This is a genomic window from Opitutia bacterium (assembly GCA_016217545.1).
GTDB lineage: Bacteria > Verrucomicrobiota > Verrucomicrobiia > Opitutales > Opitutaceae > Didemnitutus.
In genome coordinates, this window is record JACRHT010000016.1 from 806,082 (window position 1) to 861,539 (window position 55,458).

The following is a 55,458-nucleotide window of genomic DNA, read 5'->3' on the forward strand; positions in this document are numbered from 1 at the left end:
GAGAGTGAAGCGCACGCGCTCCTGTCCTCGATTGAAAAGCTCGATCCAACGCGAGGACGGGCCAAACGGGCTGAGCGCCGGAAGTTTCGCCACCGCCGGCACCGGATAGTCGCCCGGCCGGGCGGCCGGGTCGCCCTCGACCGCCAGAGCCAGTTCACCTTTCACCGGCACCTGAACTTCCGCGACTGCGGGCATGACATTGCGAATCGGCTGCTGCCAAGACGTGTAGCCCAAATGCGTCTGATCCATCAGGTGGCGCCATTTGCCGGCGAGCATCGCGTCCCAGCGCGCGGTGAGCGCGGCGTCGGCGGCGAAGAGTTCGCGCGCACGTTCGGCCCACGCATTGGCCGATGCGCGGCCCTGCGCAGCGTAGAGGCGATTCCGCGCGGCGGCGACGTGCAGCTCGTTGACAATCCGGCAGGCCTCGATCGGGTGCGCCACGAGTTGGAAAAACGCCGGGCGCGCGGCCTCGGGCAGCTTCCCTTCCAGCTTCTTTGCTCGCGCCTCGAGTTCCTGCCAGTCCGCGAGCACGCGCTCCGCTTCGCGGTAGTTGACGACGCTGAACGTCTCCGGCCCGAGCAACTCGGGCTTCCGGCGGCTGTTGAACTTCGTGTAGCCGTTGATCAGCGCGGCCACCTCGCCGGCGTGCGCCTCGCCGAACTGCCGCGCGGCCCACGCGCGCGAGTAGCTTTCAATTTGCTCGTAACCGATTGCGTCCGGCCGCCACGCGTAGGTGAGGAAGAACTCGATGGGGAACTCCATCGGCTTCAAATCGCCGACGTTCACGATCCAGATGCGATCGGCGCCGTAGCCGTGCGCGAGGTGCAGCTGCTCCCAGATTTTCGTCAGCGGCACGGTGTTCAGCCACTTGTAGTTTCGCGGACCGCCGACGTAGTCGAAGTGGTAATAAACACCGGCGCCGCCGGACCGCTTGCGCTCGTCGGGCGTCGGGAGACGACGGAGGTTGCCCCAGTTGTCGTCGCACCAGAGCAGCGTGACGTCGTCGGGCACGCGCATGCCGTGCTCGTAGTAGGCCTGCACTTCCTTGTAGAGCGCCCAGAGCTGCGGCACCTGTTCGGGCGCGCGGCCGATCTCGCGGCGCAGAATCTCGCGCTGGTCGGCGACGATCTGCTCCAGCAACGCCACGTTCGTCTCCTCCGACATCGCCTCGTCGCCGTCGCCGCGCATGCCGATCGTCACGAGACTCTCGAACGCCCGATTGCGGCGAATGCCGTCGGCCCAGAAATTCCGCAACCCCTCGCCATTCTTGGCGTAGTCCCACGGACCGCTGCCGTGGCGCTTCCATTCCTGCTGTGCGCGAAGCATCGGCTCGTGGTGCGACGTGCCCATGACGACGCCGTATTCGTCGGCGAGGCGCGGGTTCTCGGGATCGTCCTCGTTGAAGGCGTTGTTCCACATCGCGGGCCAGAGGTAGTTGCCGCGCAGGCGCAGGATCAGCTCGAAGACGTGTCCGTAAAACTCGCGGTTCAGTCCGCCGAACTTCTCCTTCGCCCACCCGGTGAGCGCGGGCGCTTCGTCGTTCAGGAAGATGCCGCGGTATTTCACCGTCGGACCGGGCTCCACGTGGCGGCCCGGCGCGACCGACAGCGCCGCGCGGCGCGCCACCGGCACATCCGCCCACCAATACCACGGCGACACGCCGATGCGCGCGGAGAGTTCGTAGACGCCGTAAATCGTGCCGCGCTTGTCGCTGCCGGCGATGACGAGCGCACGGGCGACGCCGGGCAGAGGTTTCTCCACGACCTCGACCTGAAACGCCTCCCAGCGGTCGCGGATGCCACTCACGTCGAGCTGGCCGCGCGCCACCAAGCCGTCGATCAAAGCGCTCTTGCCCACGGTGCCGATCAACACGACGTCGTTGCCAGCGGGCGCGCGGTCCGAAAGCACCGGCGCGCGACCGGTGACGCGTTCGAGGTCCGCGCGCAAATCGCCCGCCGCGCGCCGGACGCCCGGCCAGTCGTCGGCCGAAACAAAAAGCGGCGCGACCCAGCCCTCGCGTGCCAAAGCGAAGTGATCGGCGACGGGTTGGGCGTCGACCTCTGCGGGCTCACTCGCCCACAGGCGGACAAACCCCAGCAGCACCGCGACGAGTCCCACTGATCGCGGCACGCCCAGCGTCATGACCGCCGCTCCGTCATCGCCGCACGGAGTTCGCTGAACGTTAGGAAAACGCAGCCCTGCCGGCGGAGTTCCTGCAAGATCGCGGGCAGCTGCTCACGCGTCTCGGCGCGCCACTCGTGGCAAAGGATCACCGCGCCATCACGCACGTCGGTCGTCGCCAGCCGGTAAATCGCAGCGCCGTCGACTTTCCGATCGTAGTCCTGCGTCACCACGATCTGGGCGGGTTCGTAGATCGTGATGCCGCCGCGCTTCACGGCGGCGCGGACACGTTCGTCGATCTCCAGGAAAGGCGGCCAATACCAGTGCGGCGCGACTCCGGTCGTGCGCGTGAAGAGTTGCTGCGCCGCCGCGACCTCGCGATCGAGCGCCGCGTCGTCAATCTCGCGCGCATGCGAGTGGGTTTGCGAGTGGTTCGCGACCTCGTGTCCGGCGGCCACGATGGCGCGCGCGGTTTCGGGGTGTTCGGCCACGCGGTCGCCCACGAGCGCGAACGTGACGCGAACCTTCTCGCGCGTGAGCAACTCGAGCAGCGGTCCGGCATCGGCCGGCACGGGACCGTCGTCGAACACGAACGCGACCCGCTTCACGGCGCCCGCCGCGACGGGCACGAACGCGGCGAAGCCGACGGCAAGGAAAAGCGGGAGGAGCGCGCACACTTTCATGGTGCCTCAGCGATAGCGGTAAAGCTTCACGCGTTGGAGCGAAAAACGGCCGGGCTCGAGCCGCATGTGCCGACCTTGGTGCGTCTGATCGCCGTTCAGCCAGCGGATGTGTTTCCACTCGCCGTTCTCGTAGCGGCCCTCGGCGCAGCTGAGGATGCCCGCCTGCTGGCCGGGCTCGGTCGACGCGAACGTGATCGTGAGACCGATGCCGGCGAAGAGAAACTCGTCGTCGCCCAGGGCGATCATCAGTCCGCCGGCCGGTGCGGGACCGGCGCGACCGCCGGCGGCGAGAGCGGAATTCTCCGTGCCGATCACGACGGCGAGGCCGTCCGCCAGTTGCGGCGGCGCGGCGCGCTCGAACGAGGCACGCAGGATCCATTTTCCCATCCGCACCTGCTGCGGCTGCTTACTCTCGGCGCTTTCCTGGAGGAAGCCGGCCATGAGGCCGCGTCCCTGTTTGTCGGCGATGAGCGGAGCGAGCTGGCGCACGAGATCGTAGCTCGCGGTCAAGTAGCCGGCGGCCGGCTCGGCGTTGGACTCGATCGCGAACGGCGAGAAGCCGATGGCATCGAGCTGGCCGAAGGCGTAGAGCGCGTTCACGGCAGCCTCCGGCGCGCGCAACGCCTCGGGAATGAACAGCGGATTGCCGCTGCGCGTGTAGGCCTGCGCCCAGTAACTGAAATTCTGGAAGTAGATGTCCGGCGCGAGAAAATCGAGCGCCGGCGCGGCGGCGCGCCAGACGTCGATCAGGTGCGGCAGCGGCCCCGCGCTCGGATATTGGCCGGGTTGGTAGCCGGGACGGATGAGCGCAGCGTTGGCGAACATCGGGAGCGGGAGCTCGGCTTTGCCGGCCGCCGCCACGGTCTGCACGTAGAGCGCGAAATGCCACGCCATGAAAATCTCCTCGCCCGCCGGAGCCGCGCCGAAGACTTCGGACCACGTGCCGGAGGTCCGGCCGCCAGCGGCGTTCCAGGTGGCGAGCAACTCCGGCGCGAGCGTCGCCCGGTTCTTTGTCAGGTAATCCAGCAGGGCAGCCGGCACCGGCGCCGCAAACGCCTTCTCGGCTTCGGGACTGCGGTCGCGCGCCTCGGGGATCATGCCGATCTCGTTTTCGACCTGCACCATGATGACCGTGTGCTGCGGGTCGGTTTTCTTGAGGTGCTGCATCAGGGCCGTGAACGCACGCGCATCGGCATCGCGATTGACCGCGTGGAACGGCGAGAGGATTTCCATGCCGCGCCCGGCGGAGTCCTGCGAACGCGGGAAGCGCGCGGGGTCCGCCTTCACCCACGACGGCGCGTAGCAGGACATGCTGTTCTTCCACGAGCCGAACCACAGCAGCACGAGACGCATGTCGTGCGCGCGCGCATCGGCGAGCAGGCCGTCGACGCTGGCGAAATCGAGTTTCCCCTCCTCCCGCTCGACGACGTCCCAGTAGACCGGCGCGACGACGGTGTTGAGATTCATGGCCTTCAGCTTCGGCCAGAAGGGACGCAGGTAATCCGGCTCGCCGCTGGAGTTGCCCAATTCGCCACCGCGCACGAGAAACGGCGCGCCGTCGACGATGAGTTGCTTCGCCGTGCCCTGCGCCCGCAGGTGTGGGAGCTCGGCGCCAACGAGCGGAGCGGCGAACGCCAGCGCGGTGACCAGCAGCGGGAGTTTCATGGATATTCGGAGCCGGCGGTGCACGCCGCTCAAGCCAACTGGAGCGCCGCGGTGACCGGTGCCGGAGCGCCGAGTGCTTGCGCTCGCGGACCGGGCGACGCCGGTCCGACAAAGATTTGATAGGAACCCGGGCACCAGACGCGCTCGCCTTGATCGTTCACGAGGCGCAGCGCGTCGGACGGGAGCTTGAACACGACTTCGGCGGACGAATTCGGCGCGAGCTCGACTTTGGCGAATTCGACGAGGATGGCCCGCGGGGTATCCGGCGTGAAGGCCGGCGGCAGCAGGTAGCACTGCACCGTTTCCTTCGTCTGCAACGCGCTCGCGTTCCGGACGGTGGCGCGAACTTCGAGCGTGTCGCCGCTCTTCAGCTCGGCACGCGAGAGCGCGAGCGCCTCGTAAGCGATCTTCGCGTAGCCCAGACCGAAACCAAACGGATACAGCGGCTCGACGGTGGCGAAGCGATAGGTGCGTCCGCGCATCCCGTAGTCGTTGAACGCCGGCAAGTCGGCGGTGCGACGCGGCACGGTGACCGGCAGTCGGCCGGACGGCGCGACGTCGCCAAAGAGCACGTCGGCGAGTGCGGCGCCGCCTTCGCAGCCCGCATACCACGCGTAGATGACGGCGTCCGCGAGTTCGTGCTCGTCGGGGATGGCGATCGCGCTGCCGCCGGTGAGCACGAGGATGAGCTTCTTGGAATTCGCGCGGAGCTCCTTGAGGAACTTGCGCTGGTTCTCCGGCAGCTCGATGCGGACGCGGTCGCCGCCGACCGGCGAAGCGACGGTGTCGCCCTCCTCGCCTTCGAGCGTCGGATCGAGGCCGAGCACGGCGACAACGACGTCCGACATCGCGGCGGCACCGAACGTGTAGTTCACGCCCGGCGCGCCGTCCTGCGAGATCGGGCAGCCGGGGCGGTATTTCACGCGGCAACCTTCCGGCGTGCGCGCGACGAGGCCTTCCATGAAGGTGACGATGCGGGAGCTGATGCCGTAGTAATTGCCCAGCATCGCGCCGACGTTCGCGGCGGTGGGGCCGACGACGAGGAGGCTGCGCGGAGACGCGGGCAGCGGGAGCAAATTGTCCTGGTTCTTGAGCAGGACGAAGGACTCGGCGGCCGCGCGGCGCGCCAGCGCACGATGCGGCGCGGAGTCGATGACGCTCTCGGGAATGCCCGTGTAGGCGACCGTCTCGGCGGGGTCGAACATGCCGAGCTTGAACCTCGTCGCGAGCAGGCGGCCGAGCGCCGTGTCGATTTCCGCCTCGGTGATCTGGCCGTGGCGCACCGCGAGGATGAGGTCGTTGTAGGTGCACCCGCAGTTGAGATCGCAGCCGTTGCGCACGGCGAGCGCGGCGGACGCGGCGGAATCCGGCGTGACCTTATGGTGGCGATGGAAGTCGTCGATCGCGCCGCAATCGCTGACCACGTGGCCGCGGAAGCCCCAGCGCTGCCGGAGCATTTCCCCGAGCAGGAACTTGCTGGCGCACGCCGGCTCGCCGAGGACGCGGTTGTAGGCGCCCATCACGGCCTCGACGCCGCCGCGCACGAGTTTCTCGAACGCGGGCAGGTAGGTTTCGTGCAGGTCCTTCGGCGTGGGGCGCGCGTCGAATTCATGGCGCTCGTGCTCCGGACCGGAGTGGACGGCGAAGTGCTTGGCGCACGCGGCGACCTTCATGTAGCGCGGGTCGTTGCCTTGCAGACCGCGCACGGTCATGAGGCCGAGTTCGCCCGTCAGATACGGATCTTCGCCGTAGGTTTCCTGACCGCGGCCCCAGCGGGGATCGCGGAAGATATTGATGTTGGGCGTCCAGAACGTGAGGCCCTGGTATTGCTGGCCGTGGAAGCCGGCGCGGGCGGCGGCGTGGTGCTTCGCGCGAGCTTCGTCGGAGACGGCGGTGGCGATCTGGTGAATCAGTTCGCGATTCCACGTGGCGGCTTGCGCGATCACCTGCGGGAAGACCGTCGCGCGGCCGTTGCGGCCGACGCCGTGGCAGGCCTCGCTCCACCAGTTGTAGGCGGGAATGCCGAGGCGTTCGAGCGGGCCGTTCTCGTGGCCGAGCGCGTTGATCTTCTCCTCGAGGGTCATGCGGCCGACGAGATCGGCGACACGCGCGGCGAGCGGTGCGGATGGGTCGAGATAGGGAGGTGTGACCACGGGCAGCGAAATGCTCATAAAAATTACTCAGGGAGAAAAGAGTTTTGGCTCGAGGGCTTCCCCAAGGCGCGCGTAGCCGGCGGGGGAAAGGTGGAGGTGATCGCCGCTGTCGAACTCGGGGAGCAGGCGCGTCGGGCTTTGCGGGTCGCGCACCGCCGCGTCGAAGTCGACCATGGCGTCGAACGCGCCGCTGCGGCGAATCCAGTCGTTGATCCGCTGGCGGTCGGCTTCGCCGTCGGGCGTCCAATAGAAATCCGCACCCGCGTAGGGCGTGATCGTTGCGCCGATGACGCGGAGGTTTCGGCTGTGCGCGCGGGTAATCACCTGCTGATAACCGGCGATGATCTCCGCAGCGGACGCGAATTCGCGGTTCTCTTTCCGCGCGCTGACCCGCCCGCCAATGTCGTTGATGCCGGCGAAGACGAGCAGCCAGCGCGCGCCGCTTTGGGCGAGGACGTCGCGGTCGAGACGCGCGAGGATGTTCGGGCCGATGCCACCGCGCACGAGCGCGTTGCCGCCGATGCCGAGGTTGAGCACGCCGAGCGGCGGCAGGTCGGCGCGCGACTGGTAACGGCGCACGAATTCGTCGGGCCAGCGGTTGTTGCGGTCGGTAGTGGTGCCGCGTCCGTCGGTGATCGAGTCACCGAGGATGGCGAGCGCGGACGACGCCGGCGCGTCGACGAGCACGTCGAGGCCGTTGATGAAATACCAGCGTTCGACTTTTTGCGCTTCGGGCATTGCGGCGGCAGCGAGCGCGTCGCCGGGTTGGAGAAACGACGTGGTGCGCGAGCCCGGGTGCGCGGTGAGTGTGGCGGGGAGCTCCGCGGCGAAGTGGATCGAGATCGCGACGTCCGCCTGCGCCGGGAGCGGGAATTCGAGTGGGTCCGACACGAGCGGGGCGCCAGCGGGAATGGTCACCGCGTCTTGTCCCGCGAATTTCACGGCGCGATCGGTGCCGGGCTGGAGGGCGCCGCCGGGCGCGGCGAGCGCGAGGTGCACGCTGGCGAGCTTGAGCGGCGTCGCGCCGAAGGCATTCGAGAGGCGCAGCCGCAGAAGATTGCCGCCGAGGGAAACGTGGACGATCTGGCGGAACGTGGCACCGGCGAGCGCGGGCGTGTCTTTGCCCGGTGCCTCGGGAATGGGCGCCGTGGCCCAAGTGCCGATCCAGCGCGGCGCAGCGTGGCCTGAAACGACGAGGCTCCACATCGCGCAGCCAATGAAAAGCCAGAGAGCAATGCGGCGGCTTTTCGCGAGGGCGGACATGGAGCGAGGACGACGACTTGCGCCGTGGATGGGTTGTGTTTTCGGGAGAGTTGCCAGCCGGAGTGGAATTTTCTCCGCTCCGGCCGGTGGGATCAAAGGGGAATTGTCGAAAGAAACGCCCGACTCCTCCCCCGAGGAGCCGGGCGCGTTTCTACCTCAGAATGTGAACGTATTGGTGACGAACCACTCTTCGACCGGCTGCATGCGGACGCCGGCCCACGTCTGGCCGTCGGGCTGAACGGAGATCGGGATGAGGCCGTTCTTGTTGCCGAGGTTGCGGACGTTGGCCTGGATCTTCCAGCCGATGTTCTTGGTGAGCTTGCGTTCGTAGCTGACCCAGAGATCGATGCCTTTTTCGGCGGGGCCGTAGTAGGGCTTGCTGAGATCGAAGGTCGCGAGACCGGAAGCGTCGGCGAGAACCGGGTAGCCGATGACGACCTTGTCCTGCCAGCGGTAGCTGCCGCCGACGCCGGTGCCCTTGAGCAGGCCGTTCGTGAACGAGTAGTTCGTGACGAAGTTGTAGCGCCACTTGCGGAGCTCGGAGGCGGCGGCGTTTTCCTGCAGCTTCATCAGCGTATAGCCGGAGCGGAAGTTTTTCCACGCGCCGTTGTTCCAGATCACATTGGTCGGGTCGTCGAAGTGGCCGTTGAACATGATCATGTCGCCGGCCGCGCCGTGAACAGTGGCAGTGCCGATTTGCTTCGTCAGGTAGCCGACGAGCGCATCGAGTTCGGCGCCGCCGACGTTGGTGCGGATGGCGGTGGTCTTGGAGGCGTTGAAGCTGACGCGCCAGTTCCGGGTGGGATTGGCGGTGAGTTCGAGTTCATAGCCCTTCGACTCGGTGTCTGCGGTGACCGCGAAGCCTTGGAGGACCGGGTTGTTGCGGTAGTCGTAGACGCTCGTGGGATCCGGCTGGTAGGCGGCCGGGTTGGCCTCGTAGGTGGCGCGGTCCGTGAGCTTGGCGAGCGTGGTGGGCCCGACGCCGTAATTCCACGCGGAGAAGTAGCCGCGATCCGTGAGGTATTTTTGAATGTCGTTCCAGGCGCGGATCGAGGCGTCGCGCTGGGCGACCGACTGCGCGTCGGTCTGCAACACGGAACCGGCGGGCGCGGGCTGGCCGGCGTTGACCTTGTCCTGCGACCAGACGGTGCGGCCGTATTGGTTCACGTAGGCCGGATTCCACTCGAAGCGGATGTTGGTGCCGGATGTGACCGTCGACCACGCGTAGCCGGTCATGTGATAGAGCATGATGTTGCGCCAGTTCATGCCGTTCTTGATCGTGCCGGTGAGGCCGGTGGCATCGAGTTGGGTGTCGGCATTCTTGAGGCCGGTCTCGTATTTCACGACGCGGAACGAGTATTTGCCGTCCTTGGTCGAGAGCAGCACGCCGTAATCCTTGGTGGTGCCAGTCGGGTTGCCGATCAGGTTGCCGTAGATGTCGCGGCGCGTGTTCGTGACCTGGAAGTTGCTCGATTTGTTGTAGGAGAGGCTGACGTTGATCGGCAGCGGGTCCTTCTCGAGGAGTTTGTTCAGGTGGATGACGACGCCGCCCGAGGTCGAGTGATCCTTGAAGAGCGAGTAGGACTGGTTGCTGTTCAGGCCGGTGGCGCTGTCGGGCAGCGCGTAGGGCAAGGTGCTGGCGGCGCCGGTCTCGTTCAGGTTGACCATGGCGCGGTTGCTCGCGACGGAGTTGGCGGTGACGTTGCGGCCTTTGACGACGTCATAGCGCCAGCCGAGTGTCGGGATGATCGCATCGTTCCAGAGGAAGCCCTGCCACGTGCCGGCGTAGGACTTGGTCGTGCGCATGCTCTTGGAGGCATTACGGAGCAGACCGAGATTCTCGCCGTTGTTGTAGCGCAGGAGATTCATCTGGTAGTTGGTGTTCCAACCCACGTAGTTCGCCGGATTCGAAACCTGGGTGTAGCCGGAGTAAGGCGTGACGCCGTCGTAGTTCGGGCCCGCGGTGGGACTGAACATCGACTGCAGGTTGGCGGGGATGGTCCAGGGCGCGTTGAAGTTCACGCCGGTCGGACTGGTCCACGTGGAGTTGAAGTAATAGAGGTTGCCGTCGGACAAGCCGATCGGGGCGCCGATGTTCGGGATGTTCGCGCCGGCGGCGGTCGACTGACTGGCGACGGAAGGCCCGAGGTAGATGACGGCGACGGGCGCGCGGTTGTTGATGCCGTTGAGATTGCCGTCAGCGCGGGTCCAGTAGCTGTCCCAAGCGCGATTGTTGGCATACATCTGCCAGCGGCGGGTCTCGGCGAAGTATTTTTCGTCGCTGTAGACGCCGTTGAAGCGGTGCTTGCCGAGCAGCTTCACGAGGAAGGGGCTGTCGAAGATGTCACGCGCGCGGAGCTCGCCGAAGAGGGAGCCGCGGGTGTATTTGCGCTCGCTCTCGTAGGAACTGCCGCCGCCGGGGCCGCCGAGCACGTAGGGGCGGCCGAAGTTCGAGTTGGTGGCGAGATCCTGGAAGTTTTTCAGGATGTCGATCGTGAGCGTCGGGCTGCTGAACTCGCTGTTGCCGAGGAGGGCCTCGCCGCCGCGCTTGTATTTCTGGTAGTCGTAGCTGAGCTGCACGCCGAGGCGGTCGTCGAACGCGGTTTGCGAGAGATCGATGTTGTAGGCGTTCCAGTTCTCCCACTCGCGCTTGGTCGGGCCGTCGATGAGCTTGTTGTAGAAGTCGAAAACGGAGGGATCGAGCAGCGAGGCGGTGCGGTATTGGCCGTAGGTCGCGCCCGGGAGGTTGGCGATGCCGGCGTAGGAACTGAGGCTGGTGAGGCCGAAGAACGGCTGCGCGTAACGCTGGCCGATGAGGTTGTCATTCGCGCCGCGGACCGTGCCGTCGTTGTTGCGGGCGCCGACGTTGACGTAGCCGCCGTAGATGCGATCGAGGGCGTTGGTGAGACCGTCGATGAACCACGCGGGCTGTTGCTGGTCGATGTTGCCGCCGCTGAGCCACGGGTTGACGGCGGACAGAGCCGCGCCGACCTCGTAGCCGTTGTTCACCGCGAGCTTGCCCATGCCGCCGTTGAGGCTGGTCGTGTCGACGGCGCGGAACCACGGCGTGATGCTGTCGTTCGGCGGCGTGACACGCGGGCGGTTGGCCTTGATGTCGCCGTTCTCATACTTCGCCTTCAGGCTGGTGTGCCACGTGCGATCCTTGAAGAGCTGCGGGTCGAAGCGCACGGCACCGTAGAAGCGCCGGTCGTCCTGGAAGGCCGGCTTTTGCTGGAACTTCTCGTTGTTCCACATGGCGTCCAAGCGAACGGCGAGCACGTTCTTGATGATCTCCTGATTGAGATCGATGGCGCTGCGCGTGCTGCCGTAGGAGCCGACGCGGAACTGGACTTCGTGCTTGTCGCGGAACTCCGCGTTGCGCGTCGTGGCGTTGACGATGCCGGCGGGACTGCCCAAGCCGAAGAGGATGGCGTTCGGGCCGCGCTGGATGTCGATGCGGTCGACGTTATAGGAGTCCCACGGAATGTCCGTGATGAAGAAGTCGCGAGTGTTGTCCGCCGCTGCGAGCCCGCGCACGCGCTGAGCGCTGCCCGGCGCGCGCAAGGTGCCCGATTCGTCCATGCTCGTGCCGTTGCCCAAGCCGGCATAGCTGCCGCGCGTGCCGGCGACTTCGGCGTTGGTGGTGTATTGCAGCAGCGAGGAATTGTCGGTCGCGCCGATGTCGCGCATGAATTCCTTCGTGTAGACCGAAAGCGCACCGCCGACGTCCTTCAGGTCGGTGCGGATGCGCGTGCCGGCGAGGGTCTCGGTCGCTTGATAGCCATTGTCCTTCTGCACCTGGACTTCGAACGGCGAAAGGACCACGGTTTCTTCGTCAGCCACGTTTTTCGTAACAGGAGCGACGGTTTGCGCTCCGAGCTGCCAGCCGCCTGCGGCAAACAGGAAGGCCAAGCCTAGTCTGGACGGGGTTTTCATACCTTACAGCGTAGTTCTGCGGGTTTACTGAGAGCGCGAAAGCCTTGGGGAAAGCGCGCGCCAGGATTGGGGATTAGGGGTGAGCGCGGGGGTTGCGCCGCACAAACTCGCTAACCTCGCGAGGGCGCGCCGCAAAGCCTTCACCGTTCTAACACTAGAATCCGAGAGCAAATTTCTCGAGTTGCCGACCGCGCCCGCCGCACCGCGCCGACGATCATGGCCGGGATTCGCGCGGACGCGCGCGCTACTTGCGTCCGCGGCACGCCGCGGATTATCTGCTCGCCGATGGATCCGACACTGGAGCAGGCAGTCGACACCGCGAAGCATCACCCGTGGATCTTCGGCGTGCTGCCGCACGTGCTCACCGTGCTCGGCTTCCTGCTGGCCTTCTTCGCCATCGCGCGCCTGATGAGCGAGCGCAAGCAACCGGGCAACACGTTCGCGTGGCTGCTCGCGATCGCGTTTGTGCCTTACGTCGGCGTGCCGCTGTTTCTCCTTTTCGGCGGACGAAAACTGAAACGCCTCGCCGCCACCAAGGCGCGCCTCTGTCCGGTCGTGCCCGGCGCGCCGCCCTCCCCTGCCGCCAACACGTTCGCCGCGCGCGTGCTCACGCTCAATGGCGCGTGTCCGCCCGTTGGCGGCAATCGCGTCGAGTTCGTCGCCTCGGGCGAGGAATCCTTCCGCCAGCTCGAACAGCAGATTCTCGAGGCGAAGCACACGATCCACATCATGACCTTCATTCTCGGCCGCGACGTCGTGGGTCGCCGCATCGTGAAGCTCCTCGCGCAGCGCGCGCGCGAAGGCGTGAAGGTCCGCCTGTTGCTCGATTCGCTCGGGTGCTTCTTCACCAATGGATCGTTCTGCGACCCGATTCGCGAAGCGGGCGGCGAGGTCGTTTCGTTCATGCCGATGTTGCCGCTGCAAACCCGCGGATCGGCCAACCTGCGCAATCATCGCAAAATTGCCGTGTTCGACCACCGGCTCGCGGTGATCGGCGGACGCAATCTCGCGACCGACTACATGGGCCCGACGCCGTTGAAGCGCCGCTTCCGGGATTTCGGCGCGGTGATCGAGGGACCGGCCGTGAGTTTGCTCGAGGAGATTTTCCTCGCCGACTGGGCCTACGCCAGCGGCCAGACGATCGCCACGCTTCATGATGAGATCCCGGTCGGAGTTCCCGCGTCCGCGGGCGACAGCGAGCTGCAGATCGTCGCGAGCGGGCCGGACGTCCCCGGCGATCCGCTCTACGAAGGCATCCTGTCGCTCGTGCAACAAGCCGAGCAAAGCGTGTGGATCGTCACGCCCTACTACATCCCCGACGAGGTGCTCCAGCGCTCGCTCATGGTGCAAGCCCGCGCCGGCATCGATGTGCGGCTCGTGGTGCCCGCGCGTTCGAATCACCCGATCACCGACCTCGCGCGCAAACACTACCTCCGGGAATTGCAGCAGGCTGGCGTGCAGGTGCTCCTCTACGGTCCGGGCATGAACCACGCGAAAGCCATCCTCGTGGACGGCTCCGCCGGCCTCTGGGGCTCGGCCAACATGGACCTGCGCTCGCTCTTCGTGAACTTCGAGGTCGCCGCCGTGACCTACTCCGCGCGCGACACCGAAAACCTGGCCGCGTGGATGCGCGAAGTGTTCGCGCACAGCAAACCGATGCCGCAGCCCAAGCGTCCACCGAGATTCTTCTCCACCCTCGGCGAGGAACTCAGCCGCCTGCTCGCGCCGTTGCTCTAGCGCGAGTCCGCGCTCACGCGACCACTCGGCCCAACCGTCCGAACATCTCCCAGCTGACGGTCCGCCGACCATCGCCCCACCGCGCGCGCAGCTCCGCGGCGACGGCCGGAATCGGATCCTCACCGCGCGCTTTGCGGTAACGGTCCACCGCGGACCAACTCGCCAGGAAAGCGACGAGCTCGTCCGACGTCCATTCGCGCGTGATCACGAGCGGCGGAAAAGGAATCTCGGCGAATGGGAACTCGAAATCACGATAGCGACTCTCGATGTGTCGCCGTTCCGGCGGCCAATACGGCCCCGTCGTCTCCGCATAGAAACGGTCCACGACGGCATCGATCTCGGGAGTCACCCGCGCCAGCCAATAGCTCCACAGCGCCACCACGCCGCCGGGGCGCAGCACGCGTTTCACCTCCGCGTAGAATTTCGTGCGGTCGAACCAGTGCGCGGCTTGGGCGGCAGTGACGAGATCGACCGTGTGATCGCGCACCGTCGGGGCGAGTTCCGCGCTGCGCAGATAGACCACGCGCGCGTGCGGCGTCGCCGCGGCAAGTTGCGCCTCGCTCGGCTCGGTGGCGATCACGCGTTGGAAATGCGCAGCCAGCGCGACCGCAGCCTGTCCATTGCCGCTGCCGCAATCCCACGCCAGCCCACGCGCCGGCGCGAGCCGCGCCAACTCATCGAACAGCGCCACCGGGTATGTTGGGCGCGATTGCGCGTAGACTGCCGCTTGGTTCGAGAAATGATCCTGGAACTTCACGCGATCACCGTGACCAGCACGCGGCGTCGGCGCCAGCGCGCGTCCAGTGCGATCGCGCGTTTGCAGGCGCCGTAATGCCCGCCCACCGGGAATTGTCAGTCCCGCTACTGCGACACGATCGGCAGGTCGATGAAGGTGCCACCGGTGCCGCCGCGGTAGATGCGCTGCGTGGCTTTTTGGTAATCGCCGGGCGCCGCGAGAAAGATGTTCGGGACGAACTTCTGCGGGTTGCGATCGTAGAGCGGAAACAGCGTCGACTGGATCTGCACCATGATGCGATGCCCGGGCTGGAAGACGTGGTTCGCGTGCGGCAGCGCGAAGGTGTAAGCGAGCGGTCTGCCCGACTCGAGCGCCGCGGGCTTCTCGAAGCTCTCGCGATAACGGCCACGGAAAATCTCGAGCGAGATTGGCAGCTGATAGCCGCCGAACTCGGGGCGCGACGGATACTCGTCCGGGAAAACGTCGATGACCTTCACGACCCAATCGCTGTCCGTGCCGCTCGTGGCGGCGAGCAAGTGCACCACCGGCGCGCCCGCGATATGCACCGGCGAGGTGAGCGGCTCGGTCTGGTAGACGAGCACGTCGGGACGATCGGCGACGAAGCGTTGGTCGGTCACGAGCCAGCGGCGCCACGCGTCGCCATCGCTGAACTTCACGGGACGCGGCAAATACGGGACCGGTTTGGCGGGGTCGGAAACGTATTCGTCGAACGCGTCCGCGGTGGCGGATGGCGCCGTGAAACCAAGCGCGCCGTTCGCGCCGAGGTAAAGCGGTGTCGGCTTCACGGTGCTGTCGCCGCCGGCGAGCGGCCAACGTTCGTATTTCTCCCAACGATTCTCGCCGGTGTTGTAGACGAAAACAGGTGGTGTGTTCGAACGCGGCGCGTTGTCCTTCAGGTATTGATCGAAGAGCGGCTTGATGATGTCGCGGCGGACTTGGAGCGCCGTGTCGCCCTCCCAACGCAGCGGGCCGAGCGTGCTGCCGTCGCGGCCGATCTGGCTGTGATACCACGGGCCGAGCACGAGGAAGTTCTTCGTGTTGTCGGTGTCCTTGCCTTCCATCACGGGATACGCGTGCACGGCGCCCCAGATGTCCTCCTGGTCCCACAGGCCGCTGAGCCACAGCGTCGGCACGGTCAGCGGAACCTTCGCGAGCAACCGATCGAGCGCCTGCTCCTGCCAGAACGCGTCGTAGCTCGTATGCTCGATCAGCTTTTTCCACCACGGCAGCTGATCGATGCCGGTGGCGAGCGCGAAGGCGCCGGCCGAGCCGAGACGGCGCAGGTTGTCGTAATCGTCGACGTCGCCGCGCACGGCGCGGTCGCCTTTGGATTTTCCGCCCAGCTGGCCGGTGAAGTAGTCGAAATTCACCTGGCGGAACGCGCCGTAGTGGAACCAGTCGTCGCCCATCCAGCCGTCGATCATCGGGCTCTCCGGCGCGGCGACCTTCAAGGCCGGGTGCGGATCGAGCAGAGCCATCACGACCGTGAAACCCTCGTAGGATGAGCCGATCATGCCGACGCGACCGTTGGATTCGGGCACGTTTTTCACGAGCCAATCGATCGTGTCCCACGCATCGGTGGTGTGGTCGACCTTGCTGTCGTTGAGCGGGCCGCGGGGCGGGCGCGTCATCACGTATTCGCCCTCGGAGCCGTGCTTGCCGCGCACGTCTTGATAGACGCGGATGTAACCGTCGGCCGTGAACACCTCGTCGGCCAGCGAAAGCGTGGCGAGCATGCGGGGCGACTTCGTGCGGCTGGCGCGATTGGCCGCATCGTAGGGCGTGCGCGTGAGGAGCATCGGAGCGCGCTTGGCGCCTTTCGGGATGACGATGATCGTGTGGAGTTTCACGCCATCGCGCATCGGGATCATTTCGACGCGTTTGACGTAATCGTAGTCGTCGGTCGGCGGCGTGAATTTCGCAGGGATGTCGGGCGCGAGCGGCGACGTCTGCGCGTGGACAACGAGGAAACCAAGGACGCCTGCGAGGAGCAGGCCGGCAGCGTGGAGAACTCTCATGGGGTAACGTCGCGAGCAAGCGACGTGCCGAACCGTAGGCGCCGAGGAGCCGCGCGCAACCACCCAATCACACGCCGTGCGCGCGGATGAATTCCTTCAACGCGGCGAGATCGGTCGGCACGCGGTGCTTCACGAGCGGCTTGGACTTCAGCGCCTCGAGGGTCGGGTGTGTCGGCTCGACGCCGATGGCGTCGCGGAGCGCGTCGGGGAATTTCGCCGGATGCGCCGTGGCGAGCACGACGCTCGTGCGCGTCGGGTTCAAATCCTGGAAACCGCACGCGGTGTGAGGATCGAGGACGTAGCCGTTGCGTCCGTGGATGCGCTGGATGTTCGCCTTGATGTCCACGTCGGTGGAGCGCGACGAGCTGAAGACGTGCGTGTTGAAGTCCGGCACTTGGGTCGCGCCGGTGTGCTTCAGCTCGTCCATCGTCGCCCGCACCTTCGCCGCATCCTCGTCGAAGTGGTAGTAGAGCCAGCGCTCGAAGTTCGACGCGACCTGGATGTCCATCGACGGCGCGAGGCTCGGGTGCACGGCGCCGACGCGGTATTCGCCGGTCGTGAAGAAGCGATGGAGAATGTCGTTCTGGTTGGTCGCGACCTTGAAGCCCGCGATCGGCACGCCCATGCGCTCGAGCAACCAGCCGGCGAAGACGTTGCCGAAGTTGCCGGTCGGCACGACGAACTCGAGGTTCTCGCGCTGCGCCTCCGGCAGGTGCAGCCACGCGTGCAGGTAATAGACGCACTGCGCGAGCACGCGCGCGAGGTTGATGGAGTTGACCGCCGAAAGGTGATGCTGCGCAGCGAACTCGCGATCGCCGAATGCGTCCTTCAGGAGCCGCTGCGCATCGTCGAACGTGCCCTCGAGCGCGAGGGCGTGGACGTTCGCCGCTCCGGTGCACGCCATCTGGCGCTCCTGCAGCGGCGAGACGCGGCCGTCCGGATAGAGGATGAAGATCGCGGTGCGCGGCTTGCCGAGCAGGCCGTGGATCGCGGCGGCGCCGGTGTCGCCGGACGTCGCGCCGAGGACGTTGAGGCTGCGGCCGGTCTGTTCGCAGTGCCAGCCGTAGAAGTTGCCGAGGAACTGCAGCGCGAAATCCTTGAACGCGAGCGTCGGCCCGTGGAACAGCTCGAGCACGTAGACGTTGTCCGCGAGGCGGCGCAGCGGCGCGATCTCGGGATGCGTGAAGCGGCCGTAGGAACGATGCGCGAGGCGCGCGAGAACGTCTTCCGGCACATCCGTGGCGAAGACCGACATGAACTCCGCGCAGAGGTCCGCGTAGCTGAGCTGCGCCCAGCCACGCAGGCGGGGCGTGAGGTCGGGCAACGCCTCCGGGAGATAGAGGCCGCCGTCCGGCGCCAAGCCGAGGGCGACCGCTTCGGTGAAGGAAACGGCAGGTGCCTGGCCTCGCGTGGAGACGAATTTCATCAGCTGTTTCCCACTATATCGTTCGCTTTGGCATTTGCTGAAGGCGAACGCGTGGCCGGCGAGCGTCGATCAGGACGCTTTCCCGAGTCCGAACGCCTTGTGCACGGCGCGCTGGGCGTCGTCGGCGCGTTCGCGGGCAATGGCGAGCGTGACCTTGATCTCGGAGGTGGTGATGAGCTCGATGTTGATGCTCTTTTCGGCGAGCGCCTCGAACATCTGGGCCGCCACGCCGGCGTGCGTGCGCATGCCGACGCCGACGACGGAGAGCTTGGCGATATTGTCGTAAGCCGCGACTTCGCCGCCGCCGAGTTTCTTGAAGATGCCGGGGAGAATCTTGACCGCTTGGTGGGCGTCGTCCTTCGGAACCGTGAAGGTGAGCGTCGCGACGCCGTGGGAGCCGACGTTCTGCACGATCATGTCGACGTTGACGTTGGCGTCGGCGAGCGAGCGGAGAACCGCGGCGGCCGTGCCGGGCTTGTCGGGCAGGTTGCTGACGACGACCTTGGCCTGGTCCTTGTCGACGGCGACGCCGCGGACGACGACCTTTTCCATGTAAGCGACTTCTTCTTTCACGATGGTTCCCGGGTTGTGGTTAAAGCTGGAGCGGACTTCGAAAACGACGCCGTATTTCTTGGCGAACTCGACGGAGCGCGACTGCATGACCTTCGAGCCCTGCGAGGCGAGTTCGAGCATCTCGTCGTAGGAAATTTCCTCGAGCTTGGTCGCTTCCGGCACGTGGCGCGGGTCGGCGGTGTAGACGCCGTCGACGTCGGTGTAGATCTCGCACTTGTCGGCGCGAAGCGCGGCGGCGAGCGCGATGGCGGTGAGGTCGGAACCGCCGCGACCGAGCGTGGTGATCTGGCCCTTTTCGTTGAGGCCCTGGAAACCGGCGACGATGACGACTTTGCCGGCGTCGAGGTCCTTGCGCAGCGCGGTGGGGATGATGTTTTGGATTTTCGCCTTGGTGTGCGCGAGGTCGGTCACGATGCCGGCCTGCGGGCCGGTGTAGGATACCGCGGGCACCTCAAGCGCGTGCAACGCCATCGCGGTGAGCGCGATCGTCTCCTGTTCGCCGACGGCGAGGAGCATGTCCATCTCGCGGGCGTCGGGACGGGCGTTCACGGCTTTGGCGCGCGCGATCAGTTCATTCGTCACGCCCGCGCGAGCCGACACGACGACGACCACTTGGTGGCCGGCGTCGCGCGTGATCTTGATGCGGGCGGCGACGTTCTTGATGCGCTCGACGTCACCCACGGAGGTGCCGCCGTATTTTTGAACGATGAGAGCCATGGCGAGAACCTGACTCTATGCCCGCGAGCGCGGCGGCTTGGCAAGGCCCCAGAGGCGGGGTTGCGTCATACCCCAAGTCCCGGCGGCTCAACAACGTGCTCCGAGCTACGCGGAGGAATTCTTCCCGTCCGCGGTGGGCTCGGCGGACTTTTTGACGAAGCGATTCTCGGTGCCGTTGAGCAGGCGGCGGATGTTCTCGTGGTGCCGAAGAATGACGAACGACGCGAGGACCGTGGCGATGACGGCGACCGCCACGTGATAGTGCAGCAGCCAACTGGCGGTGATGATGGCGACCGCGGCGAGGATCGACGCGAGCGACACGTAACGCGACGCGTAGAAAGTCACGACCCAAGTCGCTGCTGCGATGAGGCCGGCACCGGGGATGAGCACGAACAGGCCGCCCGCCGCAGTCGCGACGCTCTTGCCGCCTTTGAAGCGGGTGAAAACCGAGAAGGCGTGCCCGATCACGGCGCCGACCACGCCGATGAGTTGGAGGACGATCTTGCGCTCTTCGTCGACGAACGGGAGCAGCGGCCAAGCGGTCGCAACGGCGCCCTTGAGCATGTCGAGCGCGAGCACGGTGTTGCCGGCCTTGGAACCGAGGACGCGCTTCACGTTCGTCGCGCCGGGGTTGCCGCTGCCAGCCTTGAAAATATCGACGCCGTGCGCCTTCGCGACGAGGTAACCGAACGGCAGAGCACCCAGCAAATAGCCGGCTAGCGCAGTGACGGTGATCCAGAAATTACTCATCGGGGCCCAGGTCGATTTCGGTGAGATTGCGGGCGGGCGGGACGAACGGTCAACGCTTTATCGGTCCCCTTCGCACGCTGCTTCATCCCAGCTGCAAACGACGGGCGGCAAACCGCCGTCGAGCCACCTTAGCGAGCGCGCGCGACGATGCGCAGGCCCTCGTTGTCCGCGTGGAGGCGGAACGACCGGCTCGGCACCTTGGCGGCGGCGAAGGCGTGCACCATCGCGCGCGCCACTTTCGCGGCTTTCGCGGGACGAGCGACGCACATCACGCTGGAACCACTGCCGCTCAACCAGCCCGTGAGCGCGCCGGCGCTGACGCCGGCCTGGATCGCATCGCGCGCGCCGGGAATCAGCGGCAGGCGATACGGCTCGTGCATGAAATCGGCGACGGCGTGCGAGAGACGATCGTATTCACCGGAGAGGAACGCGGCCACGACGTAGCTCGCGCTATTGATGCTCCGCACGGCGTCGAAATACGGGATCTCTTTCGGCAGGATGCCGCGGGCCTTCTTGGTTTCGAGTTCCTGCGAGGGCGAGACGACGACGAACACCAGTTCCTTGCCGATCGCCCGGCGCACGACGCCCGTGAGCACGCCGCGACTCGGATCGGTGCGGCCAACGCAGAAACCGCCGAGCACGGCAGGCGTCGCGTTGTCGGGATGGCCTTCGAGCTTCGTGACGAGTTCGGCGAGGTCGTCCTTGTCGAGGCCGGCGCCGCTGAGTTCGTTGAGACCGGCAACGATGCCGGCGCGGAGCGTGACGCTCGAGCCGAGGCCGCGCGACATCGGCACGTCACCGCGGACGACGAAGGAAAAGCCGAACTCCGGCACGCCCGCGCGCGCAAAAAACCACGCCGCTGCCTCGCTCGCCATGTCGACGCCGGCGATGGCGTCGGGCGTCGCAGCGTGCACGCCCGGCTCGGCCGTGCGGCGCAGGGTGACGTCGTTGTAGAGGGCGACTGCGAGTCCAAGCGTGTCGAAGCCCGCGCCGAGATTCGACGTGCTGCCCGGCACGCGAACGGTGACGGACTGCAGCGGGCTGCGGGCTTTCGTTTTCGGTCGGCGTGAGGTCGGCCTCTTCTTCATGGGAAAATCAGCGGTGGCGCAGCGCGCGGCGCGCCTCGAGGTTCTGCTCGCGCTTCTTGAGGTCCTCGCGCTTGTCGAACTGCTTCTTGCCGCTCGCGGTCGCGATCTCGACCTTCACCAGCGCTTCCTTGAAATACATGCGCAGCGCCACGATCGCGCGACCGCCGGTCTCGACGGCCTGCTGGAGTTTGCGGATTTCGTTGGCTTTGAGGAGCAGCTTGCGCACGCGTCGCGGGGCATGTTGCGAGAGGCCGCCGTGCGAATACTCCTCGATGTAGGCGCCGTAGAGCCAGACTTCGCCTTTCTCAAGCCGGCAGAACGCGTCGGTGATCTGCGCTTTGCCGGCGCGGATGGACTTCACCTCGGTGCCGACCAATTTCACGCCCGCCTCGAATTTGTCGTGAATGAAGAAATCCCGCAGCGCCTTCGGATTGCGCATCTCGGTGAAACGGGCGGAGTCGTGGGCTTTGGCGGCCATGGCGGGAGAGGTGAACGAAAAGGATTTGGCGGGAGTTTGGCGAGACACGAAGCCGCGCGCGACGGACGGATGACAGACAACCGCCTGCGGGCGACTCACCGCTGGCGCGGCGCGGTCTCATTGGAAAAACAAAAAGCGCGGCGATGTCGCCGCGCTTCGGTGAACGGGAGCCGTCGGGCGGCTCAGGCGTGCGTCACTTCGTAGCTGATCTTGCCTTCGATGATCTCGCGCAGGGCGATGTCTTCGGGGCTCAGCTTTTCGAGCGACTCCACGAGCGGACGGCTGCCCCGGCGGAGCTGCTTCACGCGGCGCGACACCACATTGATCAGCACATTCGGGTCCTGGATAACCTTTTGGGCGTCCTTGATGTATTCGTCTCTCATGGTTTGGAAATTGGGAAGGGAGAGACCTACGTCACACCCCCGCAGCGTCAAGGGGGAAATCTATCCGCCGCCGCCCTGCCCCGCCGAGCGCCACACCGACAGTTTTCGTTTTGCCGGCCCGCCTTTTCGCGCAAGACTGCCGGGCGTGATCATCGCTTGGACCACCACCGAAAAACGCGAGGATGCGGAGCGGCTGGCGCGTGGCGCGGTCGAGATCCGGCTGGCGGCCTGCGCCCAAATCGACGGCCCGATCACCTCGTTCTACCACCACGAGGGTAAACTCGAGCGCGCGGAGGAGTTTCGGCTGTGGTTTAAGTGCCTCCCGGCCAACGCCTCGGCTCTGAGCGCGTGGGTTCACGCCCGCCACCCTTATCGCACGCCGCAATGGATCGAGGTCAGCGCCGAGAGCGTGAGTGAAAAATACTTGTCATGGGCAATGGCCAACTCTAGCCATGGCCCCTTTCCAACGTCGAAAACACCTTAAACGACCCACTTACCATGTCCCAGCACAACAGCCTCAAGTCTTCCGGCGGCCTCGTCGTGAAGCGCAATGTCCTCAAGCGCTTCGAGCGCGTCGCCATCCTCAAGAAGCGCGGCCAGTGGAAGGACGGCGATCGCGTGCAGGGTCTCCGCAAGACCAAGCCGGACGTTTGATCGGCGACTGAATTTATCCATTGGGCAGGCTCGTTCGCGCGACCTGCCCTTTTTCATTCCCATGCACGACCTGCTCAAGCAACTCACCGACTGGTATGCCCGCTCGCTCGAGAGCGGCGGCTACGCGCTCATCGTCCTGCTCATGTTCATCGAGAGCACGTTTCTGCCGCTGCCCAGCGAGCTGATCATCCCGCCCGCAGCGCACCTCGCGCACACCAAGGGCGGCATGAGCCTCACCGGCATCGTGATCGCCGGTGCGCTCGGCTCGTGGCTCGGCGCCACCGCGATGTATTGGGCGTCGCGCTGGGCGGGCCGCCCGCTCGTGCTGCGCTACGGCAAGTTCTTCCTCGCGCCGCCGGAGAAAGTGGAAAAAGCCGAACGCTGGGCCTCCGCTTACGGCAACTACGGCATCTTCGCCTCGCGCCTGCTGCCCGTCGTGCGCCACCTCATCGGCATCCCGGCCGGCATCGTGCGGATGGATTACTGGAAATTCTCCCTGTGGACGCTCGTCGGCTCGGGCCTGTGGTGCGCGGTGCTCTGCTGGCTCGGCATCAAGGCCGGTCAGGACGAAGCGCTCATGCGCGGCGAGCTGCGCTCGATCACGATTTGGGCGATCGGCGTGCTCGGCGCGCTCGGCGTGATGTATTGGTTTTTCGTGCACCGCCAGATGCGCAAAGCCAGCGAGTGATGCTCCTCCCGGCGCACCGCATCGGTGCGTCCCTCCTGGAAAAACGAAGGCCGGCGATGTGCCGGCCTTTTTCATGATCGAGAGCTGGTGCGAGTGCCGGGAGTCGAACCCGGATCAATGGCTTCGGAGGCCACTACACTATCCATTGTGCTACACTCGCAAAAAACAACGCGCGCAGCTTTCGGCCGCGCGCGCGTGAGTTCAAGCCGCATTTGCGCGGCGTCAGATGTGAATCGCCTCGTTGGTCGTCGCCGCGGCCGCTTCGCCGAGCGCCTCGGACAACGTCGGGTGCGCGTGGATCGTGTGATGGATTTCCTCCACGGTGGCCTCGAGATTCATCGCCAGACCGTATTCGGCGATGAGTTCGGTCGCTTCGTTGCCGATGATGTGGACGCCGAGAATTTCGCCAGTCTTCGCCTCGCTGACGACCTTGACGAAACCTTCGGTCTCGCCGCCCGCGACGGCCTTGCCGACCGCGGTGAAGGGGAACTTGCCGATCTTGTAGGCGAGGCCCTTTTCCTTGCAGGCCTTCTCGGTCAGGCCGGTGCTCGCGACCTGCGGCTGGCAATAGGTGCAGCCGGGAAAATTGCCGACCTGCTTCGGCTTGCTGTGGCCGAAGATGCCGTTGACCGCCTGCACCGCGCGGAAGGTCGCGACGTGTGCGAGCCACGGCGGGCCCTGAATGTCGCCCGCGGCATAGATGCCGGGAACGCTGGTCTGGTAATTGGCGTCGACCTTCACGAAGCCGCGGTCGGTCTCGACCTTCACCTTGGCGGAGAACAAGCCCTCGATCGCGGACACGATGCCGATGGCTACGAGCACGGTGTCGACTTCGAGTTCGGTCTTCGCGCCGTCTTTCACGAGGTCGAGCTTCACGGTCTTTTCGCCGACGCGGATATTCTCGCTCTTCGTGGCGGTGTGGACCGCGATGCCTTGCTTGGCGAAGCTGCGTTCGAGCGTCTTGGCGACTTCCTCGTCTTCCACGGGAAGAATCTGCGGCAGCATCTCGATCAACGTGACCTTCGCGCCGAAGGCATTGAAGAAATACGCGAACTCCACGCCGATCGCGCCGGCGCCGATGATGGCGATCGATTTCGGCAGCGCGGTCGCTGCGAGTGCCTCGCGGGAGGTCATCACGCGCACGCCATCGACCGGCAGACCGGGCAACGCGCGGGGTTTCTGGCCGGTCGCGAGGAGGATATTTTTCGTGCGGAAGAATTTTCCTTTGTTCTCACCGTCCACGATCTCGACCATGCCGGGCACGGTCACCTGGCCGCGGCCGATGAAGTATTCGACCTTGTTCTTGCGGAAGAGGAACTCGATGCCCTTGGCCATCTGCGCAGACACGCCGCGCGAACGCTCCACGACCTTGCGGAAATCGAATGACGCGCCCTGCACGCTGAGGCCGTAGCTTTCGGCCTTCTGAATCGTGCGGAAAAGTTCGGCGCTCTTCAGCAACGCCTTCGTCGGGATGCAGCCCCAGTTGAGGCAGGTGCCGCCGGCGCGCTCGAGTTCGATGCACGCGACCTTCTTGCCGAGCTGACCGGCACGAATGGCCGCCGCGTAACCGGCCGGGCCGCCACCGATGACTACCAAGTCGTAGATTGCTTCTGACATAGGCGTAGATTTTGAGCGGTGAACGTCGCCCCCGCTCCAAGCATCGTCAAATGGAATCTCCAACGCCGTTCCGGGCGTAATTTCGCCTCACCCCGCGCCGCAATTCCGCGCTTCTACTCAGATATCGATCACGTCGTCGCGCTTCTCGTCGCGACGCGGGCCGCGCGGCGGCGGCGGGGTCGGCGGCACGGCCGCGCTCTTCAGCATCCGCGTGAGAATTAAGTTCGTGAGGCTCACCACGGCCGCACCCAGCAGCGCCGAGCCGAAACCCGCGACGTGGAAACCGTCCACGAGCTTGCCCACGAAGTAGAACAGCACCGCGTTGATGATCCACACACCGATGCCGAGCGACAGCACGATGAACGGCAGCGTGAAGAGCACCATCAGCGGTTTCAGCACGGCGTTGAAGAAGCTCAGCAAAATTACCACGACCGCCAGCGTCCCCGCCGTGTCGTAATGAATGCCGGGCACGAGCGTCGCGCTGAGCACGACGCCGAGCGCGAGCACCATCCACCGCACGAGCAGGTTGACGAACGGGTTGTTCATAGCCTGCATGACTCTAACCCGATTCACCCGGGAGCAATGAAAATCCTGATCGTCCAAGACTACCTGCGCAGCGGCGGCACCGAACGCCACGCCGTGTTCCTCGGCGCCGCGGCCGCCAAAGCCGGGCACGAGGTCACGCTGCTCACCTTCCGCCCGCGCGGTGCGCTCGGGGACGATGCGGATAACCAGCCCTTCGCGTTCAAGTCGCTCCAACCCTTCGACCTCCACCTCGACTGGTTCGCTCCCGGCCTGCTCCGCGCCGCCACCGAAGCCGCGCCCGATCTGGTGCTCTGCATGGGCCGCATGGCGAACTGCTACGCCGGCTTCATCCAAAAACGCCTGCCGCACGCCGTCGTCGTCTGCACGATGCGCACCGGCAAATCGCTCCCCTACCTCTTCCGCCGCTCGCTCCGCCTCTGCCGCCACGTCATCGCCAACAGCCACGTCGCGAAGCGCGTGCTGACCGACGACCACGACATCGCCTCGCACAAAATCACCGTCATCCACAACCCCGTGCTCCGGTCGCACGACGTCGACGGCGCGCGCAACACCGCTCTGCGCCGCTTCTACGGCGCCAATCCGAGCACCGTCGTGATGCTGAACGTCGCGATGTTCCGCCCGGAAAAAAACCAGCGCGAGCTGATCGAAATCTGCTCCAAGCTCCCCGGCTACCTCGACTGGCAGCTCTGGCTCGCCGGCGACGGCGTGGAGCGCAAACGCTGCGAACGCCTCGCCCACGACCTCGGCCTCGGTGGCCGCGTGCGCTTCCTCGGCTACCAGCCCGAGCCCACGCCGCTCTATCACGCCTCCGATCTCGCCGTGCTCGCCTCGCAAAGCGAGTCGCTGTCGAACTTCCTCATCGAGTCGCAGCTCCACGGCCTGCCGGCCGTCGCCTACGACATCGTCGGCGTTGGCGAGTGCTTCATCCCCGGCCAATCCGGCGTGCTCTTGAAAAACAAGGATCAAGCCGGCTTCGTCGACGCGCTCGACCGCCTCATCCGCGAGCCCGGCCTGCGCCGCCGCTACAGCGACACCGCGCGCCAACACGCTCGCGCCGAATTCACGGCCGAGCGCCAGATCAACGCGCACCTGAAACTCTTCGCCGAACTGGTGAAGGTGTGAAGGCAGGGCGGCGAGTCCCTTCGCCGCCGTCGAACAACGCGGCAGGGCTCGGCCTCGCCTCGATCCTCTCGCGCCGGCCAGGCGCGCGCCGCGTTTGCAGGCCAAACCCCACGACACGCGCGAGCCCGCGACCGCGGCCGCCGTTACCCTCCTGACAACCCTATGTCAGCAATCCCGCGCGCCTGCGCGCGGCGAGTTGCCTTTCGGCGCGGCGTGCTCATCCGTCATTTCAGTGCGCCCCTCCTCGCCTGAATTCATCCGCCTGCGCGGCGTCCGCCAGAACAACCTCAAGGGCTTCGACCTCGATCTGCCGCTCGGCAAATACATCGTCGTCACCGGGCTGAGCGGCGCGGGCAAGTCCTCGCTCGTGTTCGACACGCTCCACGCCGAGGGACAGCGGCGCTACGTCGAAACCTTCTCCGCCTACACGCGCCAATTCCTCGACCTCCTCGACAAGCCCAAGGTCGACTCCGTCGAAAACATCCGCCCGTCCATCGCCATCGAGCAGACCAACACGGTCAAGACCTCGCGCTCGACCGTCGGCACGATGACCGAGCTCACCGACTTCGCGAAAGTCTGGTTCAGCCACGTCTCCGAGTGCTTCGATCCGGCCACCGGCGAAAAGGTCGAGGACGACACCCCGCAGACCATTTGGGCAAAGACCTTCGCCGCGCATCCCGCCGCCACGCTCCTCGTCGCTTTCAAAGTCGCGAAGCCCGACAAACTGCCATGGTCCGAAATCCTCCCGCCGCTCAAGAACCAAGGCTACACGCGCGTCCTCACGCCGGATAAAAAGTCGGACGCCCTCGCGCTCGCCACGCTCGACGATCTCCTCGCGGCGAAACCCGATTCCGCGCTCAAACACGCGACGCACCTCTTCGTCGTGCAGGACCGCCTGCGCATCGCCGCGGAAAGCAAATCGCGCTTCCTCGAAGCAACCGAAACCGCCCTCCACTTCGGCCAAGGCGAGGTGTTCCTCTTCAGCGCCAACTCCGCGCCCGTCGCTTCCGGCTCTCAGCCCTCAGCTCTCAGCTCTCAGCCTTTCCCCCCCGCCGGCCACTACTCCCGCGGCCTGCACTCGCCGAAGACCGGCCGCACCTTCCGTCCCGCCTCGCCCGCGCTGTTCTCCTTCAACTCGCCCGTCGGCGCATGTCCGGTCTGCCGTGGCTTCGGCCGCGTGATCGATATCGATTACCGCCTCGCGATCCCCGACCACTCGCTCTCGATCGAGCAGGGCGCCGTGAAGCCGTGGGAAGGCGAAATCTACGGCGAGTCGAAGCGCGACCTCCTGCAGTTCACCAAGAAACTCGGTATCCCGACCAACATCCCGTTCGCCGACCTCACGCCCGAGCACAAGGCGTTCATTATCGACGGCTCGCCCGGCTACGACAGCGAGGACCCGACGCGCCGCTGGCCGAAGTTCTGGTATGGGTTGAGGGGTTTCTTCCGCTACCTCGAGAAGACGACCTACAAGATGCACGTGCGCGTCTTCCTCTCGCGCTACCGCGCCTACAACCCGTGCCCCGAGTGTCACGGCGCGCGGCTCCAGCCCGAGGCCCTCTGCTGGAAATGGCGCGGCTACACGCTCCCCCAACTCTACCAACTCCCCGTCAGCGACCTCCTCGCGCTCGTCCGCGAACACGGTGCGCCCAAGCGCGACTCCGCCGACACTTCCGCCCGCCACCAGCGCGACCTCGCCTACGACTCCATCGTCACGCGGCTCCGTTACCTCGAGCAAGTCGGCCTCGGCTACCTCACGCTCGACCGCTCCTCGCGCACGCTGTCCGGTGGCGAAGTCGAGCGCGTCAACCTCACCTCCTGCCTCGGCACGTCGCTCGTGGATACGCTCTTCGTCCTCGACGAACCGTCCGTCGGCCTGCATCCGCGCGACATCGACCGCCTCATCGGCATCATCCGCACGCTCACCGACGCCGGCAACACCGTGGTCGTCGTCGAACACGACGAGGCGATGATCCGCGCCGCCGACCACGTGCTCGAAATCGGACCCGAGCCCGGCGCCCGCGGCGGCGAAGTCGTTTTCCAAGGCGACGTCGCCGCGTTGCTCCGCTCGCCGCGCAGCATCACCGGCCGCTACCTCTCCGGCCGCGAATCCGTTGAAATCCCCGCCCAACGCCGCCCCTGTAGGAGCCTGCTCGCAGGCGACAAAAAATCCCCGACCGCCTGGCTCCACTTCCACCGCGCCTCGAAGCACAACATCCGCGACCTCAGCTTCCGCCTGCCGCTCCAACGCCTCGTATGTCTCTCGGGCGTATCCGGCTCCGGCAAATCCACGCTGCTCGACAACGTCATCTACCAAGGCCTGCTCACGCAGCGAAACCAGATGACCGAGGACCCGGCGACGTTCGAGTCCATCACCTGCTCTCAACTCTCAACCCTCAACTCTCAACCTTCCTCCGTCTCTCAGCTCTCAGCTCTCAGCTCTCAGCTTTTCTCCGAGATCGTCCTCGTTGACCAGTCGCCCCTCTCGCGCACGCCGCGCTCCAATCCCGCGCTCTACAGCGAGGCGTGGGACCTTATCCGCGAGCTCTACGCGCAGACACCGGCCGCACAGGAAGCCGGCTTCAACGCCTCGAGCTTCTCCTTCAACAGCGGCGAAGGCCGCTGCGACCACTGCCAGGGACTCGGCAGCGAACGCGTCGAGATGCAGTTTCTTTCCGACGTTTTCGTCCCCTGCCCCATTTGCGAAGGCCGCCGCTTCAAGCCGGAGGTGCTCGTCATCCAGTGGAACGGCCGATCCGTCGCCGACCTGCTCAACACGACGATCACCGACGCGCTCGCGCTCTTCGCCGAGCACGCCACGATTCGCTCGCGCCTCGCCGCGCTCGACGCCGTCGGCCTCGGCTACCTCACGCTCGGCCAGCCGCTCAACACCCTCTCCGGCGGCGAATCGCAGCGTCTCAAGCTCGTCCGCTACCTGAGCGAATATGCCGGCACCACTGGAGCCGCCACGACCAGCGGCGGCGCGCTGCTCCTCCTCGACGAACCGACCACCGGCCTGCATCGCCACGACGTGAAGCGCCTGTTGTCCGTCCTGCAGCGCATCGTCGACCGCGGCCACAGCGTGATCGTCATCGAGCATAACCTCGACGTCCTGAAGTCCGCCGACTGGATCCTCGAAGTCGGCCCCGAAGCCGGCGCCGGTGGCGGCCGCATCGTCGCCGAAGGCCCGCCCGAACAAATCGCCGCCGCCGAGACCGCGACCTCACCGTTCCTCCGCGCCGCGCTCGCGGATAACGAGCCCGTGCTCGCCGCTGCCGAAGACGCAGCGCCCTACGTTGCCGCGCCGAGCGCTCGCAATAGCCACACGCTCGAGCTCCTCGGCGCGCGCGAGAACAACCTCAAGAACATCTCCCTCTCGATCCCGCATCGCGAGCTCTCCGTCGTCACCGGCGTCTCCGGCTCCGGCAAGTCCACCCTCGCGTTCGACATCATCTTCGCCGAGGGCCAGCGCCGCTTCATGGAATCGATGTCGCCCTACGCGCGCCAGTTCGTCGAACAGCTGCCGCGGCCCGACATCGACCGTCTCACCGGCATCCCGCCAACCGTCGCCATCGAGCAACGCGTCACGCGCGGGTCGCGCAAGTCCACCGTCGCGACGATCACCGAGGTCGCGCAATACCTCCGCCTCCTCTACGCGCGCCTCGGCATCCAGCACCACCCGGACACCGACCGACCCGTCACGCCGCTCTCGCCCGCCCAGATGCGCGGCCTGCTCGACAAGACCCTCGCCACGCCCGCCGCGCGCAAGGCCAAGCATCTCTATCTCTGCGCCCCGCTCATCCGCGGCCGCAAGGGCCACCACGAGCCAATCGCGAAATGGATCGGCAAACAGGGCTACGAACTCATGCGCGCCGACGGCCGCCTGTTGCGCGTCGACACCTTCACCAAGCTCGACCGCTACAAGGAGCACGACATTGAAGTGGTGGTGGCCGATCTCAAATCGGCCGGCACCACTTCACCCGCCGTAGCCTCGGCGAAGGCGGGCCGCGCGCGGCACGTTCAAGATGCGCTCACCACGGCCCTGCGCCTCGGCAAAGGCTCCTGCTTCCTCCTCACGCCCGACGGCAAAGTGCTCTCGTGGTTCTCCACCACGCGCACCGACATCGAGACCGGCGAGTCTTTCCCGGAACTCGACCCGAAGCATTTCTCGTTCAACTCGCCCAAAGGCTGGTGTCCGACCTGTCGCGGCCACGGCCGCATTTTCGACTGGATGCTCAAGCCCGACGAGGACGGGGAAATGTCCGACGAGGTCGCGGACGCGCTCCGACATTTCGACCCCGACGACCCGAGCTCCGACGGCAAGGTTTGCCCCACGTGCCACGGCGAACGCCTCAATCGCATTGCGCGCGCCGTGAAGCTGCCGCTGAAAAAGAAGCCCTCAGCTCTCAGCCCTCAGCTCTCAGCTATTTCCCTGCCCGCGCTCCTCCGCCTCACGCCCGAGCAACTCATCGCCACGCTGCGCCATCTCCAGCTCGAGACCCGCGGCAAACTCATCACGCAGGACATCGTGCCCCAGATCGAGGAGCGCCTGCGCTTCCTCGCCCACGTCGGCCTCGACTACCTCGCGCTCGACCGACCGACAGAAACCCTCTCCGGCGGCGAAGCTCAGCGCATCCGCCTCGCCGCGCAACTCGGCTCGAACCTCACCGGCGTGCTCTACGTCCTCGATGAGCCCTCCATCGGCCTGCACGCCCGCGACAACGACCGGTTGATCGAGACGCTTCAGGCGCTGCGCACCAAGGGCAACACGCTGCTCGTCGTCGAGCACGACGACGTTCTCATGGAGCGCGCCGACCGCATCATCGACCTCGGCCCCGGCGCCGGTCTGCACGGCGGCAACGTCCTCGCCAACGGCACGCCCGCGGAGATCAAGGCCAACGCCGAATCCCTCACCGGACTCTTCCTCGCCAAGGGCATCGCGCACCCGCTGCGCGGCGCGTATCGGGAAGTTGTAGCCGGGGTCGCTGACCCCGGCAAGAAACCCGGGTCAACGACCCGGGCGACAAATTTCCTTTCACTCACCGCCATCAACTACCGCAACCTCAGCGACCAGTCCCTCGCCCTCCCGCTCGGCCGCCTCGTGATGGTTTGCGGCCCGAGCGGCGCGGGCAAATCCACGCTCTTCCGCGACGTGCTGCACCCCGCCGTCACCTGCGCGATCAAGCACAACAAAGCGCGTCTCACCGGCCGCGACTTCGTCAAGCTCACCGGCTTCGCCACCGACGACTCTCAACCCTCCACTCTCCACTCCCCACTTCCCTTCGCAGAACTCCGCTCCGCGAACGGCTTCAAGTCCGTCATCGAGGTCGACCAATCGCCCATCGGCAAAACGCCGCGCTCCACGCCCGCGACCTACCTCGGCATCTTCGACCTCATCCGCCAGTTCTTCGCCTCGCTGCCCGAGTCGAAAGTGCGCGGCTACAGCGCCAGCCGTTTCTCGTTCAACACCGCCGGCGGACGCTGCGAAGCCTGCTCCGGCGCCGGCCGCATCAAGCTCGAGATGGCGTTCATGCCCGATTCGTATCAGCCGTGCGACTCGTGCCGCGGCTCACGCTACGGCGCGGAGCTCGCTGACATTCAGTGGAAGGGCAAAAACATCGGCCAAGTTCTCCAACTCTCGTTCGAGGAAGCCGCCGCGTTCTTCGACTTCCACGCGCAGCTGAAGGAAGTCTGCGAACTCATGGTCGCGTGCGGACTCGGCTATCTCACGCTCGGCCAGAGCAGCCCGACGCTCTCCGGCGGCGAAGCGCAGCGCCTGAAGCTCGTCACCGAGCTGACGAAAGGCCTGCAAAGCTACACCGAGCGCTCGCGCGGCATCGCGATCAAGAATCTCTACCTCCTCGAGGAACCGACGATCGGCTTGCACCTCAGCGACTGCGAGAAACTGATCCGCGTGCTGCACAACCTCGTCGAGCAAGGCCACACCGTCGTCGTGATCGAGCATCACCTCGACCTCCTCGCGGAGGCCGACTGGCTGATTGAGCTCGGACCCAGCGGCGGCCCCAACGGCGGCGAGATCCTCTACCAAGGGCCGCTCGCCGGGATTCAGAAGGTGAAACGCAGCCCGACCGCACCTTACCTGCGCGATAAGTTGAAAGCGGCTGCGCGCTGAGGACGCTTGCGCGCGCTTCTCCGCCCAGCGCGCGCGCGTCTACCTCGTCACGCGCTCGAGCGGCGCGCCATTCACCATCACATTGCGCACCGCGAGCTCGACGTTCTTGCCGACCGCGAGTTTCGCGTCCGCCGCCTTCACATCGATGTTCTCAAGCGTGAAACCCTCGATCGTCGCGGTGTCGTGAGTGAGGAGTGTCCCGATGCTCCCGATCGTGCCGCGCACGTTACGCACCGTGACATTCTTGATCCGCGAATGCGGCGGCGGCTGGCCGGCGAGATCGTAGAACTGCGACCACGGCTGCACTTTCAGAATCCGCCCGGTGCCTACGACGTTCACCTCGATGTCCTCGACGAGGATGTCCTCGTAGCGCTGCGGCGTATCGGGACGCAGCTTGAGACTGAGGACGTTGTTCCCTGACGTTAGCTTGCAGCGGCGCACCGTGACATTGCGCACGAGCGTGGCCTCGCTGCCGCAAGTCACTACGCCCGCGCCGTCGCCGAACGTGCAATCCTCAATCAGGATGTTCTCCACCGGCGGGCTGTCCGCGTCCTGGTCGGCGTGCGGGCCCTTAGTGCCTTTCAGCGCGATGCAATCGTCGCCCACGGAGATGTGCGTGCGGCGCACGACGACATCGCGACAGCTGTCGAGGTCGATGCCGTCCGTGCTCGGGGCGCGGATAGGACCGGAATCAGGGGCCGTGATCGTCACGCCGTCGATGGTGACATCGCGGCAACGATAGAGATGGAGGTTCCAAAAGCCCGAGTCGCGGCACGTCAGCCCTTCGATCCGCACGTCGCGGCACGAGTCGAGAAACATCAGGCGCGGACGCTCCACCTCGAGGTTCGTGCATTTGGGGTTTTCCTTCCGGCGCTGCCAGAACGCGGCCCAGAACACCCTGCCGTTGCCGTCCACCACGCCGGAACCGGTGAAGCGCACGCCGGAGAGATTCGCCGCGTTGAGCAAAGCCACGCGCCACTCCTGCCGCTTGCCCTCGATGCGCGTCGGCGCGCGCGGATAGTCCTCGATCCGGTTCGAACCCATGAGCGTCGCACCGGCGGCGACGTGGAACTCCACGCCTTGCCGGAGAAATAGCGCCCCGCTGCGAAACGTGCCGCCCGCCAGCACCACACGCCCGCCACCGGCCGCACCGGCCGCGTCGATCGCGCGCTGGATCGCCGCGGTGTCGAGTGTGGCGTCGTTTGGCGTGGCCCCGAAATCGATGACCGCGAAATCGCGGCCAAATACGGAGCTCGAAACCGCGGCGAAAAACGCCGCGAGTAGGATCAGCGAGAGTCTCATGGGAGCGGTTTCCAACCTTCGGCCTTCACCACCCATGTGCCGTCGCGCGGGATGCCGGGATGCTGCACGGGCGCACCATCCCAGCCGCCGAGCATCAGCGACACCGCCGCGAGAAACGAACCGTTCGCCGGCAGGTAGACCGCGATCTCGCGGCGGCGCGCGCCCGGGGGCGCGTTGGCGGGCAACGCCTCGTCGCTGCGGACGGGCGCGTGGCCATTGGGCAGGTAAATGTTGTTCGGTCCATCGCGCAGCAGCACCTCCATTGCGACCTCCGGCCGGCCGAGACGCGTCGCAGTCATCGCGATCATCGGGTAGTCCCAGCCCCAGATCTTCGTCTGCCAATCCCAGTGCTGCAGCACGGCGTCGAGCGTGCGGTTCATCGTGGCGCGATCGACCACGGGCGTCTCGGGCATCATCCCGAGCGCCATCAGCATCGAGGGATGGTCGTGGCGGCTGGCGACGTTGTCCCAGGTGTCGGGCGTCGATTCGAGGGCGACATACTTGCCGTCCTTCACCGGCAACGGCGAGAGACGCGCGAGGGCGTCGTCCCATGATTTCTCGCGCGGCAATCCGCGGCGCTCGCGCCACTGTTGCGCGAGTCCCAGCGTCCAGCGCCAGTAAGCCAGCTCGAACGTGGGATTTTGACTGGTCGCTTGGTCGTGGATTTCCTGCACGATCCAAAGCGGCGGCCCGAGCACATAGCGATCGCGCTGCGCGTCGAGCCAGAGCATCGACGCCATGCAGTCCGCCGTCTCCTGCACCAACTCGCCGTAGCGATCAAGGGTCTCGCGCGTCGGTGCGGCGCGGTAGAGCAGTTCGCACAGGTAGACCATGTGCGGCTGGTTCCAGACAATGAGTGGGTTGCCGCCCGGGCTCTCGCGCAGGTCGGGCCCGACCATCTTCGCCCAACGCGCGCCGCGCAGGCCGCGACTCTGCGCCAGTTCGCGCGCAACCGGGAGCTTTTGCCGATACCAATCGACGTTGCGCGCAAGCAGCTCGGGATGTCCCCAGAGGGGAAAATGCGCGGCGTGCCACCAGAGCATCTCGGTGTGGTGCTTGCCATACCACGTGCTGCAGGTGAGCCCGCTCTCCTGCGGCGGCACCTCGCCGGCCATCTGCACGGCCATGAGGTATTGCGAAAGGACGATGCGGCGCTCGAGCTTCGGTGCGAGCGGGTTTGTGCTGCCGGAAAAATCGGCCGCCGCGCTGCGCTGCCAGAATTTCGGCCAATGGACCGCCGCCCGCGCGAAGTCTGCGACGACTTTCGTGCGCGGCTGCGGTCCGAAGTTCACCGCCAGCTCCAGCACCCGCGCACCGCGTTCGCCCCGGACGAAGAAGGTGTGAGGTATCGGAGACGCCTCCGCCGCGCGGCTGAGCGTCACGGCATACGCGAGTCCGTTCACGCGTCGCACGATCTGCTGTGAGGTCTTCAGTTCCGACGTGTGTGTCTCCGGGCGAGACCAGTCGAAGGCAGGCGTGTTCTTCACCTTCGGATCGTGGCCGCGAGGAAACGCCAGCTTCACCGCGAGTTCGCCGGAGGCCACGAGCTCCGACTCGATGCGCAGCGCGACCGTGTCCTCGTCGGGCAGGCAGGCGGTCGTCACCTCGACGCCGTGGCCACTGAGGGAAAACCGGCTGTGGATCACCCCGTGCCACAGATCGAGCGTCTGCTCGACGTCGCGCACATCCGCCGGCGCGAACGGCGTGCCATCGGCCTTTTTCCAAGCGAGCGCGATCTGCCCGAGCGGATGATTGCGTGGATTGCGGCGGAGCCAATCGCCGGCCGGCGAGCCGCTGTTGGTCGGGTAGCCGTGCACCGAGCCGTCGGGATGGGTGAAGTTGCGATTGGCATCGGCGAGCTTGTAGCCGGCCGGGTTCTCGTCCTGCACCCACGCCCAGCGGGAAAGCGTCTCCAGCGGGATGCCGTTGCGGTGATATTCGGTCGGGAACGTCTGCAACCCCGTCACGTCGACGCTGAACGCGAAACCGCCGTTGCCCACCGTGAGCGGCGAGTCGTAGTCGACCGAGCGCACCACGGGATTGTGCCGGGTGACGAGCGCTTCGCGATCGATCGACGCCGCAAAAACCGAACTGGAAGCCAAGACCCAGGCCGCAGCCGCAACGGGAAACTTCATCGCGCCAGAGCCAAGCTCGGCGCGATCTCCAAGTCAAAGCCGGCACCACTCGTTCCGTCCGAGTTTTGCGCGACGCCGCCCGGCTCGCGCTCCGCCCACGCCGCAAACGCGATCATGCCGGCGTTGTCGCCGGTGTGCTGCGGACGCGCCCGGAAAAACGGCACATGGCGGTGCGCGGCGAGTTTCTCGACCTCGCCCTGCAGAAACTTGTTGTTGGCCACGCCGCCCGAGAGCCCGACGCTGCGATACGCGCCCTGATCGAAGGCCAGCTTCGTCTTGCGCACGAGCGCGTCCATCACGGCGTGCTGGTAGCTCGCGCACAAGTCGGCCTTGCGGCGCTCGATTTCCTCGGGCGCCATTTTCTCGAGCGTGTAGCGCAGGCTGGTTTTCAGGCCGGAGAAGCTGAAATCGAGCGTAGCCTTCTGCGCGACGGCCTTGGGAAATTGAAACGCCTTCGCGTCGCCGGCGCGCGCGAGTTTCTCCACCTGCGGGCCGCCGGGATAGCCGAGACCGAGGAGCTTCGCGCCTTTGTCGAGCGCCTCGCCCGCGGCGTCGTCCATGGTGGAAGCGATCAGCTTGATCCGCCGCTCCTCATCGATGGTGAAGAGCGCGGTGTTGCCGCCAGACACGAGTAGACCGAGGTGCGGCAACAAACGCGCGAACGCCGCATCGAATTCCGCCGGCGCCTGCTCGTGGAGCGCGATGAACGGCGAGAACGCGTGCGCCCGGAGATGATTCACACCAACGACCGGCACGCGCCACGCGAGGCCGAGGCTTTTCGCGACCGACAGCCCCATCGCGAGGCACGCGGCAAGGCCGGGGCCCTGCGTGACGGCGATCTGAGTGACTTGCGGCGGTGTGACGACACCGAGCGCCCGCTGCACGAGTGGCGCGAAATGCTGCAGGTGCTCGCGGCTTGCGAGATCCGGCACCACGCCACCGTAGGCCTCATGCAGAGCGATCTGGCTGTGCACCCACTCGCCGACGAAGCCGCGCGCGGGATCGAAAACCGCCACGGCCGTTTCATCGCAGGAACTCTCGAGTGCGAAAATCATGGTCGATCGCGGCGGGTTACTTTTTCGGGGCCGCTAACGGCGGAACCGCGACCGGACGCGCGACTAGCACGCCGCGCAAGACCTCCTCGGCGGCGGTGCGTTGCGTATCCTCGACGGGCGCGAAACCGAAGCGCTCCTTGAACTCGGTCTCGCCCGCGAGGTCGTTGCGCGATTGCTGGATGCGCAGGCGCGCCTCGTCGTCGGCGGACATCTCGAGCTCCACCTGCGGTTGGATGCCCTTCTCGTGAATGGTGATTCCGCTCGGGGTGTAGTAGCGGGCCGTCGTCAGCCGGATGCCTTCGCCGTTCTGGGTCTCGATGATGCTCTGCACGGACCCCTTGCCGAAGGTCTTCTCGCCAACGATGACGGCGCGCTTGGTGTCCTTCAGCGCGCCCGAGACGATCTCCGCCGCGCTCGCCGTGCCGCCGTTCACGAGCACCGCGATCGGATAGGTGCGGCGCGGGTGGCTGTTCTCCGAGCGAAATTCCTCGCGCGACTCCTTGGTGCGCCCCTGCGTGTAGGCGATGAGCTCGTTCTTCTCGAAAAACTGATCGCAAACTTCGACCGCGGCATCGACGAGACCGCCCGGGTTGTTGCGCAGGTCGAGAACGAGCGCGCGCATGTCGTGCTTCTCGAGTTCCTTCAGCGCCGCCTCGAATTCCTCGCCGGTGCGCTCACTGAACTGCGTGATCTGCGTGTAGCCGATGCCGTCGCTCGATATCTCGGTGTTGCGCACGCTGCGGAGACGGATGCGCTCGCGTTTCAGCACGTAGGTCACCTCGCGGTCGATGCTCGGGCGAAAGAAAACCATTTTCACCTCGGTGCCCGGTTCGCCGCGAATGAGTCGGACCGCCTTCTCCGTGCTGGGATCGTCGATCGTGTAGCCGTCGATGCTCACGATGCGGTCGCCGCGCCGGATGCCCGCGCGCTCGGCGGGCGTGTCGGCGATGGTGGTGATGACGACGATGTGGTTGTCGCGCTCCTCAACCTGGATGCCGACCCCGTTGAACTCGTTGTTCAACTCCTCCTCGGTCTGGCTGTAAGCCTCGGCATCGAGAAATTCGGAGTGCGGATCGAGTTCGCTCAACATGCCGCGCAGCGCGGCGCGCGTGAGGGCGTTGTAGTCGGCCTTTTTTTCGTCGACGTAGTATTGCTTCACCGTCTCGAGCACGTCGCGGAAGTAGCGGACGTTCTTGTCGCGCTCGCGATTCGGCCACCAGCTCGGCGCGCCGAATTGCCGCGCGGCGAAGTGCGCGAGCCCGAAGCCCAGCGCGACGGCGACAAGAATGGCGAAAAGCCTTTTGAGCATGGCCAAGCGAGTGCGGAAATGCCTTGGTTGGCAAATGGGTTCCTCCGTCGCGTTTCGCGAAGTCTTCCGCATCGAGCCACATGCCGCCACCGGCGTGTCGTTCGCGCGCTACATGGAGCTCGCGCTCTTTCACCCGACGGTCGGCTACTACACTTCGCCCACGCGGCGGCGCGTCGGTCGCGACAAAGGCGCGGATTTCTACACGGCCACGAGCTTCAGCCCGGTGTTCGGCGAACTGGTGGCAGACGCGGCCGTCGGCCTGCTCGCGGGCAAGAACCCGGCGGACTACGAACTCGTCGAGGTCGGCGCGGAGCCCGGCGCCGGCGCGTTCCGCGATGTGGCGCACCCGTTCAAGAGCTACCGCACGATCTCCTATCCGCAACCGATCGAGATGAGCGGACGCTGCGTCGTCTTCTCCAACGAGCTGTTCGATGCGCAGCCGTTCCATCGCGTCGTCCGCCGCAGCGGACTCTGGCGCGAGCTCGGGGTGGCGCTCGATGGCGAGGAGTTGCGCGAGGTGGAGCTGCCGGAAATGACTGACGAGCTCCGCGCCGCCGCCGACCGCCTGCCCCGCGAGGCGCCCGAAGGCTACCATATCGATCTGCCGCTGCGCACTGTCCCGTTGCTCCGACGCATGCTGAAGCAGTCGTGGACGGGGCTTTTTTTGGCGTTCGACTACGGACGCAGCTGGGCCGTGCTCGCCGAAGAGCTGCCGCAAGGGAGCATTCGCACCTATTCGCACCAGAAGCAGGGCGACGACGTCCTCGACCGCCCCGGCGAAATCGACCTGACCGGGCATGTTTGCTGGGACTGGCTGGTGGACGAGCTGCAGCAAAGCGGCTTCGGCGAGGCCTTGGTCGAATCGCAGGAAGCCTTCCTGACCAAGCGCGCGGCCAAGGCGATGCAGGCGATCGTCACGTCCGAAGCGGGCCGTTTCAGCCGCCGGAAGAACGACCTCATGCACCTTCTCCACCCCGGTAACATGGGCCAGAAGTTTCAGGCTCTCCACGCCTTGCGCGAGTGAGCGGGGATTTTCGCGCGCGAGGAAATTTCCCTTGCGTAGCGCAACCGCGGACCTTTACTCACGACCCTTTAACTCGACAAACATCATGGCACGAATTTGCGCAATCACTGGCAAGCGCCCGGTCAAGGGCAGCATCATCAACCGTAAGGGTCAGTCCAAGAAGAGCGGTGGTATCGGCACGCACACCACCTCGAAGACCCCCCGCAAGTTCCGCCCGAACCTGCAGAAAATCCGCGTCAAGATGCCCAATGGCGGCACCAAGCGCGTCTGGGTCGCCGTCAAGGCCATCAAGGCCGGCCTCGTGACCAAGGTCTAAACCGTTCCGGTTCCCATTCCTGTTCCGACCCGCAGCCGCAAGCTGCGGGTTTTATTTTTGGCTCTCCCCGAACTGCGCCATGAACTTCGTCGCGCAAGTCGGACAGATGCCGTGTTCCACGCGCGCCGAGTCCGGCACGTCGGGCACAACTTGTTCGATCTCCCGCCACTCCCCTTCGTGCAACACCTCCCCGCACCAGCTACAGAGCACGATGGCGGGCCCGTAGCCGGTCACGCTCTCGAGCCACGAGATCGGCGGCCGGGCACTCGTGGAGAGTAAACGGGAGCAAAACTCCACGCGATCACCCTCCATGCCGCGCAGTAGCATCTCGAACCAACGCCGCTGGTGCGCGAGGTCGCAACGGTAACGAAAACTGACCGCCGAACGATCCAAACGGACTCGCCGCAACAGTTGCCGGTAGATTTGTCGGGTCGCATCGCCGCTCACGACGCTCCAGAGCGAGCGCCCCGTCCAAGTCTGACTGGCATCCGTCGGTTCGGGAAAAGCGTCGGTCACGAACGAATCGATTCGATCCGCCGCGTCGACCACGTAGTGCGCTTCCATCGGCTTGGGGGCGCTCAGCTCGCGACGAGCGTGGCAAACTCGGGATTGCGCTGAATGAAAACCGCCACGTAGGAGCAGGCCGGCACGATCTTCCGGCCGGCCGCCTTCGCGTCGTTCAGCGCCGCGCGCACCAGCGCTTCCGCGTAACCGCGTCCGCGAAACTCCGGTGGCACGAACGTGTGCGTGAACACCTGCTTGTCGTCAGCGAATTCGTATTCCGTGACGGCCAGCTTGCCGTCAGCGGCGATTTCGTAGCGATGCTCGGCCGGGTTGTGTTGGACGGAGGTAGCGGCACTCATCGGACGGAACGGTAGGGCCCATGCAGGAAGGTCGTCACCGCTTTTTTCACCCGCCGGGCCCGGGTGTCCGCGGATTTCGCCGCCGTCACCCATCGGATCACCTCCTTGCGACGCGAGGGCGAGTTGGCTCGGAACTCCTCCCACCGCCCGGCCGCTCGCAGCGCGGCGGCGAGATCGCGCGGCAAGCGCCAAAGCTTCGGCGCGTCCTCCCGCGCCACTCGAATCTCGATTCGGTCGCCCACGTCGCGGCAGGCCGCCCGCCGCATCGGCAGGTTGAGAAAGAGTCGATGCCGCCCGGTGCCGTCCGGCACCAACGCGGCCCGAAACACCTCCGCGCCGAGCCACACCCGGACCGGCACGAACCCGCGCACGCCAAATTCCCGCGTGATCCGGAGCGGCACCGCCACGAGCGGATTCACGCCGACCTTTTCGATCCGTGCGGAGAAACGCAGCATGCCGTCAACGACCCGCAATCCGGGCACGAACGCGATCGATGATCGCCTGCAAATCCTCGCGCCCCTCGATCCGCCAAGCCCACAGAAGCGCGCCATACAACGCCGCCCCGGCCGGCATGAGAATCGCCACCACCAACAGATCGCTGAAGCGCGACGCCGGCGAGACCCGCGCCAGCCCCCGCGCACCGAGCCAGACAAACACCGCCATCACCGCCGTCGCCGCGATGATCTTTCCCAAGCTCGGCAGCAGCGTCTGCATCGTGAATCCGTCGAGCTTGCGCACCAAACGCGATTGCAGGAACGCCGCCTGCACGACGACCGCCACCGTGCTGGCCAGCGCGAGTCCGGTCGTGGACAGCCACTGCATCAGCACGATGCTCAGTCCGAAATTGACGGCAAAGCTGATCGCCGCCGCGCGCACCGGCGTCGCCGTGTCGCGGAGCGCGTAGAACGCCCGCAGCATCAGGCTCGTGAACGAGATGAACGGCAACCCGACCACGTAGGCCACGAGCACCGGCGTCATCAGCGCCGTGTCGCTGGCCTTGAACGCGCCGTGCTGGAACAGCAGCCGGATGATCGGCTCGCTGAGCAACGCCAACCCCGCCGCCGCCGGCACATTGATCACGAGCACGAGCCGCAGACCCTTGTGGTAATCCGCGATCAGCGACGCCCAATCCTCCTTCGCCGCGTGCCGCGCGATGAGCGGAAAAACCACCGTCGCGATCGCGATCGTGAACACGCCAATGGGCAGCTCCATCAAGCGAGTCGCGAGATTCAGCACTGTCACCGCGCTGTCGTTGAGCGACAAGCCGATGAACCGTGCCATCGAGATGTTCACCAAATAGATCGCCGAACCGATGACGGACGGCCCCATGATGCGGATGATCTCGCGCACGCGCTCGTCGGGCCGGAGATCGAACGCCGGCCGCCAGCCTTCGCGCCACAACACGGCCGCCGGCACCGCCATCTGGAGAAATCCGCCGAGCAGCACTCCCGCACAAAGCAGATTCATCCGGCTCACGTCGTCCCACGCCCACCACGTGCCGAGTCCCAGCGCCCCGAGAATCGTGAGGTTCAGCCACACCGGTGAGAGCGCCGGCTCGGAAAACCGCCCGAGCACCTGACACGCCGCGCTGAACGCCGCCGCCAGACACACGAAAATCATGTAGGGAAACAGGACGACCGCGAGGTCCGCGCCCAACAACAGGCGCCGCGCCGTGTCCTCCGCCACGCCCCATCGCGTGGCGAGCTGCACGAACGTTTCCGCGTTCCAGAAAACCAGGATGGCAAGCACCACGATCGACGTCGTGATCACCGCGAGCCAGCTCGTGACCTTGCTCACAAGTCGGAACGCGCCCGCGCGGTCGTTCTTCTCCAACTCGTGGGTCAACGTCGGCACGAACGCCGCCGTGAGCGCGCCCTCGCCGAGGAGGCGGCGAAAGAGATTGGGCAGCGTGTAGGCGGAGTTGAACGCCGAGTTCAGCGCGCTCGCACCGAACACCGCCGCCGCGACCGACTCACGCACCAGGCCGAGGACGCGCGACAACACCGTCGACAAAGCGACGACACTGATGTTCTTCAGGCTCTTCGACACGGCGCCGTTACGGCTGCGTCGTGACCTTCACGAGCCCGTCCTCCACCGCGAGCGCCGAGACCTTCGCCCAAGCGGCGCGAAAATCATCCGGCACCTTGGCCTTCGCGATCAGCGCCTTCGTCAGCGCGCCGCCGATGCCCGGCAGCGAATGCACCGGACACGAGCCGAGATAAATTTGGTCCGCGCGAAACACGTAACTCTCGCCGCCGCGCACGAAAGAGCCACTCGCCTGAAAAACGACTTCCTTCGCGAAACCGTAGTAGTTCAAAACCACCTTCTCGGCGACGTGCAGCTTGTCACCTTCGACGCGGAAATTAAGTCCGCTCGCGCTGAGAAAATCGGAACTTCCGCTGGCGGCGGCCGGCTCGCCCTTCTTTTCCTCGGTCTTCGGTTTGTCGGCCGGCTTGGCCGGTTTACCATCGGCTTTCGCGACGGCGTCGCCGGAGAGCGACGTCGCCCACGCGTTCAGCTCGTCCTCCGTGACCACGAGCTGCCCGCCTTTCGCGAACGTCGCGACCTTGTCCTGCCACGCGCGCGCCTTGGTTCCGTCGGTCTTGCCGGGCAGGTAATACACGACGCCCTTGGCCACTTCCTTCGGGGCCTCCTTGATTTGCTGCACGGGCTTGAAAACCAGGTAGACAGCCGCCACCACCACGCCGAGGAGCAGCCCAAGCAAAGCACCGATCGCGACCTCAACCGTGCTGGGACCGTAGAGCGCCTTTTCGATTTTCTTGCTGGGCATGGCGGGAATCAGTTCGCCGCGGACTTGCCCGCGGCCGGTTTTGCTTCGGACTTGGAAGAGGATTTGCCGCCCTCGGGCCCGCCACCGGACTTCTTCTTGTAGTCGGTGATGTAGAAGCCGGAGCCCTTGAAGATCAGGCCGGCGCCGCCGCCGACCTTGCGCTTGAGCTTGGGTTTCTTGCAGGCGGGACACTTCTTGAGCGGCTCGTCCTTCATCGACTGGAAGGCTTCCAACTCGTGGTCGCACTGGGTGCAGACGTATTCGTAGGTGGGCATCGTGAACGTCGACCGGATAAAAGACCGACGCCCGACGGTGGCGAGCCTTTCTTGGCCCCGCGGCGGCCACAATCCGTTTGCCAACCCCTGCCGCCCGACGGACAGTGCGCCCCGGCATGGATTTTGACGCGCAATTTCAATCCTACGTGGCGCAGGTCGAACGCGGCATCGACGAACTCCTGCCCGCCGCCCACACCCGCCCCGCGCGTCTCCACGAGGCCATGCGCTACAGCATGCAGGCCGGCGGCAAACGCCTGCGCCCCGTCCTCGTCCTCGCCGCCGCCGATCTCTTCGACCGCGCCGCCAGTCCCCTGCCCGCCCGGAGCGCCGAAGCACTTCCGGCCGCGATCGCGATCGAGTGCGTGCACACCTACTCGCTCGTGCACGACGACCTGCCGTGCATGGACGACGACGACCTGCGCCGCGGCCGGCCGACCGCGCACAAGCAATTCGACGAAGCCACCGCCCTCCTCGCCGGCGACGCGCTGCTCACCTACGCCTTTCAACTCCTGAGCGAGAATTACCCCGCCGAAACCTGCGGCACGCTCGTGCGCGAGCTTGCCGCCGCGGCCGGCAGCCGCGAGCTCATCGGTGGCCAGATGGACGACCTCCTCGCCGAGAAGCGCTCCGACATCTCGCACGCCGATCTCGAGTCGATCCACCGTCGCAAAACCGGCGCGATGATTGAAGCCTCGCTCGCGATGGGCGGCCTCGCCGGCGGCACGCGCGACGCCGGACATCTGGACACGCTGCACACGGTCGGCCGACACATGGGTTTGGCGTTTCAGATCGTCGACGACATCCTCGACGCCACCGCGGACACCGCGACGCTCGGCAAGACCGCAGGCAAGGACGCCCGGGCCGACAAGACCACCTACGTGAAACTCCACGGCCTCGACGCGGCCCGCCGCCTCGCCGCCGACCAGACCGCCGCCGCCCTCGCCGCCCTCGCCCGCCTCCCCGGCGACACCGCCTTTCTCGTGGAACTGATCCGCCAAATGGCGGACCGAAAGAAGTAATCATGCCCGCGCAACGCCGCGACTACCTGCTGCAACAGACGGAACTGCTCCGCCAGTTCGTCGCGCGCCTCGTGCACGATCGCAATCCCGCCGACGTGGACGAGGCCCTGCAACTCGCGCTCAGCCTGCAGGAAAAACTCTTCCCCATTCCCGCCGCCGAATTCCTCGTGCTCGACGCCGACGAACAGGTGGCCCGCCTCCTCGCCAACGAGTCACCCGCGGCCGGCCGCGAGAAATGCGAAACCTACGCCGCGCTCCTGCGTGAGGCCGCGTTCCTCTACGAACTGCGCGGCCGCAGCGACTTCGCCGCCGGCGCACGCCAGCTTGCCCTGCACGTGGTTCTGCTCGCCGCCCCGCAGCCGCCCGATGAGGCAACGCGCCAGCTCGTGCTCAAGCTCACCAACGATCTCGCCGGCGAACCGCTGCACGCACCGGTCGCGGCGCTGCTCGCGGAATTCGAACACGACGAGGCGTAACGCTCAGCGCGCCGCCGCGCCCGCGGGCGGACGCGTGATCTTCAGCCCGCCCAGCAGTTCGTCGATGTCGCCCGCCGCGCGAGCATAAGTGCGCTCCGGCGCCCACGCGCGCAGCTGCACCGTGCCTTCAGGGCCCGTATAAAAGTAGCCGTGGTTCTCGAAAAGCGCGCCGTCGGTGCGCACACTGAAAAACAACTCCTCCACCATCGACGCGCCGCGCAGCTTCTTGCCGCGCTTCTTCACCGTCACGGTCTCGGCGTGTTCCTTGATCTTGGAGACAACCAGCTCCTCCAACGGTCCCATGTGACGCTCGGGCGAAGTGATGAATTCAGCCTCGGCCGACTCGTCGACCCGCAGCATCGCGACGCTGTTGGGATCCGTGATCTGCGGGTCGCGAAACCAGCGGCAGCCGTCGTAGCGCAACGTGAAGTTGCCCTGCTTGATCTCGCGCCAGCGCTCGCGGTCCTCGACGAGGCGCGCATTGGCGAAATCCGGCCGCACATCGATGCTGGCAAGAAACGCCGTCGCCGTCCGGCTCGGCCGCTCGCCGCCCGGCCATTCGGCGCTGAAGAAATACAGCGACCCTCCGATGAGCACGAGGCGCACTTCGCGATGCGTCTTCTGCGCCGGCTGCGCCACGAGCAAGCGCTGTCCGTCGTATTGCCCCAGCGGCCACTGCTCGTCCTGTTTGATCTGGCCGCGCCGCGAATTCATGAACGCCTCGATCGTCGAAACATAGAGTTGCTCGCGCTCGGCCGGGACCGGCACGACGGGATAAGTCACGCGCAACACCATCAAATGCTCGCCGGCGGATTCGACATAGCGGCGTTCCGCCAGCTGATCGCCTTGCGGCGTCGGCGTCCGCTGGTCGTCGACCTTCGGTTCCGAGGGGAAAACCGCCGTGATCGCCCAGCCGGCGGGCGCGCACGTGACGTCCGCGCGGGCGGACGCCACGAAACAAAGCACGGCAAGGCAAAGCGCGCGAACGTGGAGGGGCACGGCGCGAAGGAAGCGGGCGCCGTGCCATCGGGCAAGCGCGCAAAAGCAGGGAGATTACGCAGACCCGCGTAGGCCGTTCGCCCCTGCCAAATAGAACAGTGCCGCGCGCGAACGCGGCACTCGGCGTCGCTTACTGAGCCGCCATCGCCGCTTTGACGAGCTCGACGAACGACTTCGCCTCGAGCGAGGCGCCGCCGATGAGCCCGCCATCGATGTCGGGTTGCGCGAGCAGCTCCGGGGCATTCGATGGCTTCATCGAACCGCCGTAGAGGATGCGGACCTTCGCCGCCAGCGCCGCGCCGTAGAGGCCGGTGAGCAGGCTGCGGATGAAAGCGTGGACTTCCTGGGCCTGCGCGGTCGTGGCCACCTTGCCGGTGCCGATCGCCCAGACGGGCTCGTAGGCGATAACGACGGACGTGATCTGCTCGGGCTTCACGCCCGCAAGAGCGGCCTCGGTCTGCGTCTTGACGACTTCGAGAGTCTTGTTGCCTTCGCGCTCGGCGAGGGTTTCGCCGACGCAGAGGATCGGGCGCAGCTCGTTGGCGAGCGCGGCGAGGACCTTCTTGTTCACCAACGCGTCAGTTTCGCCGAAATACTGGCGGCGCTCCGAGTGGCCGAGGATCACGTGCGTGACGTAGTGCGCGCGGAGCATCTCGGCGGAGATCTCACCCGTGAACGCACCGTTCTTCTCCGCGTGCATGTTCTGCGCGCCGAGCTTGACCGCCTGACCTTCAAGCGCGTGGCGGACGCTTTCCAACGCGGTGAACGGCGGGCACACGACGATGTCGACCGCGGTCTCGCGACCGACCTGCTCGGCGATTTCCTTCGTGAGCGTGGCGCCGTCGGCGGCGGTTTTGTTCATCTTCCAGTTGCCGGCGATGAGCTTCTTGCGGATTTGAATCGGGGATTGGGTCGGGGAGGACATGGGTCGGAAAATTGAATGGGCCAGCGAGGACGGTGCCGCGCTGGCCCGGTTCGGACAAGCGGAGAATTACGCCTCGAGGAACGCGACGCCGGGGAGGACCTTGCCTTCGAGAAACTCGAGGCTGGCGCCGCCGCCGGTGGAGCAGTGCGTGACCTTCTTGGCCGCGCCGAATTTCTTCGCCGCGGTGGCGGTGTCGCCGCCGCCGACGACCGTCGTGGCGCCCTTGGCCGTGACATCGATGATGGCTTCGGCCATCGCCTTGGTGGAGCCGGCGAAGGCATCGAACTCGAACACGCCGGACGGGCCGTTCCAGACGATGGTCTTCGAGGCGAGAATCGCCTGGCGGTAGAGTTCGATGGACTTCGGGCCGGCATCGAGACCCATCCAGCCGTCGGGAATGCCGCTCTCGAGCGTGGCCGGTTGCGTGGCTGCGTCGGGGGCGAACTTGTCGGCGCAGATGAAGTCGACGGGGAAGATGAGTTCCACGCCCTTGGCCTTCGCCTTGGCTTCGAGTTCGGCGACGATCTTGGCGCCCTCGGGATCGAAGAGCGACGCGCCGATCTTCATGCCGCGGTTCACCTGGAGGAAGGTGTAGGCCATGCCGCCGCCGATGATGACCTTGTTGGCCTTGTCGAGGAGGTTGTTGATGAGGGGAATCTTGTCCGCGATCTTCGCGCCGCCGAGGATGGCGAGCAGCGGGCGGTCGGGATTATCGAGGACCTTGTTGAAGGCCTTGAGCTCGGCTTCCATGAGGAAACCGGCCGCCTTGTCCTTGAGGGCGACGCCGACCATCGAGCTGTGCGCGCGGTGGGCGGTGCCGAAGGCGTCGTTGACGTAGACGTCGCCGAGCTTGGAGAGGCTGGCGCAGAAGGCGGCGATGGCGGTCTTGTCGGCGGCTTTCTTGGAGCCGTCTTCGAGCTTCACCTTCGTCTCTTCCTCGATGTGGAAGCGCAGGTTCTCGAGCAGCACGACTTCGCCGGGCGCGAGCTTGGCGCACGCGGCTTCGACGGTGGCGCCGACGCAGTCGTCGAGGAACTTCACGGGCTTGCCGAGGAGTTTCTCCAACTCGACCGCGACGGGCTTGAGCGAGAACTTGGCAATGCGCTGGCCATCGGGACGGCCGAGGTGCGACATGAGGACGACCGAAGCGCCCTGCTCGAGCGCGAACTTGATCGTCGGCAGCGCCGCAACGATGCGGGCGTTGTTGGTGATGGCGCCGGTGGCCTTGTCCTGCGGGACGTTGAAGTCCACGCGCATGAGGACGCGCTTGCCGGCGAGTTGCAGATCACGGATCGATTTGAATTTGGCCATGGAAGTAAGGGGAAAAAATGAAGGCGGGGCTGATGGCCCCGCCTCCGTGAGAAACGTGAGAGTTCGGGCCATCAGCCCGACGCTGAGATTTAGAGCTTGGCGGCGATCTGCTTCGTCAGGTCGACGACGCGGTTGGAATAGCCCCACTCGTTGTCATACCAGCTGACGAGCTTGAAGAACTTCGGGTTGAGCTCGATACCGGAGCCGGCGTCGAAGATCGAGGAGTGCTTGTCGTGGATGAAGTCGGAGGAGGCGACCTCGTCCTCGGTGTAGGCGAGCACGCCCTTGAGGTAGGTCTCGGAGGCCTTCTTCATCGCCGCGGCGATTTCCTTGTAGGAGGTCGCCTTGGTGGTCTTGACGGTGAGGTCGACGACCGAGACGGTCGGCGTCGGCACGCGGAAGGACATGCCGGTGAGCTTGCCCTTCACTTCCGGCAGCACGAGCGCGGTGGCCTTGGCGGCGCCGGTCGAGGACGGGATGATGTTGATCGCGGCGGAGCGGCCACCCTTCCAGTCCTTCTTGGAGGGACCGTCGACCGTCTTCTGGGTCGCGGTGTAGGAGTGGATGGTCGTCATGAGGCCTTCCTCGACGCCGAAGCCTTCCTTGAGGAGCACGTGCACGATCGGCGCGAGGCAGTTCGTGGTGCAGGAGGCGTTGGAAATCATGGTGTGCTTCGTGACGTCGAGCTTGTCGTCGTTCACGCCCATGACGACCGTGATGTCTTCGTTCTTCGCCGGAGCGGAGATGATGACCTTCTTGGCGCCGGCGACGATGTGGCCGTAGGCGCTCTTCGGGTCGTCCTTCTTGCACTCGGTGAAGAGGCCGGTCGACTCGATGACGATGTCGACGCCGAACTTCTTCCACGGCAGCTCGGCCGGGGTCTTGGCGCTGACGACGGCGATTTCCTTGCCGTTCACGACGAGGACGTCGTCCTCGGCCTTGTCGGCGGCGGACTTCTTCGAGCCGACGGTGCCCTGGAACTTGCCCTGCGTGGAGTCATACTTCAGCAGGTAAGCGAGGTTGTCGGCCGGGACGATATCGCCGACGGCGACGACATCGAGCTCGGTGCCGAGCAAGCCTTGCTCAACGAGCGCGCGAAACACGAGGCGGCCGATACGGCCGAAACCATTGATAGCGACTTTGACTGCCATAAGAGGGATGGGTTGAAGAACGTTAAGAGAACCAAATCAACTAATGCCCCAATGCTTTGGCAAGTGAGATACCCGCACAGCGCGCGGCATTAGCACCTTTGCAGTGACATAATCGCCGCGCTGGCGAAATTACGCTGCGACAAATCCCGCCCCCGCGCGCCGGCTATTCGCCGGACGTCCAGAGTCCGCACCCGAGCGCCGGCACGAACAGCTCCGCGGCGACCGTGCCCGGCGGCGCGGTGCGGCGGTCGTAGAAACGCGCGTGATCAGCCACCAGCCGCCAATCGTGAGCGGCCACGGTGTCGCCGATGGAGATCGTGACGTCCTCCTGTAGCGGGTTGACCGCGAAGAGCAGCTTCTGCGGGCCGGCACTGCCGTCGGCATTGTAGACGAGCGCGAGCGATCTGCCGTCGGGACCGGCAAAGGCCTGAAAGAACCCCTCGCTCGGCCGCGTCCAGAGCCGCAAGTGACGTCCCGCCTGCGACCGGCGGAACGCGATCCACTCCGCGAAATACGCGTGCGTGCCGGCGTAGCGGCGCAGGCGGCGGTAATCGAGCGCGTTGAGGTCGCCGCGCAGGTAGGTGTTGTTCACGCCGTGCTTCGAGCGGAGAAAATCCTGCCCGGCCGACACCATCGGGATGCCGATCGATGAGAACAGAATCGCCGCCATCAGGTGCGTGCGGCGCACGTCGTTCAGCGTCGGGCGGAAGCCGTTCTTGTCGCCGTTCTCGGTGATCTCGTCGAGCCAGGTGCGGTCGTCGTGCGACTCGGTGTAGTTCACCGTCTGCGCCGGCCAATAGGCGAAGTGCCACGGCGAACCTTTCAGGAAATACTCGAGCTTGTCCGCCGCGCCGTTGGCCCGGACGTAGTCGCGCAGGAAATTACGATAGCCGTCGTTCCACGACGCGAAGCCGGTCGGCCGCAACGCGTCGGCGATGTGTCCGCGGAAGCTCCACGGCTCGGCGAACAGGATGACGTCGGGCTTCACTTTTTTGAGCGCAACCTCGATTTCGCTCAGCACGCCGACACCGATCAACTCGGCCAAATCAAAACGGAAGCCGTCCACGCCGTAGGCCTCGATGAGATGCACGAGGCTGTCGATGATGAGACGCTTCGTCATCGCCGAGCGGCAGCGCAGGTCGTTGCCGACGCCGCTCCAGTTCAAGAGCGCGCCATCGTCGCCGAGCTCGAAGTGGTAGAGCTTGTCGATGAACATCAGGTGCGCCGGCTCGCCCGAGTGGTTGTAGACCACGTCGAGGATCACGGCCATGCCCTGGCGGTGGAAGGCCGCGACGAGTTCCTGGAACTCCTTCACCTGCGTCGCGCGCTCGGGCGCGGTGCCGAAGGCGCTGGCCGGCGCGAACCAGTTCGTGGTCATGTAGCCCCACTGGTATTCGTCGGGCTTCGCGTTGTCGTGCTCCTGCACCGGCTGCAGCTCGACCGCGTTCACGCCGAGGCGTTTCAAATAAAACTCGGGGCTCTCGACCCACTTTTTCAGTCCCGCGAAACCACGCCGCTCGTCGGCTGTGGCCTCGATGGGCGCGTGCGCCGTCAGATCGCGCACGTGCGCCTCGACGGCGACGAGGTCCTGCCAGGCCGGCGTGCGGAAGCTCCGATCGCCCTGCCCCACCCACGCGCGATCGAGCACGATGCCCGGACCGTCACGCCCCACCGCGGCAAACGCGTAGGGATCGAGGATGCGCTGATTCGGGTGGAAGTTGCCGAAAACGTTCTGCGGACCGCTGACGTTATACCAGTAGAACCAGCCGTGCAGGTTCTGGTCGAGCCGCGCCTCCCAAACGCCGCGCCACTCGCCGTCCTCGAGTCGCTTGTCGAGATCGTAGACATGCGGGCCGCCGGGCGCGTCGACTTGCTCCGCCACGGAGACCTTCACCGTCTTCGCACGCGGGGCGAAGAGCCGGAACGTCGTCTCGTTCTTCCGCACCAGCGCGCCGAGCGGGAGATCGCTCTTCAGCGCGTGGAAAAACTTCCCGAGCCGCAGCCGAATCTTCGGCGACTGTTGTCCATCGCGCAGGTGCACGACCGAATACGCGCGGCTCGGCTCGAGCGGCGCGTTGGTCGTGAAGGCGAAGAGGTTCCGTCCCGTGCGGTGCGGCAGCAGCAACCGGTTGACGTGACCTTCATCATCGCGGGAGGAATTCGTCGCGTCGGGCGAGAGCGACAGCCAGCGCGCGTCACTGGTGACAAACTTGAAGCGCAGCGGCGGCTCGCGCAGCAAATCGGCCACGGGCAGCGCGAGCGTCCACAAGTCGCGACCGAGCAGCGTGGATTTCTTCAGCTGCCACTCGGGCCGGCCGATCGCCGCGCCCCAGCCGTTGAAGTCGCCGCCGACGTAGAGCGAGGTGCGGTCGAAATCGATGCCGGCGTGTTCGGCCGGATCGAGGACGAAGACCAGTTGCCCCTCCGCATCGACGTAGTAGCCCGCCTCCTCCGCATAGACCTCCGGCACAGCCGGCACGAGCGAGGCGATCTGAAAGGCTTTTTCACCCGGCGCCAGCAGGGGCAGCAGCTCCGCGGTCCAATCCGCGTCGAGTTCGATGATGCCGCTCGAAGCGGACGTGAGCCACGCGCGGAGGATGCGATGTTCGGGCTGATTCAAGCGTCAGGGTTTCGGCGGATTGTCGAAGGCGTAGAGCACGGGCTTGCCGTCGAAATACGGAAACTGCCCGAGCCCGAGCACGTAACATGCCGTCGCGCACGTGTCCTCGGTGCGCACCATGAGTTCGATGGATTGCGTGAGATCGAAGCCCTTCTTGATGGTCGGGCCGTTGGCGATCCAAGGGATGTTGCGGCTGCGGGGATCCTCGGGGCCGTGCGTCAGGCCGGCGCCGCCGTGGTCGGCCGAGAGGATGATCAGCGTCTGCTCGCGCACGCCGGCTTCGTCGAGTGCAGCGAGCACGCGACCGACGCACGCGTCGGCTTGCTCGATCGCAACCATCTGCTCGGCGGAACCCCAGCCGTATTTGTGGCCGCGTTTGTCGTTGGCCGGGAAATGCACGAAGGTGAGCTCAGGCTTGTGTTCGCGGATGATCTTCACGGCCGCGTCGGCGACGGGCGCGTCGTCCTCGATGTCCTTGCCCTCGGGAATCCACATGTAGGTGATCGTGCCGGGCTTCGCGAGCGTGTGGAACTTCGACTTACCGCTGATGAGCGCGGTCGTGTAGTTCCATTTGCGCGCGAGTTCGAAAACCGTCGGGACCTTCGGGTAGATCGGGTGCAGGAGCGGCAGATCCTCGTTCCATTCGATGCCGTGCTTCCGCGGCACGACGCCGGTGAGCATGCTCGTGTGGGACGGCAAGGTGATGGAGACCGCCGTGGTCTGCGCCCACATCGTGAAGGCGCCGTTCTTGATCATGCCGTGGATCACCGGCGTGTTGGCGAGCAGGAGGCGGTCGGGACGGAGGCCGTCGATGCTGATGATCAGCACCCGCTCGATGGCCGCGATCGGCCGCGCGGGTTTCTCCTTTGCCTCGTCCGCGCGTGCCAGCAGCACCGCAACGCCCATCACCGCCAACCCGAGGAATCGTTTCATCCCGCCTACGCTAGGCCCGCCGTCCACGCTGTCGAGCGCGGGAAAGCCGGGACGGGTGACGATTCCGTGCCGCCGAGAGAAACCGCCGCCGAAGTTTTGGATTCCTTCGCGTCCGAACGTGGTTTCCCTTGGCAGAAACATGGCCCGCGAACGCCTCCTCGTCGCCCTCTCCGGCGGAGTCGACAGCTCCGTCGCCGCTCTGCTCCTCAAGGAACAGGGGCACGACGTCGTGTGCGCCTACATGAAAAACTGGATCAACGAGGACAATGTCATCGGCCATTGCCCGTGGATGCAGGACATCGACGACGCGCGCGCCGTGTGCGACCGCCTCGGGCTGGAGTTCCGCGTCGTGAACCTCATGCAGGACTACCGACGTCTCGTGGTCGACTACCTGCTCGACGGCTACCAGCGCGGCCTGACGCCGAATCCCGACGTCATGTGCAACAGCCGCGTGAAGTTCGGCGTCTTCGCCGCGTATGCGCGCGCCGAGGGATTCCAAGGCCTCGCAACCGGACACTACGCGCGGCGGAAGGAGCGCGTTGACCCCAACGCGCTCGAGAGCGCCCCGAACGCGTTGCGGTCAACGCGTTCCACCTACGCGCTCCTCGAAGGGAGCGACAAAAACAAGGACCAGTCCTACTTCCTCGCCTTGCTCAATCAGGAGCAACTCGCCTTCGCGCGCTTCCCCATCGGCGATTTGCCCAAGCCCGAACTCCGTGCGCTCGCCGCGCGCGCCAGCCTGCCGACGGCCACGAAGAAAGACAGCCAGGGCATCTGCTTCATCGGCGAAGTGAAAATGGCGGACTTCCTCCGTGCCTACGTGCCCGAGCAACCCGGCCCGATCGTGCGCGCCACGGACGGACACGTGCTCGGTGAACACCGCGGGCTGCACTACTTCACCATCGGCCAGCGCAAGGGCATCGGCATTCCATCGAACACCGACCACCAAGCCTACGTCGTCGTCGGCAAACGCGCCAGCGACCACGCGCTGCTCGTGGCCTTCGACGGCCCCGAAGCGCCCGGCTTGTGGACCAATGAGTGCCGCGTGCATGGCCTCAGTTTCATCGGCGAGCCGATCACGGAGCCCACGACGCTCGAATGCCGCGTGCGCTACCGAGACCCGCGCGTGCCGGTGGAGTTCATTCCGGAAGGTAGGGCGGGACCGCTGGGCCCGCCGCGAACGTCACTTGAACCTGCATCGAACAACGGCGGGCCCGGCGGTCCCGCCCTACCCCAAACCGGCGCCGCCGGGACGTTGGCGGCCACCTCGGCCATGCTCCGCTTTTCCACCCCGCAACGCGCCCTCGCCTCCGGCCAAATCCTCGCGCTCTACCGCGGCGAGGAGTTGCTCGGTGGAGGGGTGTTCGTGTGATGCGAGTGCGGCATTCTGCTCTGCCCGCCGCAGCGGCAAAAAGCCGCAGTCGAAAACAGCGGGCTTGAGTAACAATGACCTGCGGATACTTCTCGCACCATATCCCCAAGTCCGGCGCAGCTTCCGACTGCGGCACACTCACACTGTTCGGCAAAAGATGAAACGCTCTTCCGTATTTCTAATCGTAGTTAGCGCGGCCTTCATTGCCATCGTCACATTCGTCGCGATGGTAGCGCAGAATTATTGGCGTCCAAGCAAGGAAGCCACATTGCTCTCGGCGGTGCTTCTTCCAGCCACATATGCGGTGCTTGTTGTCGCACTATTTGTCGTTCGGCGCACGCGCATCGAGAAGAAGAAGGCTCGTTCGCTCTTCGTCTGGGCTCATCTCGCGTGTTTCCCGGCGTCGACATTTTTGCTTCTCTACGCGTGCGTTCAGCTGTCGATGCTGCCGATGCAAGCGCTCCTGATTCCTGGACTTTCGCTCACGCTTGGATGGGTTGCGGTCTTGCCCCTGAGCATCGCGGCTTTCGTGCGTTCGCGACTCTGGATCGATCTCGCAGCGATACCGTGCTGTATCGCTCTAGGGATCTCCAGCTTTCCGGTGATGATTACCATGACGTGAAAAGGCCGAACCAGTAGGAATGAGAAGGCGTGAGAGGTCCGCGTCGCCGTAGAGGCGCGCGCGGTTCTACTCTCCGCCTTATGAACACGAACGAACTGACGATTGGATTGGATCTCGGGGACCGCCGGCATCACGTGTGCGTCCTCTCCGCCGCCGGCGATATCCTCGCTGAGGAAGTGCTCCCGAACACCCGCGAGTGCCTCGGTGCCTACGCCGCGCGTTATCCGGGTGCGACGATCATCATGGAGACGGGCACGCATTCGCCGTGGGTCTCGCGGCTACTCGAACAGCAGGGCCACCGCGTGATCGTGGCCAACGCCCGCAAGCTCCGCGCCATCTCCTCGAGTCACACCAAGAACGACGCCGAGGACGCCCGCATGCTCGCCCGGCTCGGCCGCGCCGATCCCGCGTTGCTCAGCCCGATCAAGCACCGCAGCGAACAAGGCCAGCGC

Annotated in this window: 45 protein-coding genes and 1 tRNA gene (1 of these 46 cut by a window edge); 13 read left to right on the top strand and 33 right to left on the bottom strand. The window is 65.8% G+C overall.

Annotated features, from left to right (window positions below; genetic code table 11):
- From HZA32_15670 to HZA32_15695, 6 genes are all read right to left on the bottom strand, one after another.
- Positions 1-2,142: the 5' portion of a glycosyl hydrolase 115 family protein gene (locus HZA32_15670; GenBank protein MBI5425517.1), read on the bottom strand. The gene continues 723 nt to the left of window position 1, outside the view; 2,142 of the gene's 2,865 nt are visible here — the first part of the coding sequence; its start codon is at positions 2,140-2,142; its stop codon lies beyond the left edge, outside the window.
- The gene (locus tag HZA32_15675; protein MBI5425518.1) at positions 2,139-2,804 is read right to left on the bottom strand and encodes a polysaccharide deacetylase family protein; all 666 of its coding nucleotides are present in this window, start codon (positions 2,802-2,804) and stop codon (positions 2,139-2,141) included. Before HZA32_15675 ends, HZA32_15670 begins: the two co-directional genes overlap by 4 nt.
- Before the next feature lie 6 nt (positions 2,805-2,810).
- A complete protein-coding gene (locus tag HZA32_15680; protein ID MBI5425519.1) occupies positions 2,811-4,469 on the bottom strand; it encodes a DUF5597 domain-containing protein in 1,659 nt (552 codons plus the stop codon).
- A 29-nt stretch (positions 4,470-4,498) separates the two neighbouring features.
- Positions 4,499-6,640 carry a glycoside hydrolase family 3 C-terminal domain-containing protein gene (locus tag HZA32_15685; protein ID MBI5425520.1) on the bottom strand — a complete coding sequence of 714 codons (2,142 nt, stop codon included), beginning with the start codon at positions 6,638-6,640 and terminating at the stop codon, positions 4,499-4,501.
- Between the two features lie 9 nt (positions 6,641-6,649).
- The gene (locus HZA32_15690; GenBank protein ID MBI5425521.1) at positions 6,650-7,828 is read right to left on the bottom strand and encodes an SGNH/GDSL hydrolase family protein; all 1,179 of its coding nucleotides are present in this window, start codon (positions 7,826-7,828) and stop codon (positions 6,650-6,652) included.
- 213 nt (positions 7,829-8,041) lie between these two features.
- Positions 8,042-11,821, bottom strand: a complete 3,780-nt coding sequence (locus HZA32_15695) for a TonB-dependent receptor (GenBank protein MBI5425522.1) — start codon at positions 11,819-11,821, stop codon at positions 8,042-8,044.
- A gap of 285 nt (positions 11,822-12,106) precedes the next feature.
- On the opposite strand from HZA32_15695, the gene HZA32_15700 reads away from it, so the two are divergent.
- Entirely contained in the window at positions 12,107-13,558 is a 1,452-nt protein-coding gene (locus HZA32_15700) for a PLDc N-terminal domain-containing protein (protein ID MBI5425523.1), read from the top strand.
- A 13-nt stretch (positions 13,559-13,571) separates the two neighbouring features.
- On the opposite strand, the gene HZA32_15705 is transcribed toward HZA32_15700, so the two are convergent.
- The 8 genes from HZA32_15705 to HZA32_15740 all read right to left on the bottom strand — a co-directional run bounded on the left by HZA32_15705 (position 13,572) and on the right by HZA32_15740 (position 21,748).
- Positions 13,572-14,315: a class I SAM-dependent methyltransferase gene (locus HZA32_15705; GenBank protein MBI5425524.1), complete on the bottom strand. Its 744-nt coding sequence runs from the start codon at positions 14,313-14,315 to the stop codon at positions 13,572-13,574.
- Between the two features lie 104 nt (positions 14,316-14,419).
- Entirely contained in the window at positions 14,420-16,333 is a 1,914-nt protein-coding gene (locus HZA32_15710) for a CocE/NonD family hydrolase (GenBank protein ID MBI5425525.1), read from the bottom strand.
- A 67-nt stretch (positions 16,334-16,400) separates the two neighbouring features.
- A complete protein-coding gene (locus HZA32_15715) occupies positions 16,401-17,759 on the bottom strand; it encodes a threonine synthase (protein ID MBI5425526.1) in 1,359 nt (452 codons plus the stop codon).
- Between the two features lie 69 nt (positions 17,760-17,828).
- Positions 17,829-19,049, bottom strand: a complete 1,221-nt coding sequence (locus HZA32_15720; GenBank protein MBI5425527.1) for an aspartate kinase — start codon at positions 19,047-19,049, stop codon at positions 17,829-17,831.
- Between the two features lie 105 nt (positions 19,050-19,154).
- A complete protein-coding gene (gene plsY / locus HZA32_15725; GenBank protein ID MBI5425528.1) occupies positions 19,155-19,799 on the bottom strand; it encodes a glycerol-3-phosphate 1-O-acyltransferase PlsY in 645 nt (214 codons plus the stop codon).
- 128 nt (positions 19,800-19,927) lie between these two features.
- Positions 19,928-20,887 carry a homoserine kinase gene (gene thrB, locus HZA32_15730; protein ID MBI5425529.1) on the bottom strand — a complete coding sequence of 320 codons (960 nt, stop codon included), beginning with the start codon at positions 20,885-20,887 and terminating at the stop codon, positions 19,928-19,930.
- A gap of 7 nt (positions 20,888-20,894) precedes the next feature.
- Positions 20,895-21,365 (bottom strand): SsrA-binding protein SmpB, encoded by a 471-nt coding sequence (gene smpB / locus HZA32_15735; GenBank protein ID MBI5425530.1) that lies wholly within the window; start codon positions 21,363-21,365, stop codon positions 20,895-20,897.
- Positions 21,366-21,547: 182 nt separating this feature from the next.
- Positions 21,548-21,748 carry a DNA-directed RNA polymerase subunit omega gene (locus HZA32_15740; protein MBI5425531.1) on the bottom strand — a complete coding sequence of 67 codons (201 nt, stop codon included), beginning with the start codon at positions 21,746-21,748 and terminating at the stop codon, positions 21,548-21,550.
- A gap of 145 nt (positions 21,749-21,893) precedes the next feature.
- On the opposite strand from HZA32_15740, the gene HZA32_15745 reads away from it, so the two are divergent.
- From HZA32_15745 to HZA32_15755, 3 genes are all read left to right on the top strand, one after another.
- Positions 21,894-22,232: a divalent-cation tolerance protein CutA gene (locus HZA32_15745; GenBank protein MBI5425532.1), complete on the top strand. Its 339-nt coding sequence runs from the start codon at positions 21,894-21,896 to the stop codon at positions 22,230-22,232.
- 14 nt (positions 22,233-22,246) lie between these two features.
- Positions 22,247-22,402: a small basic protein gene (locus HZA32_15750; GenBank protein MBI5425533.1), complete on the top strand. Its 156-nt coding sequence runs from the start codon at positions 22,247-22,249 to the stop codon at positions 22,400-22,402.
- A gap of 61 nt (positions 22,403-22,463) precedes the next feature.
- Positions 22,464-23,090, top strand: coding sequence for a DedA family protein (locus HZA32_15755; protein ID MBI5425534.1), 627 nt, complete (start codon positions 22,464-22,466; stop codon positions 23,088-23,090).
- Between the two features lie 85 nt (positions 23,091-23,175).
- On the opposite strand, the gene HZA32_15760 is transcribed toward HZA32_15755, so the two are convergent.
- The 3 genes from HZA32_15760 to HZA32_15770 form a co-directional block, all read right to left on the bottom strand.
- Positions 23,176-23,250 (bottom strand) — tRNA-Arg (locus tag HZA32_15760).
- Between the two features lie 62 nt (positions 23,251-23,312).
- Positions 23,313-24,707, bottom strand: coding sequence for a dihydrolipoyl dehydrogenase (gene lpdA / locus HZA32_15765; GenBank protein ID MBI5425535.1), 1,395 nt, complete (start codon positions 24,705-24,707; stop codon positions 23,313-23,315).
- Positions 24,708-24,824: 117 nt separating this feature from the next.
- Positions 24,825-25,253 carry a phage holin family protein gene (locus HZA32_15770; protein ID MBI5425536.1) on the bottom strand — a complete coding sequence of 143 codons (429 nt, stop codon included), beginning with the start codon at positions 25,251-25,253 and terminating at the stop codon, positions 24,825-24,827.
- A 36-nt stretch (positions 25,254-25,289) separates the two neighbouring features.
- On the opposite strand from HZA32_15770, the gene HZA32_15775 reads away from it, so the two are divergent.
- Positions 25,290-26,375 (top strand): glycosyltransferase, encoded by a 1,086-nt coding sequence (locus HZA32_15775; protein ID MBI5425537.1) that lies wholly within the window; start codon positions 25,290-25,292, stop codon positions 26,373-26,375.
- Positions 26,376-26,601: 226 nt separating this feature from the next.
- A complete protein-coding gene (gene uvrA / locus HZA32_15780; GenBank protein MBI5425538.1) occupies positions 26,602-32,508 on the top strand; it encodes an excinuclease ABC subunit UvrA in 5,907 nt (1,968 codons plus the stop codon).
- A 39-nt stretch (positions 32,509-32,547) separates the two neighbouring features.
- Here the strand turns inward: uvrA and HZA32_15785 are convergent, their stop codons facing one another.
- Genes HZA32_15785 through HZA32_15800 form a run of 4 tightly spaced genes read right to left on the bottom strand, consistent with a single transcriptional unit; the run spans position 32,548 to position 38,309 of the window.
- On the bottom strand, positions 32,548-33,810 hold the full coding sequence (locus HZA32_15785; protein ID MBI5425539.1) for an exopolygalacturonase: 1,263 nt from the start codon (positions 33,808-33,810) through the stop codon (positions 32,548-32,550).
- A complete protein-coding gene (locus HZA32_15790; protein ID MBI5425540.1) occupies positions 33,807-35,945 on the bottom strand; it encodes a hypothetical protein in 2,139 nt (712 codons plus the stop codon). Before HZA32_15790 ends, HZA32_15785 begins: the two co-directional genes overlap by 4 nt.
- Complete coding sequence (gene tsaD / locus HZA32_15795) at positions 35,942-37,000, bottom strand: tRNA (adenosine(37)-N6)-threonylcarbamoyltransferase complex transferase subunit TsaD (protein ID MBI5425541.1); 1,059 nt, start codon at positions 36,998-37,000, stop codon at positions 35,942-35,944. Before tsaD ends, HZA32_15790 begins: the two co-directional genes overlap by 4 nt.
- Positions 37,001-37,016: 16 nt before the next feature.
- Positions 37,017-38,309 (bottom strand): S41 family peptidase, encoded by a 1,293-nt coding sequence (locus tag HZA32_15800; protein ID MBI5425542.1) that lies wholly within the window; start codon positions 38,307-38,309, stop codon positions 37,017-37,019.
- A gap of 34 nt (positions 38,310-38,343) precedes the next feature.
- Between HZA32_15800 and HZA32_15805 the strand changes: the two genes are divergently transcribed.
- The gene (locus HZA32_15805) at positions 38,344-39,333 is read left to right on the top strand and encodes an SAM-dependent methyltransferase (protein MBI5425543.1); all 990 of its coding nucleotides are present in this window, start codon (positions 38,344-38,346) and stop codon (positions 39,331-39,333) included.
- An 85-nt stretch (positions 39,334-39,418) separates the two neighbouring features.
- The gene (rpmB, locus tag HZA32_15810) at positions 39,419-39,649 is read left to right on the top strand and encodes a 50S ribosomal protein L28 (GenBank protein MBI5425544.1); all 231 of its coding nucleotides are present in this window, start codon (positions 39,419-39,421) and stop codon (positions 39,647-39,649) included.
- A gap of 51 nt (positions 39,650-39,700) precedes the next feature.
- On the opposite strand, the gene HZA32_15815 is transcribed toward rpmB, so the two are convergent.
- The 6 genes from HZA32_15815 to HZA32_15840 are packed head-to-tail and all read right to left on the bottom strand — an operon-like array spanning position 39,701 to position 43,578.
- A complete protein-coding gene (locus HZA32_15815; protein MBI5425545.1) occupies positions 39,701-40,213 on the bottom strand; it encodes a hypothetical protein in 513 nt (170 codons plus the stop codon).
- A 14-nt stretch (positions 40,214-40,227) separates the two neighbouring features.
- Positions 40,228-40,512: an N-acetyltransferase gene (locus HZA32_15820; GenBank protein MBI5425546.1), complete on the bottom strand. Its 285-nt coding sequence runs from the start codon at positions 40,510-40,512 to the stop codon at positions 40,228-40,230.
- Entirely contained in the window at positions 40,509-40,967 is a 459-nt protein-coding gene (locus HZA32_15825) for a DUF1905 domain-containing protein (GenBank protein MBI5425547.1), read from the bottom strand. Before HZA32_15825 ends, HZA32_15820 begins: the two co-directional genes overlap by 4 nt.
- A gap of 4 nt (positions 40,968-40,971) precedes the next feature.
- On the bottom strand, positions 40,972-42,561 hold the full coding sequence (gene murJ, locus HZA32_15830; protein ID MBI5425548.1) for a murein biosynthesis integral membrane protein MurJ: 1,590 nt from the start codon (positions 42,559-42,561) through the stop codon (positions 40,972-40,974).
- A 7-nt stretch (positions 42,562-42,568) separates the two neighbouring features.
- Complete coding sequence (locus HZA32_15835; GenBank protein ID MBI5425549.1) at positions 42,569-43,303, bottom strand: hypothetical protein; 735 nt, start codon at positions 43,301-43,303, stop codon at positions 42,569-42,571.
- Positions 43,304-43,311: 8 nt separating this feature from the next.
- Positions 43,312-43,578: a zinc ribbon domain-containing protein gene (locus HZA32_15840; protein MBI5425550.1), complete on the bottom strand. Its 267-nt coding sequence runs from the start codon at positions 43,576-43,578 to the stop codon at positions 43,312-43,314.
- Positions 43,579-43,694: 116 nt separating this feature from the next.
- Here HZA32_15840 and HZA32_15845 point away from each other — a divergent pair, with 116 nt between their 5' ends.
- Both HZA32_15845 and HZA32_15850 read left to right on the top strand, forming a co-directional pair.
- Complete coding sequence (locus HZA32_15845; protein MBI5425551.1) at positions 43,695-44,597, top strand: polyprenyl synthetase family protein; 903 nt, start codon at positions 43,695-43,697, stop codon at positions 44,595-44,597.
- Between the two features lie 2 nt (positions 44,598-44,599).
- Positions 44,600-45,073 carry a hypothetical protein gene (locus tag HZA32_15850; protein MBI5425552.1) on the top strand — a complete coding sequence of 158 codons (474 nt, stop codon included), beginning with the start codon at positions 44,600-44,602 and terminating at the stop codon, positions 45,071-45,073.
- Positions 45,074-45,076: 3 nt separating this feature from the next.
- On the opposite strand, the gene HZA32_15855 is transcribed toward HZA32_15850, so the two are convergent.
- The 6 genes from HZA32_15855 to HZA32_15880 all read right to left on the bottom strand — a co-directional run bounded on the left by HZA32_15855 (position 45,077) and on the right by HZA32_15880 (position 53,012).
- A complete protein-coding gene (locus HZA32_15855; protein MBI5425553.1) occupies positions 45,077-46,072 on the bottom strand; it encodes a hypothetical protein in 996 nt (331 codons plus the stop codon).
- Between the two features lie 130 nt (positions 46,073-46,202).
- Positions 46,203-46,997 (bottom strand): triose-phosphate isomerase, encoded by a 795-nt coding sequence (locus HZA32_15860; GenBank protein MBI5425554.1) that lies wholly within the window; start codon positions 46,995-46,997, stop codon positions 46,203-46,205.
- 66 nt (positions 46,998-47,063) lie between these two features.
- Entirely contained in the window at positions 47,064-48,308 is a 1,245-nt protein-coding gene (gene pgk / locus HZA32_15865) for a phosphoglycerate kinase (GenBank protein MBI5425555.1), read from the bottom strand.
- A gap of 89 nt (positions 48,309-48,397) precedes the next feature.
- Positions 48,398-49,459 carry a type I glyceraldehyde-3-phosphate dehydrogenase gene (gene gap, locus HZA32_15870; protein MBI5425556.1) on the bottom strand — a complete coding sequence of 354 codons (1,062 nt, stop codon included), beginning with the start codon at positions 49,457-49,459 and terminating at the stop codon, positions 48,398-48,400.
- A gap of 163 nt (positions 49,460-49,622) precedes the next feature.
- Positions 49,623-52,079 carry a glycoside hydrolase family 1 gene (locus HZA32_15875; GenBank protein ID MBI5425557.1) on the bottom strand — a complete coding sequence of 819 codons (2,457 nt, stop codon included), beginning with the start codon at positions 52,077-52,079 and terminating at the stop codon, positions 49,623-49,625.
- 3 nt (positions 52,080-52,082) lie between these two features.
- Positions 52,083-53,012 (bottom strand): alkaline phosphatase family protein, encoded by a 930-nt coding sequence (locus HZA32_15880; protein ID MBI5425558.1) that lies wholly within the window; start codon positions 53,010-53,012, stop codon positions 52,083-52,085.
- Positions 53,013-53,151: 139 nt separating this feature from the next.
- Here HZA32_15880 and mnmA point away from each other — a divergent pair, with 139 nt between their 5' ends.
- From mnmA to HZA32_15895, 3 genes are all read left to right on the top strand, one after another.
- Positions 53,152-54,384 carry a tRNA 2-thiouridine(34) synthase MnmA gene (gene mnmA, locus HZA32_15885; protein MBI5425559.1) on the top strand — a complete coding sequence of 411 codons (1,233 nt, stop codon included), beginning with the start codon at positions 53,152-53,154 and terminating at the stop codon, positions 54,382-54,384.
- A 157-nt stretch (positions 54,385-54,541) separates the two neighbouring features.
- The gene (locus tag HZA32_15890; protein ID MBI5425560.1) at positions 54,542-55,006 is read left to right on the top strand and encodes a hypothetical protein; all 465 of its coding nucleotides are present in this window, start codon (positions 54,542-54,544) and stop codon (positions 55,004-55,006) included.
- A gap of 80 nt (positions 55,007-55,086) precedes the next feature.
- The coding region (locus HZA32_15895; protein MBI5425561.1) for a transposase at positions 55,087-55,458 on the top strand (372 nt) is incomplete at its 3' end.

What these genes read in the sequence shown, in the direction of transcription:
- HZA32_15675 (MBI5425518.1), bottom strand. Translation starts at nt 2,804, where the DNA reads ATGAAAGTGTGCGCGCTCCTCCCGCTTTTCCTTGCCGTCGGCTTCGCC.
- HZA32_15680 (MBI5425519.1), bottom strand. Translation starts at nt 4,469, where the DNA reads ATGAAACTCCCGCTGCTGGTCACCGCGCTGGCGTTCGCCGCTCCGCTC.
- HZA32_15685 (MBI5425520.1), bottom strand. Translation starts at nt 6,640, where the DNA reads ATGAGCATTTCGCTGCCCGTGGTCACACCTCCCTATCTCGACCCATCC.
- HZA32_15690 (MBI5425521.1), bottom strand. Translation starts at nt 7,828, where the DNA reads ATGTGGAGCCTCGTCGTTTCAGGCCACGCTGCGCCGCGCTGGATCGGC.
- HZA32_15695 (MBI5425522.1), bottom strand. Translation starts at nt 11,821, where the DNA reads ATGAAAACCCCGTCCAGACTAGGCTTGGCCTTCCTGTTTGCCGCAGGC.
- HZA32_15700 (MBI5425523.1), top strand. Translation starts at nt 12,107, where the DNA reads ATGGATCCGACACTGGAGCAGGCAGTCGACACCGCGAAGCATCACCCG.
- HZA32_15710 (MBI5425525.1), bottom strand. Translation starts at nt 16,333, where the DNA reads ATGAGAGTTCTCCACGCTGCCGGCCTGCTCCTCGCAGGCGTCCTTGGT.
- HZA32_15715 (MBI5425526.1), bottom strand. Translation starts at nt 17,759, where the DNA reads ATGAAATTCGTCTCCACGCGAGGCCAGGCACCTGCCGTTTCCTTCACC.
- HZA32_15720 (MBI5425527.1), bottom strand. Translation starts at nt 19,049, where the DNA reads ATGGCTCTCATCGTTCAAAAATACGGCGGCACCTCCGTGGGTGACGTC.
- plsY (MBI5425528.1), bottom strand. Translation starts at nt 19,799, where the DNA reads ATGAGTAATTTCTGGATCACCGTCACTGCGCTAGCCGGCTATTTGCTG.
- thrB (MBI5425529.1), bottom strand. Translation starts at nt 20,887, where the DNA reads ATGAAGAAGAGGCCGACCTCACGCCGACCGAAAACGAAAGCCCGCAGC.
- smpB (MBI5425530.1), bottom strand. Translation starts at nt 21,365, where the DNA reads ATGGCCGCCAAAGCCCACGACTCCGCCCGTTTCACCGAGATGCGCAAT.
- HZA32_15740 (MBI5425531.1), bottom strand. Translation starts at nt 21,748, where the DNA reads ATGAGAGACGAATACATCAAGGACGCCCAAAAGGTTATCCAGGACCCG.
- HZA32_15750 (MBI5425533.1), top strand. Translation starts at nt 22,247, where the DNA reads ATGTCCCAGCACAACAGCCTCAAGTCTTCCGGCGGCCTCGTCGTGAAG.
- HZA32_15755 (MBI5425534.1), top strand. Translation starts at nt 22,464, where the DNA reads ATGCACGACCTGCTCAAGCAACTCACCGACTGGTATGCCCGCTCGCTC.
- lpdA (MBI5425535.1), bottom strand. Translation starts at nt 24,707, where the DNA reads ATGTCAGAAGCAATCTACGACTTGGTAGTCATCGGTGGCGGCCCGGCC.
- HZA32_15770 (MBI5425536.1), bottom strand. Translation starts at nt 25,253, where the DNA reads ATGAACAACCCGTTCGTCAACCTGCTCGTGCGGTGGATGGTGCTCGCG.
- HZA32_15775 (MBI5425537.1), top strand. Translation starts at nt 25,290, where the DNA reads ATGAAAATCCTGATCGTCCAAGACTACCTGCGCAGCGGCGGCACCGAA.
- HZA32_15785 (MBI5425539.1), bottom strand. Translation starts at nt 33,810, where the DNA reads ATGAGACTCTCGCTGATCCTACTCGCGGCGTTTTTCGCCGCGGTTTCG.
- HZA32_15790 (MBI5425540.1), bottom strand. Translation starts at nt 35,945, where the DNA reads ATGAAGTTTCCCGTTGCGGCTGCGGCCTGGGTCTTGGCTTCCAGTTCG.
- tsaD (MBI5425541.1), bottom strand. Translation starts at nt 37,000, where the DNA reads ATGATTTTCGCACTCGAGAGTTCCTGCGATGAAACGGCCGTGGCGGTT.
- HZA32_15800 (MBI5425542.1), bottom strand. Translation starts at nt 38,309, where the DNA reads ATGCTCAAAAGGCTTTTCGCCATTCTTGTCGCCGTCGCGCTGGGCTTC.
- HZA32_15805 (MBI5425543.1), top strand. Translation starts at nt 38,344, where the DNA reads ATGGGTTCCTCCGTCGCGTTTCGCGAAGTCTTCCGCATCGAGCCACAT.
- rpmB (MBI5425544.1), top strand. Translation starts at nt 39,419, where the DNA reads ATGGCACGAATTTGCGCAATCACTGGCAAGCGCCCGGTCAAGGGCAGC.
- HZA32_15815 (MBI5425545.1), bottom strand. Translation starts at nt 40,213, where the DNA reads ATGGAAGCGCACTACGTGGTCGACGCGGCGGATCGAATCGATTCGTTC.
- HZA32_15820 (MBI5425546.1), bottom strand. Translation starts at nt 40,512, where the DNA reads ATGAGTGCCGCTACCTCCGTCCAACACAACCCGGCCGAGCATCGCTAC.
- HZA32_15825 (MBI5425547.1), bottom strand. Translation starts at nt 40,967, where the DNA reads ATGCTGCGTTTCTCCGCACGGATCGAAAAGGTCGGCGTGAATCCGCTC.
- HZA32_15835 (MBI5425549.1), bottom strand. Translation starts at nt 43,303, where the DNA reads ATGCCCAGCAAGAAAATCGAAAAGGCGCTCTACGGTCCCAGCACGGTT.
- HZA32_15840 (MBI5425550.1), bottom strand. Translation starts at nt 43,578, where the DNA reads ATGCCCACCTACGAATACGTCTGCACCCAGTGCGACCACGAGTTGGAA.
- HZA32_15845 (MBI5425551.1), top strand. Translation starts at nt 43,695, where the DNA reads ATGGATTTTGACGCGCAATTTCAATCCTACGTGGCGCAGGTCGAACGC.
- HZA32_15850 (MBI5425552.1), top strand. Translation starts at nt 44,600, where the DNA reads ATGCCCGCGCAACGCCGCGACTACCTGCTGCAACAGACGGAACTGCTC.
- HZA32_15860 (MBI5425554.1), bottom strand. Translation starts at nt 46,997, where the DNA reads ATGTCCTCCCCGACCCAATCCCCGATTCAAATCCGCAAGAAGCTCATC.
- pgk (MBI5425555.1), bottom strand. Translation starts at nt 48,308, where the DNA reads ATGGCCAAATTCAAATCGATCCGTGATCTGCAACTCGCCGGCAAGCGC.
- gap (MBI5425556.1), bottom strand. Translation starts at nt 49,459, where the DNA reads ATGGCAGTCAAAGTCGCTATCAATGGTTTCGGCCGTATCGGCCGCCTC.
- HZA32_15880 (MBI5425558.1), bottom strand. Translation starts at nt 53,012, where the DNA reads ATGAAACGATTCCTCGGGTTGGCGGTGATGGGCGTTGCGGTGCTGCTG.
- mnmA (MBI5425559.1), top strand. Translation starts at nt 53,152, where the DNA reads ATGGCCCGCGAACGCCTCCTCGTCGCCCTCTCCGGCGGAGTCGACAGC.
- HZA32_15890 (MBI5425560.1), top strand. Translation starts at nt 54,542, where the DNA reads ATGAAACGCTCTTCCGTATTTCTAATCGTAGTTAGCGCGGCCTTCATT.